Source organism: Halobacillus sp. ACCC02827, assembly GCF_030291935.1.
GTDB lineage: Bacteria > Bacillota > Bacilli > Bacillales > Halobacillaceae > Halobacillus.
This window is the reverse complement of record NZ_CP128168.1, coordinates 1898583-1955281: the sequence shown is the minus strand read 5'-3', so window position 1 is coordinate 1955281 and position 56699 is coordinate 1898583. Positions and strand designations below refer to the sequence as shown.

The window sequence follows — 56699 nt, the reverse complement described above, 5'->3', positions numbered from 1 at the left end:
AAGGCTTTCCCAAGCTGCGCTGGAAACCCTGGCTATCATCGCATACGAGCAGCCGATTACAAGAATCGAAATTGATGACCTGCGCGGTGTGAAAAGTGATAGGGCTATTCAAACACTCGTCAATAGAGGCCTTATTGAGGAGAAGGGGCGTAAAGATGCGATCGGTCGTCCTGTCCTTTTTGGAACAACCAAGGATTTCCTGATTTATTTCGGATTGACGTCCATGGAACAGCTTCCGCCTTTAGCTGAATTGAAGCAACCCGGAGAAGCCGCAGGCAGCGGAGACCTCTTTTTTGATGAATTTCCGGAAAACCCCTTTGATGATTAATTACCGACCACCATTTTGGGTGGTCTTTTTTTATGGTTTTCCTTCTCTCTTACTACTGCATAGAAGAATATGCTTGTACTTTTTCGCATATGGTGAAGCAAACGACGTTGAATGGGAGGAACTTTTTTTGAAGAGGTGCTTATGGTTCTTCATTATCCTTTTTTTAATAGTATCCATGAATAAGGCAGGCAGTGTTCATGCAGAAGCGAACATTTCCGTATCCGCAGAGCGTGCCGTGTTGATGGATGCTGATTCTGGACGTGTCCTTTATGAAAAAAATGCATACGACCCGACGTTGATTGCAAGTACGACAAAAATTTTAACTGCGATTATTGCTATTGAAGCGGCAGACATCGAAGAAAAAGTTACGGTAAGTAAAAGAGCTGTTTATACCGAAGGATCTTCCATCTATCTAACAGAGAAAGAGAAAATCCCGTTGAAGGACCTTATTTACGGTCTTATGCTCCGTTCGGGGAATGATTCTGCCGTTGCTATTGCGGAACACGTTGGTGGCAGTGTTGAGGGTTTTGTGCAAATGATGAACGAAAAGGCGCTGTGGTTGGGTATGAATGACAGTCACTTCGAGAACCCCCATGGATTGGATGGGGAGACGCATTATTCCACCGCCTATGATCTTGCTCTTTTAATGTCTTACGCCATGAAGAATGAAACGTTCAAAGAGGTGACAGGTAGTGAGATGTATCGGTCGAAGAACAGAGATTATGCGTGGATGAATAAAAATAAGTTGTTAACCCAGTATTATGACCCGACAAACGGAGGGAAGACCGGATATACAAAAAAGGCGGGTCGGACGTTGGTTTCCAGTGCCGAAAAGGACGGCATGCAGCTGATCGCTGTCACCCTTCAAGCCTCGGATGACTGGAATGATCATGAACGGATGTATGAATGGGGATTTGAAAACTTTGAATCTGTCACTCTTCAGAAAGAAGGCACGGTTGAAGTTGGCGGGACATCTTTTTACATACCCCGTGATCTTGTTGTTCCTCTGACGTTGAATGAAAAAGAAGACGTGGAAGCTGTCTTTTACCGATATCAGAATGAGGATGCATCGTCTAATATGGCAGGTGTGACAACATTTAAAGTAGGAAACGAACCAGTAGCAGACATTCCTGTTTACAAGGAAAAGCCAAAGGAGGGCTTTTTCAAGGAGCTGAAAGGTTTCATGGACCGTATGATGGGGGTGGCGCCATGGTCAACGTAATCTGGGCCATGCTTGCCGTTACAGGTATCATCTATGCTGCTTTTGCTGGTACGATGGATCAGGTGAATCAGGCAATCTTCGCAACGCTTGATGAAGCAGTGATGATTACGCTCAGCCTTACCGGTGTGCTGGTCTTTTGGCTTGGATTGATGAAGATAGCGGAGACAGCCGGGCTGCTGGCAGGGCTCTCGAAGCTGTTCCGACCGATAGTACGACGGTTATTTCCTGACATTCCGGACGGTCATCCCGCATTCGGATACATTCTCTCGAATATGACAGCGAACATGTTCGGACTGGGTAATGCTGCAACACCGATGGGGCTGAAAGCGATGAAAGAATTGAAAGAACTATCCGGTTCCGATGAAGCCAGCAGATCGATGATCACTTTCCTTGCCATCAACACGTCCTCTTTGACACTTGTACCGACGACAGTGATCGCGATTCGGATGAAATACGGTTCCGTTGATCCAACTGCCATTATAGGAGCTACAATATTAGCGACGCTTGTATCCACCTGCGCCGCTTTAGTCATCGATCGGTATTTCCATTACCGTAGGAAGAGATCGGTCCGATTATGAGTATCTGGCTGATTCCGGCAATCATTCTTATTGTATTGGTGACAGCAACGATAAAGAAAGTTCCATCCTACGAAGTATTTGTAGAAGGCAGTAAGGAAGGGATTCACATTGCCATTTCCCTCCTTCCGTTTTTGTTGGGAATGATGGTTTCCATAGCCATTTTCCAGGCATCAGGAGCAATGGGGGCGATCGGCAGCCTGTTTGAACCACTCCTTTCCGCAATCGGAGCCCCGGAGGAAATATTACCATTAGCTTTGATCCGCCCGATATCCGGAACTGCTGCCTTAAGCATGACGACAGAGTTGATTCGGACGCACGGTCCGGATTCCTTTATCGGGTACCTTGCCTCTGTCATGCAGGGAAGTACGGATACGACTCTTTATATCCTTACCGTCTACTTCGGAGCTGTAGGAATCAGGAAGATGGGGGACGCTCTGAAAGTCGGTCTTCTGGCAGATCTTGTAGGTATTGCGGCTTCCATTGTTATCGTAATCATTCTATTTCAAGGATAGGATGATTTTTTTTGTTCAAATATACCAATAATGTGTATAATGAAGAGGAATCATCGAGCCTCGCTTTAGAAAAGCGTGGCTTCGTGCTATGGATTTTAAAGAAAAACGAGTATAAGAAAGTTGGTGACGGTCGTATGGCAGAAATGGAACGACTACAGAAAGTGATCGCTCACGCAGGGATTGCATCAAGAAGGAAAGCTGAGAAATTGATCGCCGATGGAAAAGTAACGGTCAATGGTAAAGTGGTGACAGAACTCGGCACGAAGGTAAGCAGGAATGATGATGTCGAGGTGAACGGTGTACCGATTGACAAAGAAGAGCCTGTTTATTATCTCCTATATAAACCGAGGGGTGTCATCTCCAGTGTAAGTGACGATAAAGGGAGAAAGGTCGTAACGGATTACCTGCCGGAAGTGACGGAACGCATTTTTCCTATCGGCCGCCTGGACTATGATACATCCGGATTGATTTTACTTACGAACGATGGTGATTTTGCAAATTTGCTTATGCACCCGAAACATGAAGTGGATAAAGTGTATATCGCAAAGACGAAGGGCGTTCCGACAAGAGAACAGCTCCAGCAGTTGAAAAGAGGAATGAAGGTAGACGGCGATTACTTGAAGGCCGTACACGCCAAAGTTCAATCCACGGACTCCAGAAAGAACACGGCAATTGTCCAAATCATCCTTCATGAAGGGAAGAACCGCCAAGTGCGCCGGATGTTCGAAGCCATTGGTTTTCCTGTGGACAAGTTGAAGAGAGAAAGATACGGCTCGCTCGACTTGCGTGGAATGAATGCAGGGGATTACCGGCCGCTGAAGCCTCATGAAGTGAAACAGCTGAGACAGCTGGCGGAAAAAAATGTTGAATAACGTTCAAATTTAAAATTTCCATTCAATGGTATAATAATCTGGGGGTGGATAAAGTGAAGGAAAAGACATTGGCCAAGAAAAAAAAGCGCTTACTCTTTCGTTCGTTTATGCTGTTGGTCATGGCTGGTCTTGTCGTCTTTGCCATCTTTGCAAATGGGAAGGAAGATAAGGAAGTTATCGCCAAGGGGGAAGAGGCGCCTGATTTTCAATTGAAAAAATTTGGAACAGAGGAAACCGTCCGGTTAAGCGAACTGGAAGGTAAAGGCGTTATGATAAACTTCTGGGCTACCTTTTGTGGTCCTTGTAAAGAGGAAATGCCTTATATGCAGGAACTGTATCCGGAATATAAGGAAAAAGGTGTGGAGATATTGGCGATCAATCTCGATTCCACCGATCTCGTAGTAGATAAGTTTATCAACCAATATAATCTTACTTTCCCGATTCTTAGAGATAAGGATGGGCAGGTTATGGAATTGTATAATATAAACCCCCTTCCTTCCACTTTATTCATCACACCAGACGGGGATATTGAAGAACAGGTAATTGGTCCATTGACGTTGGATAAATTGGAAGGTTACCTGAAGAGGATTACGCCGGAGGAGTAGATTTTACACGATATTGTGAGGTTTTGTTAATGAACGAAATTACCTGTGAGTGTGGGCATGTGAATCCGGAAGGGACTGTGTTATGTGAGTCCTGCGGAAAACCTGTCGAGAAGAATCAACATATTGATGGCAATGATCAGAAAGAGCTGCTCAACATGAGGTATGACGGGAGCGCCCGTCGTTCGAAGACCTACAACAGGACGATCATTGATAAGATTTGGAATTTCTTTTCTTCTGTAAAAGTCGGAGTCTGGCTGATCTTCCTTACTGTTATTGCATCTGCTGTCGGCACGATACTCCCTCAAGAAATGTACATACCGCAAAACGTAGATCCAAGTACACACTACCGTGACCAATATGGAATGTTCGGTCAGATTTATTACCAGCTGGGATTCCACGATTTATTTTCGTCCTGGTGGTACATGCTTCTGATTGCCATGATCGGCATATCGATCATTATCGCGAGTATCGACCGCTTCTTCCCATTGTATAAAACCTTGAAGAGACAGAAACCGAAACGTCATGAACTATTCATGAAGAAACAGCGTATTTTCGGAGAGACGGTTCGGGATGATATCGACACGGAATTATTCAAGCAGAATTTAAAGAAACGCCGTTATAAGCTTACAGAGGAAAACGGTCATCTGCTCGCTGAAAAAAACCGCTTTGCCAGATGGGGACCTTATGTCAACCATATCGGCTTAATCGTTTTCTTGCTGGGAGCGCTTTTACGCTTCGTACCTGCTTTGTATGTCGATGATTTCATATGGGTACGGGAAGGGGAAACGGCACTGATCAACGGTACAGATGGTCAGTTTTACATTAAAAATGAAGCGTTTACCTTGGAAACTTATGATAAAGATAATCCGGAAGATGCCAGGTTTAAAGAAGCGCTGGAGAATCAGGAAGGTGCCATTCCAAAGACCTTCCGGACAGATGCTGTCATCTATGAGCGGACGAATCAGGGTGTTACCGGTGCGGAACCGGAGCTGAAAGAGTTGAAAGAAGGCGCCGCTACGATGAACAATCCGCTGAAATTCGATGATTATGCGCTTTATCAGGCAAGTTATCAACTGGATGAGTTTAAAGAGATGAGCTTCAAGATTCATGATAAAGACGATGACGAAACCAATTACGGGGAGTTCACTGTGGATTTGACAGCACCTGCTTCGGAATACAAAGTTGGAGATTATCGTGTGGAGATTGCCAACTACTTCCCGGATTATGAGATGGAGAACGGGGAGCCGGTGTCCGCATCTAAATATCCACGAAACCCTGCTTTTGTCTTTCATGTTTATCCTCCCGGCGAGACGGAACCGGAGACGAGTTTCCTCGGGATCGGTGCAAACATTGACGCCGGAGGGGACAATCAGTATAAACTTGGTCTTACAGCTTTCGATGTTCGGGACGTCACCGGATTAACGGTAAAGAAAGACCACACGCTTTGGCTCATTGCCCTCGGCGGTGCCATCTTCATGATTGGTGTCATCCAGGGTATGTATTGGAACCACCGCCGTATTTGGCTGCAACCGCGTGAAGACGGGGTATGGGTTTCCGGACATACAAACAAAAACTGGTACGCTTTGAGAATGGAGATCGATAAAGCCATCGAAGGAACCAACATAGAATCACCGAAAGACCAATATGAAATGAAATCATAGATAGTCAGGAGGATGGATATGGGGGACTTGACGACGATTAGCGGCAATTTGCTGTATGCAGCTTTTTTTATCTATTTGATCGCAACTTTTTTCTTTGCAGGAACGATTAGAGACAAGAAGAAAGGGCGGAGTAAACTAGCGGGGAATATTGGTATCACCCTCGCAGTAATCGGTTTTCTGACTCAGGTCGGGTATTTCATTACACGATGGATGGTAAGCGGACATGCACCGGTAAGTAACTTGTTCGAGTACACCACCTTCTTCGGGATGATGCTCGTCTTTGCGTTTATTGTTTTATATTTCATCTATCGGTTGGATCTGCTGGGATTGTTCGCACTGCCGATCGCGCTGCTTCTGATTGCGTTCGCCAGTATGTTTCCTACGGAGATATCACCACTGGTTCCTTCCCTTCAGTCACATTGGTTATACATCCATGTGACGACGGCTTCGCTTGGACAGGGGATTTTATCCGTCAGCTTTGTTGCCGGTTTAATATTTCTTATAAGGCAGGTCGATCAATCAAGGCGGTCGAAACATACCACATGGCTGGAATTTGTTATTTATATTATCGCAACCACTATCGCTTTTATTGTCCTTTCCTCTACCTTCAATGCTATAGGACACGAAACGACGTTTGAAGCCCCGGTTGAGGGTCAGGTGAAGGAAATTGTCTACTACATGCCGGCGATCGCTGGTCCTTCCGGTGGAGAAAAAGTATCCGGTGACAATTTCGGGCCGCTCTTTGAAGTACCGGAGTGGATGCGAGGAGAAGACGCTGCGAAAAAATTAAATACCTTTATCTGGGCAGTTCTCGGAGGTCTTGTTGTGTATTGGGCGGCACGGATCATTCTGAGAAAACGGATTGCAGCAAGTATTCAGCCTTTGTTAAACAAGGTGAATCCTGAGGTCGTGGACGAAGTTTCCTACCGGGCCGTAGCGATTGGATTTCCGGTTTTCACACTCGGGGCGCTTATTTTCGCCATGATTTGGGCACAGCAGGCGTGGGATCGCTTTTGGGGCTGGGATCCTAAAGAAGTGTGGGCCTTGATCACCTTCTTCTTTTATGCAGCCTATCTGCATCTTCGCTTGTCACGGGGATGGCAGGGAATGAAATCCGCTTGGCTTGCTGTCGGAGGATTTGGTATTATTATGTTTAATCTCATTGCTGTGAATTTAATTATATCCGGTTTACATTCGTATGCGTAAACGAGAAGCCCGGCAGGGGGACGAAATGTCCCGCCTGCCCTTTGTCTAACTTAGAATATACAGTCGGAGGTAGGTAACATGGAACAAGAAGCAAGAATACTGGTCGTTGATGATGAAGAGCGTATCCGTCGGTTGATCCGCATGTATTTGGAAAGAGAGCACTACGAGATCGATGAAGCAGAGGATGGAGAAGAAGCTCTGCAAAAAGCGCTGAACAATGATTATGACGTCATTTTACTCGATTTAATGCTTCCCGGAAAAGACGGGATAGATGTATGTCGGGAATTAAGAGAGAAAAAAGCTACTCCAGTAATCATGCTTACCGCAAAAGGTGAAGAAGCCAACCGGGTTCAAGGATTCGAGGTCGGTACAGACGATTATATAGTCAAGCCGTTCAGTCCGAGGGAAGTAGTTTTGCGTGTGAAGGCATTGTTGCGGAGAGCATCCTCGACCAAATTCCTGGAAACAGATACGCAGGCGAGAAATGTATTGGTGTTTCCGCATATGACTATCGACAATGATGCCCACCGGGTGACTGCGGAAGGGGAGGAAGTTTCCCTGACTCCGAAAGAGTACGAGCTGTTGCATTTTATGGCGCAGTCACCAGACAAGGTTTTCGACCGCGAGCAGTTGTTGAAGGAAGTATGGCAATATGAGTTTTTTGGTGACTTAAGAACGGTGGATACCCATGTCAAACGCCTGAGGGAGAAGCTGAGTAAAGTCTCTCAGGAAGCTGCAGGGATGATTGTGACTGTTTGGGGAATCGGATATAAGTTCGAGGTCAGCGGAGACTGATGTTTTGGCGGAGTGTTGTCGGGAAACTCTGGTTCACCATCCTCCTGCTTGTATGCTTCGTCCTTTTTATCCTTACCATTCTGCTGCTTGAGTTCTTCCAAAACTATCACATACTCGAAGCGGAAAGCGATCTGCTTCAGACAGCCGACAAGATCTCTCAAGTTGTCGACCGTTATGAATCTGATGAAGACCTTCTGCTTTCATCGACTATTTTAGTTAAAGATCCAGCGAGCAGCGCAGTCATTGTCTGGGGACCCGGCGACAGTCTTTTCGCTGAAAGTGAATCCGAAGCGATGCCGCAGCTTGATGATGCGTGGTTTCGGAAGGACCCTGAACTTCGGGCCGTTATGGAAAACGGTAAAGACGTCAAAAAGATTGCAGATATGCAGGAGCATGCCTCCGGTGTGATGGTAGTTGGAACACCTCTTGAGAATAGCTCTGGAGCGGTCTTTGTCTATCAATCGCTCGATACGGTCGAAGAGACGTCAGAGCAAACGACGAAAATCATATTTCTTGGTGCAGGGATCGCGATTATTTTAACTACAATTTTTGCCTTTTTCCTGTCTACGAGAATAACGGCTCCACTTATTAAAATGAGAAAGGGAGCTATGGAACTCGCTAAGGGAGAGTTTCATACGAAAATTCCGATCCGAACGCATGATGAAATCGGCGAGCTTGCCATGGCTTTTAATCGGATGGGAAGAGAGTTGAAATTTCATATTAATGCTTTGAATCAAGAGAAAGAACAACTCTCAGGGATCCTGCGTTCCATGGCGGACGGTGTCATAACCATCAATCGTCAAGGAGATGTGCTCATAACGAACCCTCCAGCCCAGCAGTATTTGAAAGCCGCTGATTTCGAACGGGATCCGTCCCGGGATAAGGAAGAGGAGCTTCGTCTGCCGGAGCCTTTAAAAGAGCTCTTTCAAAGTGTTATAACAGAGGAACATGAATCCATGGTGGAAGTATCCGTACAAGGTCGCTCATGGGTGATCATTATGACCCCTCTCTATGACAGGGAAAAGGTTCGTGGAGCCGTCGCGGTTCTGCGTGATATGACGGAAGAACGGAGACTAAATAAGCTTCGTAAAGATTTTATAGCGAATGTTTCGCACGAACTACGCACTCCAATTTCTATGCTTCAGGGATACAGCGAGGCAATTGTGGATGATATTGCAGAAACTAAAGAAGACAAAAACGAGCTGGCTCAGATCATTCATGATGAATCCCTCAGGATCGGCAGATTGGTCAACGAGCTGCTGGATTTGGCCCGTATGGAAGCGGGGCATATTCAGCTCGCTCATGATACGATCGAAATGGGACCGTATATGCAGAAGATTATCCGGAAGTTCAGTGGTCTGGCAGGTGATAAACAGGTGAACCTTACGCTTGATCTTGCTCCTGAACTCGGCAGGCTTACCTTTGATCCGGATCGAATTGAACAAGTGTTCACGAACTTGATTGATAATGCCATCCGCCACACGGAAGAAGGCGGAGAAGTAAATGTGACGGTCGTTCCAGACGGGAATGACTGGGTCGCTTCGGTAAACGACAGCGGTATGGGCATTGCTGAAGAAGACCTGCCATTTGTATTTGAACGCTTCTATAAGGCGGACAAATCCAGGAAGCGAAAAACGAAGGATTATAAGAAAGGAACCGGTCTCGGTCTCGCCATTGCAAAGAACATCGTCGAGGGGCACGACGGAGAGATCAGCGTCCACAGCAGGCTTGGGGAAGGGACGACCTTTACCTTCCACATCCCTTTCATTCATGGGTAATCCCCTTATTGCCAATTGTGACGGTTTCGTGTACGCTTAAAAAGGAACTGTATAAAATGAGAATTCAGGTGTCTGAAAGACTTAAAATGGGAATCCGGTAAGGAAACCGGAACTGTCCTCGCAACTGTGAGTGCCGACGAAAAGGTGGATCCACTGTGGATAACGGGAAGGAGCCTTGGAAGGATGACGCACGAGTCAGTAGACCTGCCTGATCTCGCGTTTCAATACTTCGAGGATTGAGTATTTGAGGCAACCGATCGGTGAATGGCGGCCAGTCCCGCTTCTATTGGTTCGTCTTAGAGCTTGTCCCAACAGGGGCAGGCTCTTATTTGTGGCTACTCAAAACCCTCAAAAAGACAGAAGGGGAGAAAAAAATGTTACAGAAATGGTATCGCCTGATGATGGCGGCCTTCCTTGCCGTCGGTGTTTTGGCAGGATGCGGCGCGCAGGAAGATGAAGAAAAGAGTGCAGAAACGACCGAACAGCAGGAACAGGAAATTACCGTAGAGGTGGAGCTTTCACAAGATAATGGTGCCGAAGAAATTGCTTCTGAATCGATTACTGCCGAAGAAGGTGCGAATCTGATGCAGGTGATGGAGGACAATTTCAAAGTGGAACAGTCCGGAGGATTCATCAACTCCATTGAAGGTGTTGGAGGCGATGAAAAGAAAGCATGGATGTACACCGTCAATGGAGAAGAAGGTCAAGTCGGCGCAGAAGATTATGAATTGAAAGATGGAGATCAGGTTACCTTCGATTATCATGCGTGGGAATGACCAACTATGAACACATATAAACTGACGTTGATTGCCATGCTGTCAGCATTAGCTGTTGCGGGCCGAATGGCTCTTGCCAATATTCCTAATGTTCAGCCTGTAACGGCGATTATTATCATCGCCGGATTTTGGCTGGGTCCAGTTGGAGGTGTACTGGTTGCTTTCGTAACGACACTGACTTCCAACCTCCTCCTCGGCATGGGTATGTGGACCGTATGGCAGATAACAGCCTGGGGTTTAATCGGTGTCGGAGCAGGTATCTTAGGTAAGGTTTTTCCTAAGCTTCCGGTATGGTTGTTATCTGTATATGGTTTTTTGAGTGGTATCTTCTATGGCTTTGTCCTGTCTCTCACGATGCATGTCGCAGGGCAGCCCTTCTGGGCCTATTATCTGGCAGGGATTCCTATGGACATCAATCATGCGGTTTCAAACACTGTTTTTCTGATTGTTATGGCTCCTGTATTAGGACGGTTGTTCAGACGTTACCCATTAACAAACCATAGATTGGACCCAGCAGGAAAGCTGCCCTAGAACAGGGTAGCTTTTTCTTTTTTTTTCGTATTAGTATAGGTAGTGTAACGATTACCTATTTGTTACGACTATATACATAGGTGATTCAGGGGGTACTGTTTTGAAATCGTTCTTTGATGAACTGTATAAGCAACATCACCGGGATTTATTTCAATTTCTTATCTATATGGTCAAGGACCGTGCTGTTGCAGAAGATCTCGTGCAGGAAGTGTACATACGTGTCATAAAATCCTATCATTCCTTTCGAAAGCAAAGCTCAGAAAAGACGTGGCTGCTTTCCATTGCCCGTCACGTGGCCATCGACTATTTTCGGAAGCAGAAGAGAAAAAGGGATCGTATTATAGAAACATTTGATTGGACGAAGAATAAGGAGAGCTTACGCGATGGTCTCCCTCTGCCTGAGGAAGTGGCTGTAATGAACGAAGAGGTGAAGGAAATGTACAGAGCTTTGGATAAGTGTTCTTTTAATCAGAGGAGTGTGCTCATACTCCGCTATATGCAGGGAATGTCCATTCAGGAAACAGCAGAGGCTCTTTCTTTCAGTGAAAGCAAAGTGAAAACGACGCAGCATCGTGGTATGAAAGCCTTGAGAACCCATATAGAAAAAGCGAGGGAAGGAGGAGGAGACATTGAGTAAGAAAAAAATATCAGACCAGGATGTGAAGCAGTGGCTTTATCAGTTACCTTCTTTGGAAGACAAAAGGGAGCAGGGGGAGGTGTACCGCGCTGTTGAAAGAAGGATAAATCGTGGTGTGAGGAAGAAGCGGCACCGGATTGTTCCTCTATTATCTATTCTTACCGTTCTCTCTCTCCTTGCAGTCTCTCTTCCGTTTGTTCAGGAAAGCCTGCATCCCCTTCCTGAACAAGGGGCACAGCAAACAGACACGAGGGAAGGGGAGTTTGTCCCATTACCACCCGTTTTGGAAGGATCTGGATTGGATATGCCGACACATACTCTGTCACTGGTTGCAGATACCCGCAAATCCGGGATGAGGGTGCAGGCCTTCCCGGACAGGAATGGAGAGTTCGTCATTCCAATCACACTCGCTTCCGAAGAAACGAGAGTGGACCCAGACACTTTCGGACTTTCTCCGCGTACCGTTCCTGAAGTGGATTACGAGATAGATGAAGAGAATGGGAAAGCGAGAGCGGTATTTCCTGAGAACTATCAAGTCAGCGGGAGTTCATGGGCTAGGTCTGTCGTGGAAAGTGTGAGGTGGGAATTATCCGGATATGCCTCAGATTCCGTTGACGTGAAGACTTCTGACGGGAAACAGGTTGCCATCGGTAATTATGGTATAACCGATAAACTGCCTGTAGTTTCAGAAGAAACGTATTATTTTCTTATTTATCACTATGATGCTTCCACAAAATCGCTGCTCACTCCCGTACAAGCAGATGATGATGCAGACTTTTCGGATCTCCTTACAGAGATGGGAAAGAATGCTCCTTTTCCGCAGCTTGAGTCTCCAATTCCAGATCATGTTCGTTTGTCCGTCATTAAGGAAGATAAAGAGCGTTTGTATCTTGATGTAGATCACCATGCCTTCAAGGATGAAAGGGAAAGAAGGGAAATGGTGGATGCTTTGCTTGCAACGGCATTTTCGGCCGGTTATCGGGAAGTGAAGTTCAGCGGCCTGGAACGAGAGAAAGGTGCCTACGATTTTCGTCACCCTATACCTACTCCTGAGGTTATTAATCTTCTCGCTCCGAATTGATGGTCAATAGTCAAAGCCCTGCAGATAGTGGACAGCGATGAATCATGTTAAAATGGAAGTATCAAAAAGGGGAAGATGGGAATGGACAAAGAACAGTTGATAGCAATCATCTCCGATAAGATAAAACTGATACGTGTGGAACAGGGCTACACACAAGATCGAATGGCGGTGATCATCGGTGTCTCGAAAAAAACGCTCGTGCAGATTGAAAAAGGGCGTATTTTAGCGGGATGGACGACCGTAGTGGCCGTCATCGCACTGTTTCCGGGAAGTAGTGTTTTAAAAGCAGCCTGCGGTGATTCCCCGCTGGAAACGGCATTGACTATTGCGCATCAACGGTACGAGTGGGAAGCTTCTCGCCAAGAGGAATGGTACTGGAAGCCTTTGGAGGAGAAAGGCAGTGTTGTCATGGAGCAGCACGCTGTAAGCGGCCATTACCGGATTAGTGACTATAATACAGGAAGACGTTTCACCAGTGTGGATCGTACAGAAGCAGAAATGACTCTCGACCGTTGGACTTAACTGTAAAAAAAAGCCCCTGCCGATATCGGGAGGGGCTGCAAACTATTCGTGTTTCAAAGGGTCTCCGTCAAAGGGTGTGTCGGCAATTTTTATTGAATCTGTCGGACACCCTTCGAAAGCGTCTTCCATATCTTCTTCATACAGTTCCGGGACCTCGAACGATCCTTTGTTATCATCGAGTACTGCATAAGCAATTCCCTCATCATCATAATCATATATGTCAGGTGCAGCTGCGCCGCATGCCCCGCATGCGATGCACGTATCCTGGTCCACAATAGTGAACTTAGCCACCGTGAAATCCTCCTTTGTCCAAACGATTATTAAATAGACAGATTTACATAAGTACACCATTCATTGTAAATCCAGCTTATATACTTTTCAATAGGAAGCACCTGACCGGATACAGGAAGGAGGGGAAATCGTGTTTCAATACTTACTGTTGACATGTATAGAGAAACTTAGAGGCGAGCGGACGGTTTCCGGGATCTTTCACCTGCTGACCGGGAAGCGATCTTCCCAAACGATGCAGGATGCGAAAGGGTATCGTCTGGACAATTATTTTGCCGTATATACAGATTTAGAAAGAGAGTCGCTGGATAATGAAATAGGGAATCTGGAGCGTGGCGGCTGTATCCGGATGGAAAACGATGCTTATCCCGTTTTGACAGTGCCTGGGAAGAAAGCGTTGGAAGAGTATGCCGGCCCTCTTCTTACTGCATTTGATGGGATGGCAAAACACACCATTATCCATGTATTCCGTCAGCGACTGAATTTATTGATACAGACGTGGACGAATATAAACGCTTCTATTTCATCCTTTGTGCCGATTGTGGACGATCCTGAGGTACAACAGTGGGTGAAGCGTATGTATGCAGGTCAAAAGGGGAAGCTCAACAGGACAACTCATGACCTCTTCGATGAACTGCAGGTGATACTGAATACCTGCCATAGTCTGGAAGCTGGTATATTCACATACCGCATGACAGGCGGTGGAGTGATTGGACTGACAGTGGAACAGCTTGCCAGGGAGTTCAAGATTACGGAAATGGACGTAAGGATTTGTCTTGAGCATATGTACTATCGTCTCTATCAGGTGACCGAAGAAAGCTTTCCCATCCTTTCCTCCTGTAAAACAGGGCTCGGCGGCACAAGTTTGGTGACAGAATCAGCAAAACGGACGTACCATTATTTAGAGCAGGGATACAGTTTGGACGACATCGTCTCTTTGCGGCGTTTGAAGAAGAGCACCATCCAGGATCATGTCGTGGAAGCGGCATTGGTGGATTCTTCCTTCCGCTTTGAGCCATTCATGAGAAAAGCAGAGGTAGAGGAGATTATCATGGTCGCACAACGTTTGGATACAAAACGGCTTAAGCGCATAAAGGAAGCGTTAGACGGAAAGTACGACTACTTTCAATTGCGGCTTGCTCTGGCAGTGGCCCAGCATTTTTATAAAGAAAGGAAGCTTTTATGACGACACTGGATTTGACTAAAGCTTTGGAACATTACTTCGGTTTCCGGCAGTTCCGGGAGGGGCAGGAAGAAGTGATCAGGGATATTCTTGCCGGCGAAAATGTTCTTGGGATTCTCCCGACGGGTACAGGTAAGTCTTTGTGCTATCAACTCCCTGCCAAGCTGCTAGGTGGAACAGCGATCGTTGTTTCTCCGCTTATTTCCCTCATGATTGACCAGGTTAAACAGTTGAAGGCAGCCGGTTATAAAGATGTGACAGCCCTGAACAGTTTCATGGATCGTCAGGAAAAAATAAGAACATTGGAACGCCTTTCTGACTTTTCACTCGTATATATCTCGCCGGAAATGTTGCAGAATGAACGGCTTAAAGAGCGGTTGGACAGCACGAATGTGACGTTGTTCGTCATTGACGAAGCTCATTGTATTTCTCAATGGGGCCATGAGTTTCGGACCGATTATATGAAACTGCACCGGACGATCGAGGAGATCGGAAATCCACCCGTTCTCGCCCTCAGTGCAACGGCAACCCCGGAGGTACAGCAGGATATTATGGATAAGCTGAATCTTCCAAACATGAAAAAACGAATCTTTCCTATGGATAAACAGAATATAAGTCTGGCGGTGGAGTCCTATGAGAAACCGGATGATAAGGTGGACAGGATCGTAGATCTATTAAATAGTAATCATGCTCCAACCATGATCTATTTTTCGAGCCGGCAATGGGCGGAAAGAGTTTCCATTGAGCTTAGGCAGAGGGTTGACAAGCGGGTGGCTTTCTATCACGGTGGTATGGATCAAACGGACCGGATGCTTGTTCAGCAGCAGTTCATGAATGATCAGCTGGATGTAATATGCTGTACAAGTGCATTCGGCATGGGGGTGGATAAAGGAAACATCCGCCTTGTCATTCACTTTCACCTCCCTTCCCAACTGGAATCGTTCATACAGGAAATCGGTCGGGCCGGCCGTGACGGGGAAGCTTCTGTAAGTCTTGTCCTGCATACTCCTCGTGATCACCACCTTCCACAGCTGCTTATACAAGGTGAGCTCCCGACAGAAGCGGATATTGAGCGTGTCCTCCATTCATCGAATCGTCCTGTTTCTGTGGAGGATACTTTGATGATGGAAGCCTATCAGCTCTCGGAATCACAATGGAATTTTATAAAGTATCACTTAGAGGAAAACGGGTGGATGAACAATCAAAGAATCAGCGATGTACCGTCTTCCTTTCACCTCGAGTTGAAGCGGATATTACGTCAACGCCTGGAGTATAAGCAATATAAACTTAAGGAAATGTTGAGCTGGCTGCACGTCACTGGCTGCCGGCGTGAAAGTCTGTACCGTCCGTTCCAATCAGGGTACCGGGAACCAAATGTGCCCTGTTGTGATAACTGTGGGTTTCACATAGATAGTGTTAGATTTGATGTGAATAGTCGTGTGTTGGGTGCCGGCAGCTGGTTGGATCGTTTGAAAAGCGTGTTTCAAATAGAGGCGTCTCATGAATCGTAAAAGCCAGGCGGAAATCATTCATGAAATGAGTGATCGGGAAGTTACGGTTCAATTAGTATTTACTCAGCTCGTCCTCCTCCTTCTCGCGTTGGCAGGAAGCTTCTTTCTTTTCGATTCCTTTCAAGCGGAGTGGAGGAAGCTGTTTTATGTAGAATTACATACATGGGTCTATTTCGGGATCATCCCGGGACTTCTGATACTTCTCATCGATTTTATTCTCATGTATAGTTTACCTGAAAAGATGTACGATGATGGCGGTATTAATGTAAAGGTATTCCAAACAAGGTCCGTAGCAGGTATTGTGGCTTTGACCCTGCTTATAGCCATTAGTGAAGAGCTTTTGTTTCGCGGCGTACTGCATACCCAGTTCGGTTATATTATTGCGAGCGTTCTCTTTGCGCTGATGCATATTCGTTATTGGAATAAAATAGTGCTGCTCCTGTCTGTGTTATTCGTAAGCTTTCTGCTTGGCTATATGTTCGAATGGACAGGGAGCATCACGGTTACGATTACCGCCCATTTTATTATTGATCTAATATTGGCATTATCGATCCGTTTCGGCAAATGGGGTGGAGGAAGTGAGTGATAAATTGAAAGAAAAGGATCAAGCGGAGCAATTGAGAAGTTATGCGGAAAAGGAACAGTTCCAGGAGACAGAACCTGACGTACTGAACCTCCCACCGAGAAGAGATACCCATGATTCCAAACAGTCCAAAACAAAGTGGAAAGTGGGTACCCTATGGATCCGTTTCCTTCTGCTCGTATTTATAATACTCATCTGTGTATGGCTGTCTTATCCGTATTGGGACCAGTGGTTTGAACACTCCATCCTGGACCCCTCACAACCGGAGTACCAGCATCAAAAAGTCACTGTGGACAGAACACCTTAAGTAAGAGGATTGCAATAATTTAATCCGGACCACCTTATGATAGTCTTCTCTCGAAGACTTGGAGGTGATCCGGATTTTTTGCTTTGTGACTAAGTCACTCCTCAAAAAATCTTCTTACGGTCGCGTTCATCCTTCAGTATTTCAACTGCTTCCCGGAACCGTTGAGAGTGAACGATTTCCCTTTCCCTCAGGAACTTCAAGCTGTCATTAAGGCAACGATCATCAGACATATTAATGATCCACTGATAAGTCGCCCGTGCTTTTTCTTCTGCAGCGATGTCCTCGTATAAGTCAGCAATCGGGTCCCCCTTTGCTGCTATATATGTAGCAGTCCATGGGTTGCCGGACGCATCATTATAATAAAGCGCATGGTCATGATTGGCGTAGTGGGCACCGAGACCGGCTTCCTTCATCTGCTCGGGAGTCGCATCCTTTGTCAATTTATAGACCATAGTTGCAATCATTTCCAAGTGTGCAAATTCCTCCGTTCCGATATCCGTCAGCAGACCGATAACTTTATCCGGGATGGTGTACCGCTGATTTAAGTAACGAAGAGCAGCAGACAATTCCCCGTCGGCGCCTCCATACTGCTCGATCAAATACTTGGCAAGTCTCGGATTACATTCGGAAACTTTCACTGGATATTGGAGTTTTTTTTCGTAATACCACATACCACCACTCCTTTTAGGTTAAGTCGCTGGAAAGGAGAGGGATGACCCACCCACCCTTCCAACTGTGGTTATTCTTCATACCTGCCACGGCCAGGGGCTGTCTTTCCAATTCCAAGGGTATCCGGAGAAGCTGCCGCCGAATTGACGCAGTGGTCCGAAGTGTTGTTCATAAGCGGCTTTTAAATCTCTGCTTTGGACAGCAAGCTGATTGAATTGTTGGATCGCCTGGGTATCGTTCGGATGCGTATCCAGGTAAAGCGTCAGTTCGACGAGGGCGAAATCGACCATTTGAATCTGTTCCATCATTTGGGCACGTGGATCCGTTTGAGGTGCCTGATTCATTGTTTCCCTCCTTGCGGCAGAGGCGTAGGGTAAGGATCGAAGAGAACAGGCCATAAAGTCCCTTTGTATAGTGCCTCCTGCAGAGAGAACTGCGGTAGGTTGGGAGGCTGAAAACCTAAATACAAATTAGGAGGGGTTTGATAACATGCATACCCTCTCGGGGGGCAGGGGTCATTCGGACTGTGGTACGGTTGGTAACATTTAATCGGGGTGTACATTCCACTCATCACATCCTTTACCTCTCATAGATATGTCCAGGGATACTTGTCCTATGAAGATTCATGGAGAAGTTTATAAACCATTTCATGTTATCCTTGAGCGATTTGTGATACGATTAACTTCCATAATTCGAGGAGGGGACCCAAGATGTGGTGGATATTATCTATAGCAGTATTAGGAATGGTCGTCATTCTCCTCTTCATGGTTCACAGTGCCTTTAACGACCGGTTGGAGAGAAAAGAAGTGAAGTTAGCTGCTTATTCATATGAGAAGCCTTTGGAACTCTTATTTCTTTCCGATGTACATAATCGGCGAATCCTTGAACGATCTCTTCTAAAGTATCCTCAGCCGGAGCTGATTATTATAGGAGGGGACTTCGTCGATGAGAGAACATCAAGGGAGAAATTAGTCCGGAATGTTCAGACTCTGCAAAAGGCAGGGGCTCCTGTTTATTTCATTCCTGGTAACAACGATCATGAATATCATGGTCAAAAAATCATTGCAGAACTGGCTGCCCTCGGCGTCCAAACATTGTCGAATGAGGATGCAGTCATAAAAATAAATGATGAGAGACGTATTTTGCTGAGAGGACTTGATCCTTATTACCTTGGTACAGGGCCACGCTCGTTTCGACAGGATCCAGGAGACGTGTTCTCTATCCTCTGCATCCACGATCCATATGTGTATCATCGGATGCACGAAGAAAATAAAGCACGCTTTTCCCTCGTCCTCAGCGGACATACCCATGGCGGGCAGGTTCGTCTATTCGGACTTGGTCCATACAAGAGAGGTGGATGGGCAGGTTCGGCAGAACAAATGAACCTGGTCAGTGAAGGATACGGGACCTCCGCTTTACCGTTGAGACTCGGAACGAGAGCGGAGCTGCATTCCATTCAAATTCTTCCTGCTGCGAAGGGTTACAGGGAAAAGATATAGAGAATAGACAAATTTTACACGTTATTCTTCCTTCTTATATAATAGAGAAAAAGGACAGGTGGGGCGAGATGGATACGGCGAGACCTAAATATAATATAAAAGCAGTTTCCCAGCGGCTCGGCATTCAACCGGGTACGCTGCGTGCATGGGAGCGTCGTTATCAAATGATCCGCCCCTCACGGAATGAAGCAGGACACAGGCTGTACACAGAAGAGCATATCAGGATATTAAAATGGCTGATGGAGAAAGTGGATAGAGGTTTTACCATTTCCCAGGCTGTCTCGCTTCTTGAGAGCAATCAGGAAGTAGTGGTGGATACAGATAACAGAGATCATAGCAAACAGTTGGTAAAGCTCGGAGATGATCTGCTTGACGCCCTGCTTTCCTTTAGTGAGAATGATGCACAAAAACATCTCGATCATGCTTTTAGTCTTTTTACTCCGGAAACAGTCGCTATTGATATTATCGGCCCGATCCTCATTAACATTGGGGATTTGTGGGAAGACAACAAAATAACAAGTGCGCACGAACACTTTGCGAGTCAGTTTATCAGGTCCAGAATCGGCATGATGCTTTTATCTATACCGACGGACAGCATGCTGCCTAAGGCGCTGCTTGTGTGCGGACCAAATGAGCGTCACGAATTAGGGCTGCTTATCTTTGCTTTATTTCTGAAGCGTAAAGGCTATGATGTCGTATTCCTTGGACAAAGTATAGCCGGCGGAGATATTGATATCGTGATTGATGAAATTAAGCCTAAATATATGTTCATGTCCTGTACGCTTAAGAAGAACATACCAATAACCGTCCGCTTGGCGGAATCTCTTCAGAAACAGTACCCTGATCTTGTCATCGGCCTCGGCGGGTATGCTTATGATCGCCTTTCTGAGTTGGATAAGAAGCGGATAGAGCCGTTCATTGTTGGGAATTCAAAGAAAGCATGGGAGGCTTGGCTGAAAGATAATTGAACAGAGATATGAATTCTCTGGAGAAAGCGGCCGGCCCTTCCTGCTGTGCCGGATATAATTTGAAAAAAGGTGCCATAATCGGAACGTACATCATAATATATAGATAACACACATTGTGGCAGGGGGGCGATCATGTGCGAGTGGAAAGAATGACGAATGAGAAGTTTAAGATATTTTTGACGTTTGATGATTTAATGGATAGAGGTTTGTCACGTGAAGAGCTGTGGAACGACCTCCCGAGGGTACACAGAATATTTAGTGACATGATGTATGATGCGGGGATCGAGCTCGGTTTGGAACTTACCGGAGTGCTGCTTGTTCAGGTGTACCTATTACAGGCGCAGGGGATGCTTGTGGTCGTGACCAGAACAGAATCGCTGGACTTGGAAGAGGACGAAGATTATTTTGAAATGAAAGTCACATTGGACGAAAGTAAAGAAATGATGTTTTCTTTCGATGATTTCGAGGATGTGATCCAGGCCGGTATACAACTCTATCAGCTGGGCGTGACAGGCGGTAGCGTTTATTATTATAATGAAAATTACTATATGCTGCTTCAGGATGAAGATATTTTACATCTGGATCAGGACCAGGCAATTGCACTGTTGTCAGAGTTTGCGTCTGCTTCTGCAGCTACTTCCCATCGGCTGATGGAATACGGGAAGCTGGTTATGGACGGTCAGGCGTGTGAAACATTATTCATACACTTTTCCTGATTTGTCGGAACGATGCTTATTAAAAGCTTCGTTCTTTTTATTTTTAATAGAAGCAGACACGTTGGACGTGTTAAGATTAAAACGGTATCAAACTATTATTATTGTAGTTGGAAATGGAGTGTAAAGCATGAAGATAGCGGTTTTATATGGTGGAACTTCCGGAGAACGGGAAGTGTCCTTATCGACAGGTAAAGGAATCATTAACGCCCTGAAGAACAAAGGGCACGAAGTGGTTTCCGTGGATTTTTCTCCTGATAGAATAAACGAGGTCCTTGATCTGGATGTAGATCTTGTGTTCATAGGGCTTCACGGACGTTTCGGAGAGGATGGGAAAATTCAGGGCGTGCTCGACATGATGGAACTTCCTTATGTAGGTTCAGGAGTCCTAGCCTCCGCTCTTGCCATGGATAAAGCAAAATCAAAGCAGTTGTTTTCGTTGAACGGACTTCACACAGCGAAGAGTGTGGCGTATGACGTGAGGGATTCAACCCTTTTTCATAAAATCGAAGAGGAGATTAAGAAGGAATTCCAACTTCCTTTCGTCATTAAGCCGAATCAGGAAGGTTCTACCCTTGGGTTGACGATTGTAAAAGAAGAAAAACAGATAAAAGGTGCTATTGAAACGGCTGCAAAGTCAGATACTGATATATTGGTGGAAGATTTCATCAGTGGACGGGAAGTTACGGTTCCGGTTATCGGAAAGAAAGGGAAGGAACAGGCGCTCCCTGTCATTGAGATTATACCTAAGAATGATTATTATGATTTTGATTCAAAATATAAGCCAGGTGGAAGTGAGCATATTGTTCCTGCCAAAGTGGAAGATGCTTTGACAGAAAAGCTTCAGCAGCATGCGGTTCTTGCACATCAGCTGTTGGGGTGCGATGTCTACTCCCGGGTCGATTTCATTATTAATGAAAGGAATGAGCCGGTAATACTCGAAGTTAATACACTTCCTGGAATGACACCGACGAGCCTTTTCCCTGATTCTGCCCAGGCGGTGGGCTGGAGTTATGATGATCTGATTCAGAAGTTCGTAGACCTTTCCGGAGCCACGGAGAAGAAAAAGGTGTAATCGCTTTCTTTTTATTTGGTTAATTAGGAGAAAAGCTGTATTTCCATCTTTTCTTAACCAGGTGGAAGGTGTATACTAATCACTGAAAGATGAGCCCTAATCGAATGGATGGATATAGGAGGTAAATGGATGGTAGCCGATAAGCCAGCAGATTCTGCAAATGAAACTAATGATAAACTAGACGTGTTGAAGTCCACACAGAAGGTGGTCAAGAAAGCACTTGATAAATTAGGATATCCAAATGAAGTTTACGAATTGATGAAAGAACCTGTACGAATGATGACGGTCCGTATCCCCGTTCGTATGGATAATGATCAGATCAAAATTTTCACAGGCTATCGAGCGCAGCACAATGATGCTGTCGGACCAACGAAAGGCGGAGTCCGTTTTCACCCGAATGTCACCGAAAAAGAAGTGAAAGCCTTATCTATATGGATGAGTCTTAAGGCAGGCATCGTCGACTTGCCATATGGTGGAGGTAAAGGCGGCATCATCTGCGATCCACGTGAAATGTCCTTCCGGGAGCTCGAGGGAGTCAGTCGCGGTTATGTACGTGCCATCAGTCAAATTGTAGGTCCGACAAAAGATATTCCTGCACCGGATGTATTTACTAACTCTCAAATCATGGCATGGATGATGGATGAATACAGTCGTATTGACGAATTCAATAATCCAGGGTTTATCACAGGAAAGCCATTGGTGCTAGGCGGTTCACACGGCAGAGAAACCGCAACGGCCAAGGGAGTAACCATCTGTATAGAAGAGGCAGCCAAGAAGAAGGGTATCAGTGTAGAAGGCGCACGCGTAGTCGTTCAGGGCTTTGGTAATGCGGGAAGTTTCCTTGCCAAATTCATGCACGATCGTGGCGCAAAAGTGATTGGTATTTCTGATGCTTATGGCGGATTGCACGATCCGGATGGGCTGGATATTGATTATCTGCTTGACCGCCGGGACAGCTTCGGTACGGTAACGAACCTGTTTAAGAATACCATTACCAATGAACAGCTCCTGGAGCTTGACTGCGACATTCTGGTTCCTGCAGCGATTGAGAATCAGATTACAGAAGATAATGCACATAATGTTAAGGCTTCTATCGTAGTAGAAGCTGCTAATGGCCCTACGACGCTCGATGCTACGAGAATTTTATCTGAACGCGGCATCCTTCTCGTTCCCGATGTCCTTGCATCCTCAGGTGGTGTAACCGTATCCTACTTTGAATGGGTACAGAATAACCAGGGGTATTATTGGACGGAAGAGGAAGTGGAAGAGAAACTCCATAAGGTTATCGTGAAGGCCTTTGACAATGTTTACAGTACAGCCGAGACGAGACGTGTGGATATGAGGCTGGCTGCTTATATGGTCGGCGTGCGTAAAATGGCCGAAGCATCAAGGTTCAGAGGATGGATATAGGTTGATTCTAATCGAACAATCTCCTATCATAATATGGTAGGAGATTTTTTATTATGTTAAGTGTCATCAGGTCCAGGTTATTGGAAGAGGAGTGTTTCATTGTGCAACAACCGAATGAAGATGTAATTATAATAGGCGGTGGGCCGTGCGGAATGAGCGCAGCCATCGAATTAAAAAAACATGGAATCGATCCACTAATTATTGAAAAAGGAAATGTCGTTAATTCCATTTATCATTATCCGACGCATCAGACGTTTTTCAGCTCCAGCGAGAAACTGGAGATAGGAAATATTCCGTTCATCAGCGAAAGGCAGAAACCTGTACGTAACGAAGCGCTTGCTTATTACCGCGCCGTTGCAGACAGAGAGGATCTGCGCGTAAACACCTTCGAAAAAGTGTTGACGGTTGAACAGTCAGGCACGGGCTTCGTTGTAAACGCGGAAACAAACACAGGGGAAAACAACGTCTACCAAACGAATAACATCATTGTTGCTACCGGATATTATGATCAGCCGAATTTCATGGGTGTCAAAGGGGAAGAGCTACCTAAAGTCATGCATTATTTCAAGGAAGGACATCCTTATTTCAAGAAAAAGGTCGTTGTCATCGGTGGAAAGAACTCAGCTGCAGATGCAGCGCTTGAACTGGAGAAATGCGGTGCGGAGGTAACAGTCCTTTATAGAGGAGAAGAATATTCAAAAAGTATTAAACCTTGGATTTTACCACAATTTGAAGCCCTTGTAAGGAAAGGGATCGTCGATATGGAATTCTGTGCCGACGTAAAAGAAATCACGGAGGATCAAGTCGTCTATGAGTGCCGCGGGGAAGAGAAACGCATAGCCAACGATTTCGTCTTTGCTATGACCGGGTACCGTCCTGATCACGGATTCCTTCAAAGAATGGGCGTGGAGATGGATGAAGAAACAGGGCGTCCGGCCTTCCAAGAAGACACAATGGAGACAAATGTGTCTGGAATATACATTGCAGGTGTTATTGCTGCCGGTTATAACAACAACGAGATTTTTATTGAGAACGGTCGCCACCATGGCGGTCGCATCGCTTCATCCATCATTAATAAGAAATAAAAAAGGAGCCTCAGGGCTCCTTTTTCGATTTCAGCTGAACATGTGCTCAAGCTCTGTCCGGTTATTAGTCAATTCCAATGCAACCATCAGTTTAATGCGGGCTTTCGGTCCGGTCAAACCGTTCGCAAATATGGTACCGAGCTGACGCAGTTCCCTTCCACCGCCTGCATATCCGTATGTATCCTGGACGATACCTTGGTAACACCGGGAAACGAGGACAATCGGGATATCTGCATCCAGTGTCCTGGCAATGGCATCTACCGTTTCGGGCGGAAGGTTTCCTTGGCCGAGCGCTTCGATGACGAGACCATCAGCTCCGCTTTCCTTAACGGCATCAATTAGAGAACCGTCCATACCAGCAAATGCTTTGATCAAGGAGACTTTCTTATCAATTTTCTGGATCGGATAGGATTCATGTTTGGTCATTTTATGGTGGAAGAAGACAGCTTGTTTGGTGGTGATTCCAATTGGTCCATATTGGGGGCTTTGGAATGTCGCCACATTACTGGTCGATGTCTTTGTAACGTTTCTCGCCGTGTGTATTTCATCATTCATCACGACAAGGACACCTTTGTCCTGTGCTTCGTCACAGCTTGCTACTCTTATCGCACTTAAAAGGTTGTATAAACCATCGGAGCCAATTTCATTGCTTGATCGCATTGCGCCGGTCACAACGACAGGCTTTCTCGTCTGCAGGAAAAGGTCCAGGAAAAACGCTGTTTCTTCCAGTGTATCCGTGCCGTGCGTAATCACGATGCCGTCATAATTCTTACGGGCCATCTTTTCATGGATGGACCGGCCGAGTTTCAACATGTGGTCCGGTCGAATGTGGGGGGAGGGAAGGTAAAATAGGATGTCATCCTCAATTTCTACGTGATCTTTAAGCAGCTCGGAAATCTCCTGTAAAGGGTGGTTGGAAGCTGTATTCACTTCTCCTGTTTCTTTATCCTCTTTCATCGAGATTGTCCCACCTGTATGAATGATCAAAATTCTTTTCATAGCACACCAACTTCCATTCAATTATTCCTTTTCCATCTTCTTCATGATACGATGAAATGTAGGTGAAAGAAAGAGAGAGGTTGATAAAATGGCCATACTCACTGCTGCCATATCTCCTGCTGTGGCCATCATGACATTCATATACTTAAGCAAACGGATCGAGTTGGAACCGTTACCGCTGATTTTTCGCATGTTCGTTATCGGTGTCATTATGGTGTTCCCTTTGATGTTCATCCAGTATGCCTTTCAAGCAGAAGGGGTGTTTCAAGAGCCTTTTCTAAAGTCCTTCTTCCTTGCGGGTCTGCTTGAGGAATTCTTCAAATGGTTCTTCCTTCTGTTCGTGGCATACAGGCATTCCGACTTCGATCACCATTATGATGGAATCATCTATGGAGTAGCAATCAGTCTGGGGTTTGCAACAATCGAAAACGTCATTTATTTGTTTGCAAACGGAATAGAAATTGCGGTGCTCCGTGCGGTCTTTCCGGTATCCTCCCATGGTCTTTTCGGAATCATGATGGGCTTTTATATGGGAAAAGCCAAATTTGCAGGAGAGTATTCAAACAGATATATGTACATCGCTCTCTTTATTCCAGTTATGCTTCATACCATATATGATTATATCATCACAATCAAGGGAGATTCATGGATGTATTGGATCACCCCGTTCATCGTGATCTTATGGATAATCAGTTTCCGCCATATCCGAGTTGCCAACCAACATCATACTTCGTACCCGGAAATCGATCATTGAGCTGCCCCTGGCAGCTCTTTTTTTATCTCACAGGCTGTGTATAAAGTTCAACATCTGTCAAAAACTACCCCTATAAATTATTGGGACAGGGGTGTGTATGAAATGGTATGGAAGAAAGCAGCGGTCATCATGATTGGAATGACGCTTTTGATGATACCTGTGTACTCAGGAAATCAAGTGGAAGCATTCTCCAATCAAGTGATACAGCAGGGAGCGACAGGGGATGACGTAATTGAACTGCAGTCCCGTCTCCAGTATCTCGGCTTTTATAATGGAGAAATTGACGGAGTGTTCGGTTGGGGTACGTATTGGGCTCTCCGTAATTTTCAGTATGAATTCGGTATGGAAATCGACGGGTTGGCGGGACCTGAAGTAAAAAATAAATTAGTGAAGGCGAGTAATTTTGATGAGGGTTTTGTTAAAGAACAGATCCGCCAGGGAAATAAATTCACCCATTACGGCGGAACGCCTAAGTCTCAACAGACAAAGAAACCAGCCGGAAATGATTCAAACGGTAATCAGGCTCCGGAACAATCGAAACCTAAAAAAACAGAGCAGACAGCCGTCAACGTTCCAAGCGGATATTCACAGAATGATATTCAACTGATGGCAAACGCAGTGTACGGAGAGGCGCGTGGAGAGCCTTATGTCGGTCAGGTTGCCGTAGCTTCCGTTATATTGAACCGAGTCGAGAGTGCTTCGTTTCCTAACTCTGTGTCCGGTGTTATTTTCGAACCCCGCGCTTTTACTGCGGTCAGTGATGGTCAAATATGGCTGGAACCTAATGACACAGCTAAAGAAGCGGTACTTGATGCCATTAATGGCTGGGACCCTTCTGGAGAAGCGATGTATTATTTCAACCCTAATACAGCGACTTCGAGCTGGATATGGTCCAGACCGCAAATTAAACAAATTGGTAAACACATATTCTGTAAATAGGAGGTGGAAGTATGGTACGTTGGATAACTATTATTGTTTTGAGTATTGTCTTAGTCGGAGTAGGGGTATGGGGATATAAAGAAAACCAGGATAAAAACGCAGTCCTTCTACAGGCGGAAAACAGTTATCAGAGAGCCTTTCATGATCTGACCTATAATATAGACCTACTACATGATAAAATCGGCTCCAGTTTAGCAATGAATTCCAGGGAACAGCTTTCTCCGCAATTAGCAGAAATATGGAAGATTTCGTCGGAGGCTAATACAGACGTAGGTCAGCTTCCTTTGACCCTGCTCCCATTTAATAAAACCGAAGAATTTTTATACAATATCGGTGATTTTGCCTATCGGACAGCTGTTCGGGACTTGGAGAAAAAACCGCTCAGCGAAGAGGAAATCGGCAAGTTGGAGCAGCTTCATGAACAATCAGGTGAAATTGAAAAAGAGTTGAGAAAAGTCCAGAATGTTGTTTTAAATGATAATTTAAGGTGGATGGACGTTCAACTTGCGTTAGCAACCAATGATGAAGTTGGTGACAATACCATTGTGAACGGGTTCAAGACGGTGGAGAAATCGGTAGAGAGCTACGAAGGAGACACCACGCAGGTCGGCTTCGGGGAAGCGACCAGGGACAAGCCGTTTGCTGATCTTTCAGGGAAAGAAATGTCCGAAAAAGAAGCGAGAGAGACGGCAAGTAAATGGTTGGAGAAGGTAGACCCTCAAGCGCTGACAGTAACTAAATCCGGAGAGGGGGCAGAAGTACCTACCTACACCGCTTCCTTCCAAAAAGGGAATAAAAACGGGTATATCGATTTAACAGAGAAAGGCGGACATCCGCTGACGATCATGATCAACCGTCCCGTAGGAGAAGCAGAAATCAGCTTGTATGATGCTTCCGAAAAAGCTAAAAAGTACGTGCAAGGATTAGATATTGATGAACTGACTCTTATTGAGAGCAGCCAATACGACAAAATGGGTGTCTTCCGCTTTGTTTATACGCAAGACGACATCCGGTACCATTCCGATGCTATTGTTGTCAAAGTTGCCCTTGATAATGGAGAAGTTCTTGGTATGTCAGCAAGGGATTACTTCAACTACCACACCGATATGGAGGTAAACAAACCGGAAATTACGGTGGAGGAAGCCAGGGATAAGATAAATCCAAACCTTGAAATTCAAGAAGAGCATATGGCGGTTATTGAAAATGATGTAAAAGAACAAGTGCTGACTTACGAATTTCTAACCACTATGGACCAGACGACGTACCGAATTTTCATTAACGCTTCCAACGGAGAGGAAGAAAAAGTGGAGACGTTGAAGAAAGCCGAGATGAAATTCAACCAAGATGTATAAGTTCCATATAAAAAAGGACTGCAGAGATGCAGTCCTTTTTTACATCGCAGAATAATAGTAGTGAAACCCGTTATTCGAATCGGGTTTTAATGAATCTTTATACCTAAATGCTTTCCTTTTTATAATGGTCGTGGGATAATTAGTTAATGCTTAAGACCCATGAAACGGAGGGCAATCCATGAATCCTTTACACATTGGTATTCCGCTTTCCCTTGAAACGGAAAACAACGGTGGAGAAACATTCAAATGCAAAATAGTGGACGTAGAAGAAGCCTTCGTCTGTATTGACTACCCCATCCACTCTGTAACTGGAAGACCTGGTTTTTTCCTGGAGGGAGCTGTGTTTAAGGTAAGCTTTGTCGACAACCAACAAGCTGTGTATTCATTCGAAGCAACAGTAGTCGGGAGGGAAAAAAGAACGATCCCGGTCATTCTTTTGGAATTGCCGGATAAACAGGAGTGGAAAAGAGTACAACGTAGACAGTATGTCCGCGTCCCTGCGAACGTTGATATAGCGGTGGAGGTGGATGGTGTCCCGTTTACGACGGTTACGCATGATATCAGCGGGGGAGGCGTTCTTATAGTGAAACCCTCCACTAAAATATTTCCTAGTGACAGTCCTGTAGAGATGACTATCGTGCTGCCGATGAAGTCGGGATCCTATCATTACGTCCGTGCTGTGGGTGAATTGGTAAGGGAAATAGAGGGTACGGATCAACGCCCGGAAAGGGCTTCATTGGAATTTTCGGATATTGAAGAACAGGATCGTCAGACGATCATCCGTTATTGTTTTGAACAACAGATGAAACTTCGTACAGATAAGAGAGTTTGATGGAGAATTCATGGATTTTTTTACAACCGTTATGTTATTCTTTTAATTGTAAATAAATCGAATGAACGCTTACTCAACTGGAGAAAGACGCACGGTCCTTGTGCGTTTTTTATTGTAGTATGGTAGATGGAGGATATGGATGTATGAACACTATGACAATTGCGATTGACGGACCGGCCGCAGCCGGCAAAAGCACAGTAGCGAAAAAGGTGGCGGAAGAGCTGTCCTTTATTTATGTGGACACGGGTGCCATGTACCGTGCCCTTACATGGAAAGCGTTAAAGCACAAGGTATCCCTTGAGGATGAGGAAGCTTTGACCGCGCTTCTGAAAGAAACGGAACTGAATCTTATTCAGAGCCCGGATGGACAAAGGGTCATCCTTGATGGCAAAGATGTTTCCGATGATATTCGTACCGACGAAGTCACCAATCAGGTGTCTATCGCTGCAAAACATCGTCTTGTTCGAGAAGAGATGGTAAGAAGACAGCAGGAGCTTGTCAAAGATAGAGGGGTCGTCATGGATGGCCGTGATATCGGTACCCACGTACTTCCTCAAGCGGAAGTAAAAGTATTTATGATTGCTTCGGTCGAAGAACGTGCAGAACGCCGTCATAAGGAAAACCTGAAAAAAGGATTCCAATCCGATCTTCAGCAGTTGAAAGAGGATATTAGAAAACGTGATGAGATCGACTCCAACCGGGAAATCGCCCCTCTGGTGAAAGCAGCGGACGCTGTCGAGGTGGACACGACATCCATGGATATCGAAGAGGTTGTGAGCCGTATCCTTGATATAGTCAAAGAGAAAGCGGCTAAGGGGGAATGAGGCAGTGATGGATCTTTATAAAGTAGGTAAGGCTGTCTGCAGTGCCATTTTTTATCCGATGTTCCGGATTAAAGTCATTGGTAAGGAAAATATACCTGCTGACGGTCCTGTCATCATCAGTGCCAATCACATTTCCAATTACGACCCTCCCGTAGTTGGGATTACAAGCAGCAGGAACATTTACTTTATGGCTAAAGAAGAATTGTTTGAAAAACGTTTCATTGGGGGAATATTGAAAAGAGTCCATGCTTTCCCTATTAAGCGCGGCATGCGGGACCGGAACGCTTTGAGAAAAGGTCTTGATATTCTTAAAGAGGGCAATGCACTCGGTCTGTTTCCTGAAGGTACAAGGCAGAAAAACGGTGAAATCGGTCAGGGGCTTGCCGGGGCAGGCTTCTTCGCGCTTCGATCAGAGGCGGCCATTGTGCCCTGTGCCATCATCGGTCCATACCGGAAATTTAAGCCTCTGAAAGTTGTTTATGGTAAGCCGATCGATATGACAGAATATCGGGAAAAGAAAGCTTCTGCCCAGGTCGTTACGGATCGAATTATGGAAGAAATCAGACAATTGCATAAAATTCATCAATGATGAGGCGTAATCACTTGACAAAATGCTCTAAATATTAGAAGTTAGACAAAAGGGCATTTCTGTATTTTAGGTTGTGTCGGAAATTGAAGGAGGTAGCTTGGTATGGATGAAATGAATCAGGAAGTATCAGGAATGAAAGAATTCTCTGCAGGGGACATCGTGACTGGTAAAGTCGTGAAAATTGAAGATAAGCAAGTCCTCGTAGATGTTGGATATAAAGTCGAGGGTATTGTACCTATCAGTGAACTATCCAGCCTTCATGTAGAAAAAGCTTCAGATGCTGTCAGCGAAGGAGACGAGCTGACTTTGCAGGTTAAGAAAGTGGAAGATGATGAAATCGTCCTTTCGAAGCGAGCTGTGGATGCTGATAAAGCATGGCAGGATCTGGAAGCCAAATTCGAAAGCGGAGAGATTTTTGAAGCGGAAGTCAAAGACGTCGTTAAAGGCGGACTTGTCGTGGATATCGGCCTCCGTGGATTTATTCCGGCTTCATTGGTTGAAACGTATTACGTTGAAGATTTTGAAGACTACAAAGGAAGAACATTATCTTTGAAAGTCGTGGAATTGGATCGTGAACAAAACCGTGTCATCCTCTCCCACCGTGCTGTAGTTGAAGAAGAAGAATCCGTTAAGAAACAAGAGGTCCTTCAGTCACTCGAAGAAGGTCAAGTGATCGAGGGTACCGTTCAAAGGCTTACAGATTTTGGTGCCTTTGTTAATCTTGGAGGGATCGACGGGCTTGTACATATTTCACAGCTCTCCCACCAACATGTAGAGAAGGCTTCTGATGTTGTGGAAGAAGGACAAGCTGTGAAAGTGAAGGTCCTCTCAGTCGACCGCGATAACGAAAGGATTTCTCTATCTTTGAAAGCTACACAGCCGGGACCTTGGCACGATATCCAATCCAAAGTTAGTTCCGGGGATGTATTGGAGGGCACTGTGCGACGCCTCGTTAGTTTCGGAGCGTTTGTGGAAGTGTTCCCTGGAGTGGAAGGTCTCGTCCATATTTCTCAAATTTCCAACCGTCATATCGGGACACCTGATGAAGTCCTTGATGAAGGACAGCAGGTCGAAGTGAAAGTTCTTGACGTTGACGAAAATGCAAAACGTCTCTCCCTTAGCATGAAAGAGCTTGAGCGTGATGAAGAACGCGCCGATATTCAACAGTATGAGAAAGAGGACGATAACTCCGGCTTCTCTCTGAGTGATATGATCGGTGATAAACTAGATAAATATAAGAAGTAATGAAGCAGGTGAGGATATGAGTAGATCGGAAAGAAAAATCGACCATATCCGCCACGCCTTGGGGCATGAACGGGAATTTCACAATCATTTCGATGATGTACAGATCGTTCATCAAAGTCTGGCTGAGCTGGACTTTCATCAAATAAGCATAGCTTCACAAGTGGGGGAACTTAATTTAAGTTCCCCTCTTTTTGTCAATGCGATGACAGGCGGCGGTGGTCGGGAAACGGAACGCATTAATAGGGAATTGGCTGTCGTAGCTAAGCAGGCCGGAATCAGCATGGCTGTAGGTTCGCAAATGTCTGCCTTGAAAAACCCCGAAGAACGCCGGACGTATGAAGTGGTTCGAGAAGAAAACCCGGAAGGAATTCTCTTTGCTAATGTCGGAAGTGAAGCGACTCCCGATCAGGCAGTGGAGGCCGTCCGTATGCTCGGAGCAAATGCACTTCAAATTCATATTAACACCCTACAGGAATTAATCATGCCCGAAGGAGACCGCGACTTCACTAAGCGTTCTGTGAACATTAAACGAATCCTGGAGCGTTCACCTGTTCCTGTTATTGTGAAAGAAGTAGGGTATGGTATGTCCAAAGAAACGGTGGACAAACTTTATGACATGGGAGTGCGGTACATCGATGTCGGCGGAAGAGGTGGAACGAATTTCTCTAAAGTAGAGAACATGCGCAGAGAACGGCCGTTTGCTTCCTTCAATAACTGGGGCATTCCCACACCTTCTTCCATCCTCGAAAATGCGGCCCGATACAGTGATCTTCATCTGTTTGCATCAGGCGGTATCAGAAATGGACTTGACGGTTCGAAGGCCTTGGTTCTCGGCGCCCAAGCTTTCGGTATGGCAGGAGCTCTCTTGAAAGTTCTAGTCGAAGAAGGGCCGGATAACCTCCTATCAGCTGTCGACCATATTCATCAAGAAGTGAAAATGGCAATGATGCTTTTAAACTGCACGAAAACGCAGGAACTGAAGGGAAAACCATACGTTTTGTACGGTCAAACAAAAGATTGGTACGATCAAAGAAACCCATGACAATGTCATGGGTTTTTTTGTTATGGCTGATGTTTAAACTGATAAATTTTGTTCCATAATAAAGGGGATAAAGGGGGGATCCATATGCCGGCAACGTTTTATTGGATAACCTGGATGGTTGTAATTATCGCATGTTTTTTTGCGAATACGTACATCAGACCAAGGCTGTACATTTTTTTGTGCCTTTCTATGTGTCTCTACAATGTTCCTTTTATACAGGAAACGGATTATATTTTTGTCCAAACCGGCTTTTTTTTGCTGTTTGGAATATATTTTTGGAATCGGACAAGACGTAAGAAGTGGGAGCATGCTTGGCTGCTCCTATCAAGCATTGGTTATTCGGCCGTGTGGATCATTCATATCATACACCCGGTTTGGGCGGTGTTTCCGGGGATATCCCTGCTTTTGGCGGGAGTGGTCTTCAGTCTGCGTCTTGTTATACGGGATTTAGAAGGGCGTATAGGATTGTGGATTTTTATGAATGCAGGAGGATCGCTCCTCAGTTACTATGTCTTCTCTCTTTACACAGAAGAAGGATTGGTGGAAAGCGGAAATATGATGACGCTGACGATGAAGGGGTTATTCATCCTATTTATCATCTACGGCGTGGAGCGTATGAAACAATCGATTAACAAAAAGAAACGCAGCCTGCGAAAGAAAGGATCTGCATTTGTATGAACGAATTTACATATCCCATCCTTTTTGGGATCATCGTCGGTACCGCTCTTCGTGTTTTTATGTTGCGAACAGATTATAGACAGTATCCAACCTATCTTCATGGAAAAATCATTCATTTGTCGTTAGGCTTCATCGCCGCTTCTCTTGGTACGATAGCGGTACCTTCCATAATGGAGAAAGAATTTACTGCTGTGACATTTCTCACTCTTGCCGCCTCTCAGTTTCGGGAAGTGCGTAATATGGAGAGAAATACTCTATCTGAAATGGATTCCTATGAACTTGTACCGAGGGGGAATACTTATATTGAGGGGATAGCCGTTGCGTTTGAAAGCAGAAACTACCTGGTTATCTTCTCGTCTTTCCTCGTTACGCTAGGATACCTCGCTTTTAATGTTTGGGTCGCGATAGGTGCGGCGGTGGTGGTTTTCATCCTGTCGAGTGTGTTGATGAGCGGATCCCAGTTGTCTGATATCGTCACTGTTGAACAGGCAGAGGTGTCCTTTGACGGTGCCGGTTTATATGTAGACAACATTTATATCATGAACATCGGACTCAAAGAGCGTCAAAGAGAGATATTAAAATACGGAATGGGTTTTATTCTTACTCCAAAATCATTTAACTTCCGGTCGACGATTGCGAACCTCGGCCAGCGTCAGGCGATTTTACATGACGTTTCCGTGTCGCTGGGGGTTTTCCGCGATTCCGGTACGCCTGCGCTTGTACCGTTGATTAAGAGAGACTTAAATGATGGAAGGATCGGTGTCTTCATCCTTCCTCAGGAGCAGGACCCGGTAAGGGCGAAAGAAATTATTTCAGCCGTACCGGTACTTGAGAATGCGATACAAATGCCGACGAAGCGGAGATAGGGAGTGTTTCTCATGAAAATAGAGAAAGCGATATTGGCAGCTGTTACCACATCCGAAGATAAAGTGCAGGGAAGTGCTGCCGTATTCAAATGCGAGACAAAAGAAGAGATGGAAGCGGTCGCTGCCAACCTGGAAGCAATTCTTGACGGAATTGCTCATGCACTGAGTGATCATCTCTATATTATTGTCAAACATTAAGGGTTGGATAAAGAATTGTTTCTTTTCACAAAGTTTGCTAAGATAATAAAGTTAATGGCATCCTGCTGTTCTTCGGAAGATGGGCTGTTACACCATCCCGTTGAAGAACGGCATTTTTTGCTTTTTACTACTGAGTACACATGAAATAATTGAAAAAGAAATAGAGAAAGGATGATCCTTTCATGAGAAAATCAGTAATTGCGATCGTCGGCCGCCCGAATGTCGGGAAGTCGACCATCTTCAACCGATTGGTAGGAGAAAGAATATCTATTGTAGAAGATACGCCCGGTGTAACGAGGGACCGTATCTATGCAGAAGCCGAGTGGCTTACTACACGCTTTAACGTCATTGATACAGGAGGAATTGAACTTGGGGACGAGCCTCTCCTCGTTCAAATGCGTGCCCAGGCCCAGGTGGCCATCGATGAAGCGGACGTGATCGTCTTCATGGTGAACGGACGTGACGGCATTACAGGTGCGGATGAAGAAGTGGCGAAGCTCCTTTTTAAATCCAATAAACCGGTCGTGCTGGCTGTTAATAAAGTAGACAACCCCGAGATGCGTGAAAACATCTACGAATTCTATTCCCTCGGTTTTGGAGAACCATTCCCGATTTCAGGGACACACGGCCTTGGACTCGGAGACATGCTCGATGAAGTCGTCAGCCATTTCCCAGAGAAAGTGATGGAAGAGGTGGACGATGAAACAATCCGCTTCAGCTTGATCGGCCGTCCGAATGTCGGGAAGTCTTCTCTTGTTAACAGCCTTCTTGGTCAGGAGCGGGTTATCGTCAGTAATATAGCAGGAACGACCCGCGATGCTATTGACACGCCTTTTACCAAAGATGACCAGGATTTTGTTATCATTGATACAGCAGGTATGAGAAAGCGTGGAAAAGTTTACGAATCAACAGAACGCTACAGTATCATGCGCGCCTTGAAAGCAATCGAACGATCCGATGTCGTCCTTACACTGATTGATGCGGATACTGGTATTCATGAACAAGATAAGAAAATTGCCGGTTATGCGCACGAAGCCGGAAAAGCTGTCGTCATTGTTGTCAATAAGTGGGACACTGTAGAGACAGAAGAGAAAACGATGAAGGAATTCGAGGATAAAGTGCGGGATCAATTCCGTTTCCTCGACTATGCGCCGATTGTATTCTTATCCGCTAAAACGAAAAAGCGGATTCATACGCTTCTGCCGAAGGTGCTGGAAGCGAGCGAAAATCATTCGAAGCGTGTTCAGACGAATATCCTGAACGAAGTCATCGTGGATGCGCTGGCGATGAATCCTACACCTTCTGTGAAAGGGCAGAAACTTAAGATCTTCTATGCTGCTCAAGTATCCGTCAAGCCGCCGACGTTCGTCGTTTTCGTGAACGATCCGGAATTGATGCACTTCACATACGAGCGCTTTCTCGAGAATAGAATTCGTGATGCGTTCGGATTCGAAGGTACTCCAATTAAAATTTATGCAAGGAAACGTAGCTAATCGTCCATAAGGAGGCAGGTATGATGGAAAAAGTTGCAGTATTGGGAGCAGGAAGCTGGGGGACAGCCCTGGCTCTTGTTCTGGCAGATAACGACCTGGATGTTCATATCTGGGCCCACAGGAAAGAGCTCGCTGATGAAATCAACGAATCCCATACGAACAACAGATACCTGGAAGGAGTAGAACTTCCGGATACAATCACAGCCAGCGACTGTTTACAGGATGTCGTGAAAGGTGCCGGACACATTGTGTTAGTCGTGCCGACAAAAGCAATGAGGGACGTGTGCCGTCAATTGAAAGATGTGATGGAACCGGGAGCCGTACTCACGCATGCTTCCAAAGGGATAGAACCGGATACGTACAAGCGTGTTTCAGAAGTGATCAAGGAAGAGATTCCTGCACACTTATATGAAGATGTCGTAGTCCTGTCAGGTCCAAGCCATGCCGAAGAAGTAAGCTTGAGACAACCGACAACGGTTACCGTTTCGGGTGAGAAGTTGGAAATTGCCGAAAAGGTACAGGATTTATTTATTAATAAGCAGTTCCGTGTCTATACATCACCTGACCTTGTTGGTGTCGAGCTTGGAGGTGCTTTGAAGAACATCATAGCCCTTGGAGCAGGTATTTCCGATGGACTCGGTTATGGGGATAATGCTAAAGCAGCTCTCATTACCCGGGGCCTGGCCGAAATAGCCCGGCTTGGTACATCCATGGGAGCGAACCCGCTGACCTTTTCCGGATTGACCGGTGTCGGTGATTTGATCGTCACATGTACAAGTTCTCACAGCAGAAACTGGCGTGCAGGTTATAAGCTCGGCAAAGGGTATGCGCTTGAAGAAGTGCTTGAGCAGATGGGCATGGTCGTAGAAGGAGTCCGCACAACGAAAGCGGCCTATCAGCTGGCGCTTGACCAAAAGGTGGACATGCCGATCACGACTGGAATTCATCAAGTGCTCTTTGAAGATGCTGCTCCGGGAGACGTCGTTGACCAATTGATGACGAGGATCCGCCGCCACGAGATGGAAGACTTAACGAATATTCTTGATGATAAGATGAATCACTGACACATCCCCGCCCCCGTGCATATACTACACAGAACCTAATGCACGAGGAGGTCAAGGATAGATGAGTGATTTTCAGAAGAATATTTTCGACCATTTAAAGAAGAAGGCAAACATCGACCCGGAAGATGTGTTTAAAGTTGCAAATTCTGTGCAAAATGCGGACTTCAGTGATGAGAAGACCGTCCGTCGCCTCGTACGACAGTTGGCGAAGGTCGCGAACAAGAACATCTCCAAGCAGAAAGAAGATAAGATTGTAGAAGCGATCACGAAGCAGAATATGCCTCTCGATATGAACACGTTAGGGAAATTTATGAAATAATTACGAACCCGTGGGCGCCTGAGGAGGCGGTCCTTCGATCGTATGCATAAGATAACACGCAGCAATCATTACACATGAGCTGGTTAGGGAATTATTTAGTCACCCGGAGCGGATAAACCGCTCCGGTTTTTTTTAGGAATGAAGATGTTTGGAAGCGCTACCTGTAAGGATGTAGGAGAAGTGTCCTGATTATGGTATAATACCAAAAGTTACAATTGTCGCTAGGAGGCGCGCCTATGTCTTTATCCATGTTAAAAATGTACATATCATTCGGTGGGATTATTTCCCTATTCCTTGCCGTGGGTTTGATTTATTTGAGCCGACATAAATTAAAGGGTGTAGTATCCGTCATCGTTGCCATATTCGCATACTTTTTTATGATCCTTGGCGGACTGATCATCTTCTATATTGTTCTGAGCGGGCCGACGGCGTGAAGGAGGGGCTGTAATGAAACAGAAAGCTATTGGTGCACTATCCGTTTTGGTTCTGCTTGTCCTTTCCGGTTGTCTTTATCCGGAATCCCGTTTAGAGAAGAACAAAATTCCGAACGATGCCCAGCTGCAAATGGTCCAGACGGCAGTGGACAGCTTTCAGGAGCAAAGCAGCGGTCTTCTCCCGATTAAAACAAAAGATCAGGAAACACCGGTCTTTCAGAAATATCCGATTGAGTTCCAGAAGCTGAAGGAACAGAATCTGATCGGAGAACTTCCGGGGACGTCTTTTGAGAATGGGGGGCATTATCAGTACGTGCTGATTCATCCGGAGACGGATCCTACGGTGAAGGTGCTTGACCTCAGGACAACGGAAACCGTACGTTCCGTTCAGGTGAAGGTGACGTTCTATCAGGAAAGTCACCGGTATCCTCCTTTTGGTGATTTTGTGGCCAAAGGAGTATATGAGATCGATCATGAGAAACTCGGTTTAAAGGAGCCGCCGAGTGTGGACAGCCCCTATTCGGAACATACACTTCCTCTTTATATAGATGAGCAGGGGAAGGTGTTTATAGACTATCGTAAAGACATATACAGCTTCATGCGGGACGAAGGAGCGGATTATAAGCCGGGCGATGACATTCGTTACCTTCTTACAGACCACGCTCCTTTCGTGCCCGCCTACTCCAAACCATATACCGTTGAAGACGGTGAACCTGTCTTCATGAATGAACAGCCGTCATAAATTCTTACCGCTTCCTGCATAAGGGAGCGGTTTTTTCATATGATTAAACGAAATCATCCTTAATGATATGTAACGGTCCGACGAAGTTATCAATCTATGATTTACCAAACGCTTCTCATTTTACTTCTCGAATTTGTGCATATTACGGTAGGGCGACGTCATAGAATTAGATTGTCTAGGCTTGTATGATGGTGAAATTTTATTTGGGAGGGGATCCTTTGGAAAAGGTTGATATCTTCAGTGATATTTCCAAACGGACGAATGGAGACATTTATTTAGGGGTCGTTGGGGCAGTGCGTACGGGTAAATCAACATTTATAAAGAAATTCATGGAGCTTGTAGTGCTTCCGAATATGGAAGATGAAGCGGAGCGTGAACGCGCTTTGGATGAGCTTCCGCAAAGTGCTGCAGGGAAAACGATTATGACTACAGAGCCGAAGTTCGTACCAAATCAGGCGGCAACGATTAATATCGATGACCACCTTGATATTCGTGTCCGTATGGTCGACTGTGTCGGCTATGCTGTGAACGGTGCAATCGGTTATGAAGATGAACATGGACCACGTATGATCCACACGCCATGGTATGAAGAAGCCATTCCTTTCCATGAAGCTGCGGAAATTGGGACGCAGAAGGTTATACAGGAGCATTCAACCATCGGAATTGTTGTGACCACGGATGGGACCATCGGTGAGATCAGCAGGCAGGATTACGTAGAAGCAGAAGAAAAAATTGTCGATGAACTAAGAGAAGTAGGCAAACCGTTTATCATGGTCGTCAACTCGGCGCAGCCTCATCATCCGAACACGGAGAAGCTGAGGGCAAACCTTTCTGAGAAATATGATATTCCTGTTCTTGCATTATCTGTAGAGAGTATGAGGGAACAGGATGTCCAAAGCGTCCTTCGTGAAGCGTTATTTGAGTTTCCTGTGCTTGAAGTAAATGTAAACCTTCCAAGCTGGGTCATGGTACTGGACAATAGGCACTGGCTGAGAAACAACCTTCAGGAAGCGATTGAAGAGACGGTTAAAGATATTAAGCGACTCCGTGATGTCGATACCGTCGTAGGTAACTTCGATCAGTATGAATATATTACAGGAGCACATATATCCGGTATGGATCTTGGAGAAGGAGTCGCAGAAATCGACCTGCAGGCCCCGGAACAGTTATACGATCAGGTGCTGAAGGAAATAGTCGGAGAGGAAATCCGCGGGAAAGATCATCTCCTTGAGATCATGCAGGACTTTTCTCATGCGAAGAGAGAGTATGACCAGGTCGCGGATGCTCTACAGATGGTCAAACAGACAGGCTATGGCATCGCTGCGCCAACCTTGGAGGATATGAGGCTTGATGAGCCTGAAATCATCCGTCAAGGATCAAGGTTCGGCGTTCGTCTCAAAGCAGTCGCTCCGTCGATTCATATGGTTAAAGTTGATGTCCAGTCCGAATTTTCCCCGATTATCGGAACCGAAAAACAAAGCGAAGAACTTGTAAGGTATTTAATGCAGGATTTCGAAGAGGACCCGCTTTCGATTTGGAATTCAGATATTTTCGGTCGTTCCCTGAGCTCTATTGTGAGGGAAGGTATTCAGGCTAAGCTCGCATTGATGCCTGAAAATGCAAGATATAAACTGCAGGAAACGCTGGAAAGAATCATTAATGAAGGCTCCGGCGGCATGATAGCGATCATACTTTAACGGCTCCGATGGGGCCGTTTTTAATTTTTTTCGGAAAAAAATCTTTGATAGGAAGGAGTTTCTTCCATCAGCGTCGTATTTAGCAATGTAACAATATAAAAAATGGCTGAAAACCTTGATGTGACAGTGTTTAGAGGTTGTTGCTAGTAAAATCCATTTATGGTAATCCGCCCTTTAAGTGAGGGGTGATTCAGCTCTGAAATCGCATTGTTACGCGATTTTAAAAGGGTTGTCTATTGAATTTCAGAGAAAACTCGTTTATTATAAGGCATGTCATCAAAGAGATGACCGCTAAAATAAACATTTGAAGCGGCATTCCGTCGCTTTAATGAGTTTAACCTTCTTGGGAGGAGGTGAATATCATGAATAAAACAGATCTTATCAACGCAGTATCTGAAAAAGCAGATCTTTCTAAGAAAGACGCAACACAAGCTGTAGATTCTGTATTCGAATCTATCATGGATTCACTTAAAGATGGTGACAAAGTCCAGCTTATCGGATTTGGTAACTTTGAAGTTCGTGAGCGCGCGGCACGTAAAGGCCGTAACCCGCAAACTGGAGAAGAGATCGAAATCTCTGCTAGCAAAGTACCAGCTTTCAAACCTGGTAAAGCCCTTAAAGATGCAGTTAAATAAACAGCTACATAGGGCTTGAAGAAAGGGTGCATAAGCACCCTTTTTTCTTTTTATTCCGTTAGAAAATGAAAAGGCTGTCCATAATGGAGATAAGAAAGGCATCTGGTCTCATCGCCCACAAGGTGGATGTTTTGACAAAGCCCCCCTTGTAAGAGATAGTATTGATAAAGAAGGAGGCGTGAACATGTCAGCACCAAACAATGATTTTTTCGTTATTAAAGCGTTGGAGGACGGTGTCAACGTCATCGGTTTAACACGCGGTACGGACACACGGTTCCATCACTCGGAAAAACTGGATAAGGGCGAAGTTATGATTGCCCAGTTTACAGAACATACATCAGCAGTGAAAGTGAGAGGGAAAGCTGTCATTCAGACAAGTCACGGAGAGATGACAAACGAAGCGGATTGACCCACTTGCGGCATACTATACATACAGATGACGGACGAATTTGTGCTATAATCAGATTCGGGTCAACATCGTTTCAGGAAGGGATCAGGTGATCACGTTGAATTCTGCAGATAACAATATAAAGGAACTCAAACAGAAAATCGCATCAAAGGTTCGGCATCCTTATTTGGTCCGCTTTATACCTGAACCTACCATCGATGAAGACAAACTTGTCATTCTTTCGTCCATCATGGATCACACAAACCTTTCTGAAGTAAAAAAAGAACAGTATATTATAACGACCATGCTCGTGCAGATCGCCCTTGATACGCACGATCTCGTCACATTATCGGAAGAGGATGATGACAGGGAAACTGTCAGAACGAGGCAGCTCACCGTGCTTGCGGGAGATTATTACAGCGGCCTGTATTACTACTTGTTGTCCCAACTCGATGATATCCCGATGATCCACACGCTTGCAGGAGCAATAAAGGAAATCAATGAGTGGAAGATGGAGCTATATTACAAGGACGTGGATTCTTTCCAAGAATTCCTTGAAAGTGTGAAGAAGATAGAGTCCCTGCTTATTCAAAGGGTTGCCTCGTATGTGCAGAAGACGGCAATCAATGATATGGCCGGCGACTGGCTCTTAGCCAAGAAGCTTATGGAAGAGAAGCGGAGTTACCAGGCAGGGAATTTTTCACCGCTCATGGACGTACTTACGAAGCGGCCCGGGTTGTTCGGAAGCAACAGCCAGGTACTCCTCAATTTAGAACAAATGCTGCAAAGTCATGTCCTGCGCTTGGAATCGGCTGTTTCCCAGTTGCCGATTCATTTTAACTGGTTGAAGGATTATGTACACACAGCAATTCATCATCAATTTAATCATCGAAAGACAGCGGAAGAGGGTTAGAACATGCAGCCACAAACGAAGGAAGAGCGTGTACACAACGTTTTTGAAAAAATTTACAATCAATATGACAGCATGAATTCCATCATTTCTTTCCAGCAGCACCGGCTATGGCGTAAAGATGTCATGCGAAGAATGAACGTGCGTCGGGGAGACTGTGTGTTGGACCTGTGCTGCGGCACGGGCGATTGGACAATGACACTCGCGGATGCGGTTGGTAAGGACGGGAAAGTGATCGGTCTTGACTTCAGCGAAAATATGCTTTCGGTCGGTATTAAGAAGAAGCTTGCGCGCCGGGTCAAACAGGTGGAATTTCAGCATGGTAATGCAATGGAACTTCCTTATGAGAACGATTCTTTTGACTTCGTGACCATCGGCTTCGGTCTTCGGAACGTTCCCGATTACCGACAGGTGTTAAAAGAAATGTACCGGGTCGTTAAGCCTGGTGGAAAGGTCGTCTGCTTGGAGACATCACAGCCGACCAATCCTGTGTTCAAAAGACTTTATTATTTTTACTTTGGTAACATCATGCCGATTTTCGGTAAGCTGTTTGCTAAAAGCTATCAGGAGTACAGCTGGCTTCACGAATCGGCGAAAGATTTTCCTGGTAAAGCAGAATTAAAGGCAATGTTTAAAGAAGTCGGATTTCATAACGTCAACGTAAAATCCTATACCGGCGGCGTCGCTGCCATGCATATGGGTCAAAAGCAAACTTAAGGATGAAGCGCAATGAAACTAGCAATGATTTACTCGTTTCTAAAAAATGATCTAGCAATCATGGAAGAGGCCGTCAATGATACGATCCAGTCAGACAATGACGTGTTAAGACAGGCTTCAAGCCAACTCCTGAAGGCTGGAGGCAAAAGGATCCGCCCTGTTTTCGTTCTTCTAGGTGGTAAGTTCGGCCACTATGATATCGAGCGGATGAAAGCAGTTGCGGTATCCTTGGAACTCATACATACTGCCTCCCTCGTCCATGATGACGTCATTGATGAAGCGGAGTTGAGGCGTGGGGAACCAACCATCAAAGCGCGCTGGGATAACCGCATCGCAATGTACACCGGTGATTACATTTTTGCGCGGTCTTTGGAGAATTTGTCCAAATTGAACAATCCTAGAGCACATCAAATTCTCGCCAAGACAATGGTGGAGCTGTGCCTTGGTGAAATTGAACAAATCAAGGATAAATATAACGTAGAGCAGAATACAAGGGTTTATCTGCGGCGTATCAAAAGGAAAACAGCCCTATTAATCGCAGCAAGCTGTCGGCTTGGAGCCATTGCTTCGGATGTAAAGCCCGAACAGGAAAAAGCTCTTTATGAATATGGATATAATGTTGGGATGTCTTATCAGATTATAGATGATGTTCTTGATTTTACAGCTTCCGAAGAGGAACTTGGAAAACCTGCCGGCAGTGATCTGCTTCAGGGAAATATCACATTGCCCGTACTGTTTTCCATGCAGGATCCAACCTTCAAGGATCAGCTGACTAAAGCCTTTCTTCAAAAAGAAGATGTAAATGAAGAGGAACTTCGTCCAATCATTCAAACAGTCCAGACAAACGGTTCCATTGAGCAGTCATTGGAAATAAGTGATCGCTATTTAAAGAAAGCCTATGAATCCTTGGCAAAACTGCCTGCAGGAAGAGCGAAACAAACATTGAAGGGGATCGCCAAGTATATTGGAAAAAGAAGGGCATGATCTATTGCCTTTCCCTTCATTGTTTGTTAGACTTTTTTATGGCACTTATTAAAAGCGCTTTCACATAATACATAAAGAGGTGTATGTCATGCAGAAGACTTTTTTGATGGTAAAACCAGACGGTGTACAACGAAATTTGATCGGTGACATTACGGCAAGGTTCGAAAGAAAAGGCTTTAAATTGGCAGGGGCAAAGCTGATGAAGATCCCCGCTGAATTGGCAGAAGAACATTACGGAGAACATAAGGAAAAACCATTCTTCGGCGAATTGGTTGATTTCATCACCTCAGGTCCTGTATTTGCAATGGTATGGGAAGGGGAGGACATTATCTTGACGGCACGTCAGATGATGGGTTCGACGAAGCCTTCAGAAGCAGCTCCTGGAACGATAAGAGGAGATTACGGTGTGATAGTAGGGAAAAATATTATCCACGGTTCTGATTCACCGGAAAGCGCACAGCGGGAAATCGGCTTGTTCTTCAAGGAAGAGGAAATCCTCTCCTATGACAAAGACATCTCAAATTGGGTATATGAATGAATACAAAAAAGCCGTCCTATACAGAGGTCGGCTTTTTTTATATTTAATCTGAGAACGATACCAGTGTTATTTAACAAGTGGAAAGTTCTGAATTCTTGAACATTTACAATCCCTTTTATGTAGAGTACCCTTAGGAAGAACCTATTGGCGAGGAGATTGGAAGAATGACCGATTACGAACAGTTTATTCAACAGATCAATCACAAGACCGGCATTGATTTATCATTATATAAGGAAGCGCAGATGAAAAGGCGCCTTACTTCACTAAGGGACAAACGGGGCCATTCATCGTTTCGTGCGTATTTTTCCAGTCTCGAGAAGGACGCGGCTCTCCTTGATGAATTCCTGGATCGAATGACCATTAACGTGTCTGAATTTTATCGTAACCGGACACGGTTTGAAGTATTGGAGAGAAAAGTTATTCCGTTTTTGTTGAAAAAGAAAAAAAAGCTTAAAATATGGAGTGCGGCCTGCTCCACGGGGGAAGAACCTTACACACTTGCTATGATTTTAGACAGGCATACATCGCTTTCTAATGTTTCGATTCTGGCGACAGATCTGGACCGCAACGCTCTTGCTAAGGCGAGGGATGGAAAGTATCATGAACGATCCCTCAAAGAAGTAGAGCCGGATATAAAAGAAAAGTACTTTACGAAGGTAGGTTCGGAGTACCTTGTTGATCAGGCGATAAAAAAATGTGTGACTTTTCGTAGTCATAATTTGCTGTCGGATTCGTATGAGGAAGGGTTTGACTTGATTGTGTGCCGGAATGTCCTTATATATTTTACCGAGGAAGCGAAGGAAAAGGTATATCATCGTTTCAGCAGATCACTAAACTCAGATGGAATCTTTTTTGTGGGCAGCACAGAACAGATCTTCTCTCCACAATCGTACGGATTCCAGGTGTACGATACGTTTTTCTATCAGAAACAGCAGTGATCCCGACAGAATAACCGTTCTTCCTCCTTGTTTTACGAATTTTTTCAAAAAATAAGCATTTTATTCGCCACAAACGCAGGACCATATGATATAGTAGTATCTAAAATTCATAACACTTACACGGTTTAACGTGCGAAAGTGAATAACAGGAGGTTCATAAATATATGCGCTACTTAACAGCAGGTGAATCACACGGAAAACAGTTGACGACAATCATAGAAGGAGTTCCATCCCACTTACCATTATTAAGAGAACAAATAGACGAATCCTTGATTCGCAGGCAGGGCGGGTACGGCCGCGGAAAACGAATGCAGATTGAGAAAGATCTGGTAGAAGTAACAAGCGGTGTGCGTCATGGATACACGCTCGGTTCACCAATCACGCTCGTCGTACATAATGATGACTTCAAGCATTGGACGGATATCATGGGCGAGGACCCTCTTCCTGAAGACACGGGTAACATCCGCCGCACCGTTACTAAACCCCGTCCGGGTCATGCCGATTTGAACGGAGGCATGAAATATGGACACAGGGATATGCGAAACGTCCTGGAGAGATCTTCAGCCCGTGAAACAGCAGCGCGCGTTGCTGCAGGTGCTGTAGCTAAGGTGCTGCTGAAAGAACTTGGTATTGAGGTGACGGGTTATGTCCGTGAAATCGCTGGAATCGTAAGTGAAGTGGATGAAACGATGACCCTTGCTGAGCGTCGCGATATATCCGAAGCGTCCCCTGTCAGAACTTTTGATAAAGAAGCGGCTGAAAAGATGATGCAGGCGATCGATGAAGCGAAGAAGGAAGGGGACTCCATCGGCGGAGTGACGGAAGTGTATGTAGAAGGGATGCCTGCTGGAATCGGCTCTTACGTTCAATATGACCGTAAACTTGATGCGAAGATTGCTGGAAGCGTCATGAGTATCAATGCCTATAAAGGGGTGGAATTCGGAATCGGTTTTGAGGCTGCACGCCGTCCTGGAAGCCAGGTCCACGATGAAATACTCTGGAGTAAGGAAGAAGGGTACACACGTAGAACCAACCGTCTCGGAGGTTTTGAAGGTGGCATGACGACCGGAATGCCGATTGTAGTAAAAGGTGTCATGAAACCGATCCCTACTTTATATAAACCGCTTCAAAGTGTGGACATTGAAACAAAAGAACCGTTCAGCGCGAGCATTGAACGATCGGACTCCTGTGCGGTACCGGCTGCGTCCGTGGTCATGGAGCATGTGGTTGCATTCGAACTGGCAAAAGCAATTACGGAGGAATTCCCGTCCGACTATTTCCCACGATTGAAGCGGGCAGTCGATGACTATCGTAAAGAAGTAAGGAGTTTCTGATATGGCCACCATACGCATCCATTCCAGTACACATGTCTATGATGTAACGATAGAAGAAGGCATACGACATCGGATGACGACTCTCCTGGAGGGTGATTATTCCCAAATTTTAATCATCACGGATGAAACCGTCGCCGGGAGGTATCTAGAAGAGGTTAAAAGAGCTGTGGGTTCGATCGGATCCGTACACACTGCTGTTGTACCCGCAGGTGAGGGCTCGAAAAGCATGGATCAGTACAGCTATCTCCTTGATAGATGCGTGGAAGCGAAACTGGACCGCCGTGCTCTTATCATTGCTCTCGGCGGGGGGATGATTGGTGATCTGGCGGGCTTTGTTGCCTCTACCTACCTAAGGGGAGTTCCTTATGTACAGATGCCGACTACCATTCTCGCCCATGATAGCAGCGTCGGTGGTAAAGTGGCGATCAATCACTCGCAGGGAAAGAATTTGATCGGCAGCTTTTACAGCCCCGTACACGTCATTTATGATCTGGAAACTCTTACAACACTGCCGGAGAAAGAGATCCGCTCCGGGTATGGAGAAGTAATTAAACACGCTTTTCTCAGCGATGCAGCATGGGTGGAGGAAGTGCTTGAAACAAATGTGTCCCGCCTCTCTTCAGCTCAGCTTCAAACAGATTTAAAAAAAGGCATACGCGTCAAAGCGTCCATCGTTGAGCAGGATGAAAAAGAAGCCGGCGTTCGGAAATATCTCAACTTGGGTCACACCTTGGCTCATGCAGTGGAATCGGAACTTGGTTATGGAGAAGTGACACACGGTGAGGCGGTAGCGATAGGATTATCCTTCGCTTTTCGATTAAGCAGCAAGGTACTTGGTTCTGATTTACCGGAAAAAGAATATGTAAACTGGCTCAACGCAAATGGTTACCCCCTTTCTATCCTGAAAACGCTGAATAGTGACAGGCTTGTCCATCGCATGAAATGGGATAAAAAGACAGTACACCAGCACATTAATTTTGTGCTTCTTGATTCCATCGGTCAACCGGTAGTCCAACAAGTGGATGACGAGGTAATCATGGATGCTTTGAGATGTTGGATGAATGAGGTGATTGGAAATGAATAGAGGTGTTCGCGGCGCGACGACCGTGTTGAAAAACGAATCGGGAGAAATTATTGAGCGAGCAGCGGAATTAATGATAGACATCGTATCTTCAAACGATATAGCACCAGAGGATGTCACTTCCGTCTATTTCACCGTAACAGATGATATTGACGCCGTATTTCCGGCAAAGGCTCTTCGACGTTTGGAGGGATGGACGTACGTTCCTGTCATGTGCATGAGAGAGATTCCCGTGCCGGGAAGTCTTGAGAAGTGCATTCGTGTGATGGTGACGGTGGAGACGGAGCGGACCCAGCAGGAGATCCGGCATATCTACCACTATGAAGCAAAGCAGCTGAGACCTGATTTGAAGAGTACGGAGGAGTGATTGTATGAAGGCAAAAGAAATATTGAAAACCATGAAACCATATACACCGGGAAAAGGGATTGAAGAAGTAAAGAAAGAGTACGGACTCGAACGAATCGTAAAGCTCGCTTCCAATGAGAATCCATTTGGATTTTCTCCAAAAGTGGAAAAAGAGCTCCCGAAGCTTATCTCCGGTTTGGAGATTTATCCGGATGGTTACGGGGCGGAAATCCGTCGAAAACTTGCTTCGTTTCTCGCGGTCAATGAGAAACAACTGATTTTCGGGAATGGTTCGGATGAGATTGTCCAAATCATCTGCCGTACATTCCTTGAATCCGGAGCGAATACGGTCATGGCGGCTCCTACGTTCCCTCAGTACCGTCATAATGCTTTAATAGAAGGAGCCGAAGTAAGAGAAGTTCCTCTTGTAGACGGTCATCATGACCTGGATCGCATGCTTGAAGAGGTGGATGAACAAACGAGAGTATTATGGATCTGTACTCCGAACAATCCTACAGGTGTACATATTGTAAAAGATCAGATGGAAGCCCTTCTTGAAAAATGTCCGGATCATGTTTTGGTCGCCATTGATGAAGCCTACTTTGAATATATGGATGCTGCAGATGCGTTCGACTCTATTAGCGCGCTCGATCGTTTCCCCAACACTATAATATTACGTACTTTCTCTAAAGCATACGGCCTGGCCGGCTTAAGGATCGGGTACGGTGTGGCACACCCGGACATTATCCGCAGTCTGGAACCGGCAAGGGAACCGTTTAATACCTCCACCGTGGCCCAGGCGGCTGCGATCATCGCTCTGGATGATCAGAAGTTCATTCAGGAAACGGTTGAGGAGAACAGGAAGAACAAACAAATTCTAAAAGAATTCTGTGAGGAAGTCGGGCTGTCCTATTATGATACTCAGGCAAACTTCCTGTTGATCCACCTTCCTTGCAGTGGTGATGAAATGTTCGAACATCTGCTGACGAAAGGGTTCATAGTCCGGTCCGGAGAAGCGCTTGGTCTTCCTAATACCATCCGTCTGACCATTGGTAAAGAAGAAGATATGGAAGAAGTTCAGAAAGCGATCAAAGAGAAACTGACCGCCGGGGAAGTTTGATATGAAACAGAAAGTACTGATTGTCGGCCTGGGCCTGATCGGTGGATCCCTCGCCATGAATATTTCGAAGAAAGAGGATGTCTTCTTAATAGGAGTGGACGGGGATGAAGCCACCTTAAATATGGCTCTGAAACAAGGGGTCATCCATCAAGCTTCTTCCGATTTTAAGAAAGCAGCCATAGAGGCGGATGTATGTGTGCTCGCGACCCCTATTTCCGTGACAATAAATTACCTTCAACAATTGAATGATATACAACTGAAAAAAAGGCTGTTAGTGACAGACGTCTCTTCCGTAAAGAATCAAGTGCTGGCAGCGGCAAATGAGCTGAACCATCCGCTCCTCTCTTTTGTTGGAGGGCATCCGATGGCGGGCTCCCACAAGCAGGGGTACACAGCCGCTAAACCGCACTTATTTGAAAATGCGATATACGTCCTTACGCCTTCCGTTCACGCTACGAAGGAAGAAGCGGAGCGTTTAATCGATTTATTCTCTGAGACACAGGCGCGCTTTTTAACATTTTCAACAGAGGAACATGATGAAATGACCGCAGTCATTTCTCATTTTCCCCACCTGATCGCTTCTTCGCTCGTACATCAGGCGAGAAATTGGCAGGAGAAACACCCATTTCTTGAGCAGCTGGCTGCTGGGGGCTTCAAAGACATTACGCGGATCGCTTCCAGCAACCCGAAGCTTTGGCAGGATATTTTCTTTCAAAACCGAACCCTGCTGCTCGCGATGCTTGACGATTGGATTCAGGAGATGAAAAAGGTTCGGAACTACTTAGCAGACGAAGAGAAAGAAGAAACATACCGCTATCTATTTGATGCTAAGCAGTTTCGGGATGGTCTGCCTGTGCGTGAAAAAGGAGCAATTCCGTCCTTTTACGATATCTATGTCGATATCCATGACCGGCCTGGAGCTATCTATCATGTGATCGGTCTGCTTGCCCAGCATGCGATCAGCATCAAGAACATTCAAATTCTTGAAATTAGAGAAGGTATCACCGGTGTTTTGCGGATAAGTTTCGCTACAAGCCGGGAGCAGCTTGAAAGTAAAGAAATATTAGATAAGCAGTATGAAGTCATGATTCAGCAGTGAAGGAGGAAATCAATGTCTGACATCCAATTACAACCGACGGATAAGAAAATTATCGGAGAATTAAATGTCCCCGGCGATAAGTCCATTTCCCACCGTTCTGTTATATTTGCTTCGCTCGCCGAGGGCACATCGAAAATCACTAATTTCCTGACAGGGGAGGACTGTCTGCGCACGGTGCAGGCATTTCGTGATATGGGAGTAGAGATTGAGCAGGACGATGGTTCTTTGACGATCCATGGAAAAGGAATCGCAGCGTTGCAGGAGCCGGTCGTTCCGATCAACTTTGGCAATTCCGGCACAACTGCAAGATTGATGAGCGGCGTTCTTGCAGGACTTTCGTTCTTCACGACGGCGTTTGGAGATGAGTCTCTTTCCAAACGTCCGATGGATCGTGTCGCTGTTCCTCTGCGCAAAATGGGAGCCAGGATCAGCGGAAGAAATAAGGGAGGCCTTCTCCCACTTGCTTTTGATGGAACGTCCCTGCAAGGATATGATCATAAGCTCACCGTTAAGAGTGCACAGGTTAAATCCGCCCTCCTGCTTGCCGGCATGCTTGCAGATGGGAAGACTACGGTGACGGAAATTGGCGAAACAAGGAATCATACGGAAATGCTGCTTCCGGAGTTTGGTGTCGATGTAGAGGTGGATGGCCGTACAATCTGCATTACTGGAAACCAGCAGCCAACAGCTGCTGATGTTAAGGTGCCCGGGGACATCTCTTCTGCTGCATTCTTCATTGTAGCAGCTGCCCTTCTGCCCGGCAGTGATCTTGTTATAAAGAATGTAGGCTTAAACAATACTAGAAACGGCATTGTTCAAACCATGCAGCAAATGGGGGCGGACATTCGGGCGGATGTCCACACGCATATCGGTAAAGAGCCTGTTGGTGATGTCTACATCAAAGGAGGTTCGCTGAAGGGTATAGAACTCGGTGGACAGCTTATCCCTAATGTTATTGACGAGATTCCGATTATTGCACTCGCGGCTACACAGGCGGAGGGTACAACCATCATTAAGGATGCAGAAGAGCTTCGCTTTAAGGAGACGGACAGAATATCAGCCGTAGCTGATACGTTGAACACTCTTGGGGCTGATGTTGAGACGACGGAAGACGGATTGATCATCCATGGAAAAGGGAAATTATCCGGGGGAGTGATTCATTCTTACGGGGACCACAGAATTGGAATGATGGGGGCTGTCGCATCTCTTGTAAGTGAACAGGCGGTCACTATTCAGAATAAAGACTGCATCAATATATCATACCCGAATTTCTTTGAGCATTTAAATCAGTCGCTTAAGTAAATTAACTTCATAGTTTTGATATAGCTCTCATACGATATAAAAAGCCTAGTTGGAGGTTTGAATCGTATGGGAGCTTATTGGTTTAGCGGATACGTAAAAAGGGCGAAAGGTCCGCCTGAACAAGAGGAGTGGGCAGTGAATCAAGCGAAGTTCACAAAGAACCGTACAGGTCCCCTATCTTATCGACAATTGGATGTAAAGGACTTTCTTATCACCCCCGGCCGTGTACGGATCGACAGGGAAGAACGAATCGAGACGTCCAGCAGTCCTTATGCCACCGCAGAATCTTACATAAAAAGAGGCTGCACGCTTTTACTCACACAGCACCTAGTGACTAGCTTACGTCACTACAAAGTACAATATGAACAGTTTTTAAAGAAACTAAGGAAGCTTCCTGTAAATTTCATGGTGCTCCCTGTCGTTCCGGTAAAGCTTTTGCGTCCAGAGGTCATCCGCTTTTTCTCAAGAAAAGGCAGCCCCTTTTTATGTATCAGAATCAAGTCGAGAGAAGAGTTGCTTGACGTGTGTTGGGAATGGATTGTGCAAGCGCAGAGTTACAGACGGATGCCGCTATCATTAATGGTCGAAGAAGGCCGAGATGCGTCGAACTTCTATGAGGAATTGTGGTCTTCACTTACAAGACAATATGGTATGATTAAATTAACAGATATCCCGGATGGAGAAGAAGTTTCCGTACAAAACCTTAGAGACAGCGGTATTTACCCGCTCAGGGGGGATCTATTGTCCGGAGGAAGCGCAGATTACAATCTTTATTATAGGAAATCAGTCCAAACGTTTGATGATGACGATGATTTCCGATATCATGATTCTGTTCCGGATGTTACAGTTATGAACGGAAGTGTGGTGCAGGTGCAGCAGAACATTGTACCCCACACGCCCGGTACCCATATAAAAGTGAAGATTCACAAGCATTTTGTTTGAGATGGAAAGGATGTCATCATGGAGGAAATACAAAAAGCAATCCGTCAAATGGAAGCGCATAAGACGGAAGACGCGATAAAGACACTGACCAACTACCTGCCGGAAGCGGATGAGGAGGAACGCTTCACCATTGCAGAGCTTTACATGCAGTGGGGAATGCTTGAAGAGGCCAAACTGGTCCTTCATGAACTCATTCAGCGCTATCCGAAAGAACTAGAACTGAAAGTGATGATGGCGGAGATCCATATTGACCTCGAGGAAGACGATGAGGCAATAGAAATTCTGAATCAATTCGGCCCGGAAGATGAAGACTATTTACAAGCGTTAGTACAGCTGGCGGATCTTTATCAGGCGCAGGGACTCTTTGAAGTAGCCGAGCAGAAGCTTCTGGCTGCCAAACAAGTGGAACCCAACTCGGCAATCATTGATTTTGCTCTTGGTGAATTGGCCTTTTCAAACGGTGAATACTCCAAGTGTATCCCCTATTACGAAAATGCCATGCATCATCAGCCTGTCATAGGGGACATTGAAGTCGCCACAAGATTGGCAGAAGCCTATGCAGCGAACGGCGAATTTGAACAGTCTCTGGAATTTTTCCAACAGGTGGAAGAAGACAACCCTGATGTAATGTTCCGCTACGGGTTTGTAGCCTTTCAGGCGAACCGAAACGACATTGCGATCCACGTCTGGGAAGAATTGATTGAAAAAGACGCTTATTTCCAGTCGGTCTATCCGCTGCTCGCCCAAGCCTACGAAGCAGAAGGAATGCCTGCTGAGGCACTGGAAATGGCTAAAAAAGGTCTGGCTAAGGATGAATTCAACAAGGAACTCTACCATTTGGCAGGCACATTGTCCCATCGTCAGGGAAATAAGGCAGAGGGCTATAAATGGATGAGAGAGGCCGTCGCTCTCGACCCAGGATATAAAGAAGCGGTTTTATTCTTAATCGAGAACTATAAAGCCGACGGTGATTATGAAAATATTATTGATTTAATCAATGAATTGATTGCGCTCGGAGAAGAAGACCCGAACTATCTATGGGAATTGGCACAAGCATATGAAGAGGAAGAACGGTTTGAAGATGCCTATGAACAATACAACCAAGCCTATCCTTCCCTTAAAGAAGACACGGACTTTTTGAAGGCTTATGGATACTTTCTTGTGGAAGACGGGAAAATGGAAGAAGGAAAGAACGTATTGGAAGAATACCTCAAGCACGATCCTGCTGATACAGAGATGGAAGATTTCGTGGAGCGGTTAAAGGAACGATAACAAGATGGATTAATAAAGCGCAGGAGGGGCGCCTATGCAAACACCGATTTCTGTGGATGAGAAAAAAGATTTTGTCCGCTGGTTTTTGAACCACTTTCAATTAAAAAAGAGAGAAAGCGTCTGGATTCTGAATTATTTGATGAACCATGAGTCTCTTTTATCCAGTGTCCATTTCGTCCAGGAAGTGAAGTTTTGCCCCCGTGGGATGGAGATCAGTGCTCAAGGTGTGTCGGACCCGCCTTTCCGTTTTTATAAAGGTCAGGTGATGACGAACGATGCCGAGAAATCTTTTCATGACCTCAGGATGAATCAGGGAGAGCCTGTCTACATTCAAATGAATTTCGAGAATGCTCAGCAATGCTCTAAGTATGCGTTGGTTCTAGAAGAGAATCCGTACCTTCCGAAAGATTACTATTTAAACGACCGTGATAAGAACGAAGCGGAACAGCTGCTGTCCTTGAGCCTGCTCAACTACCGCAGAAAAAGTATTGAGCATCGCATTGACCAGGCGTTGATCGCAGGGGAGAGAGAAACCTTTCAGGAATTGTGTGTAAAACTGGAACAGGTGAAGCAGGATTTAAATACATTTATATGAAGGAAAGAGGGGGAGCTGCACCGGCTGCCCCTCTTTTTTTGCTTGGATCGGAACTTCCATATGATTCTGAAAAATGAATGCGCTTGCGCTTTCCAGGATGTATAGTAAAATAGAGGAAAAGATACATAGTATTAGGAAAGGGAATGAATGATGCGCTGGACAAAAGCAGATACTACACAGTACTTACCGGAAAAGCAGTACATCGACACCGTCCTTATTCCATTGATTCCATTTGACCCGTCTTCGGACGGATCGATGACGGAGCAGGCTTTTCGCAGGGAGCTTACCCAACTGTTTACAAACTTCATAGAGAAAGAATACCACGGGCGGATCTTTCTTGCTCCCGACTATCATTACTTAAGCAATACCCATGAAACCGAGTGGGAGCGCCTGAATCAATGGATAAGTCATTTTAATACACAGCCATTCCAACATGTTTTCCTGTTTACATTTGATAGTAAATGGAGAAAATATGAGGCGAAGCTTAATGGAAAGCTGCTCTGGATTCCTGGAATGAAAGAGGGCGACATCCAATCGAAAGAAACGCAGTCCTTTGTTAAGGAACAAGCCCGTCAGATCAATGAATTAATCCAATATGACTGGCAATTATGAAAAGTTTGACTAGACTGGATATTTTATTGACCGGGCTATAAGATTGCGCTATCATTGGAAATGTCAGTAAAACGGTGTGGAAAATCCATGTTGCATGGATGAAAAGAGGGGGGAAAGGAATGAGTGATAAGAAACGGGTATCCCGTCGTCAGTTTCTCAACTATACATTGACAGGTGTAGGCGGTTTCATGGCGGCAGGAATGCTGGCACCGATGGTGCGGTTCGCCATCGATCCTGTGCTGAAGACGAAAGAAAGCGGCGACTTCATCTCCGTTGCTTCCGTCGATGATATCACGAATGAACCGCAGCGTTTCGAATGGTCTATTGACCAAGTGGACGCCTGGTATGAATCAGAAGTACAAAAAACCGCATGGGTGTACAGAGACGGAAACGATGAAATAATAGCGCTTTCTCCAATTTGTACGCACCTTGGCTGTACGGTGGATTGGGCTTCCAACGAACAATATCCGAAAGAATTTTATTGTCCGTGCCACGGTGGACGATATACAAAGGATGGCGTCAATGTGCCCGGCACACCACCAACTGCTCCACTCCCAATGTTTGAACACAAAGTGGAAGAGGGCATGCTCTACTTGGGCGAAGCAAAAGACAGAGGGGGTTCATAATCATGCTGCAGAAAATTTATGATTGGGTGGACGAGCGTGTTGATGTAACCCCGTTGTGGAGAGACATTGCCGACCATGAAGTACCCGAACACGTTAACCCGGCCCATCACTTTTCAGCTTTTGTTTATTGTTTCGGCGGTCTGACATTCTTCATTACCGTCATTCAAATTTTATCTGGAATGTTCCTGACGATGTATTATGTTCCCGATATCGAGAATGCCTGGAAATCCGTATACTATCTTCAGCGTGAAGTCGCATACGGGCAGATTGTCCGCGGTATGCACCACTGGGGTGCGAGCCTTGTCATCGTCATGCTGTTTTTACATACGCTGCGGGTTTTCTTCCAAGGAGCATACAAAAAACCGCGTGAGTTGAACTGGGTAATTGGTGTACTCTTGTTCTTCGTCATGCTTGGCCTCGGCTTTACCGGATATCTGCTTCCATGGGATAACAAAGCGTACTTCGCAACACAGGTTGGATTGGAAATCGCTGCAGCAACACCATTCATCGGAGATCAAATCCGCACACTGCTAGCGGGAGATCCGGACATCGTCGGTGCCCAAACGCTTACACGATTCTTCGCGATTCACGTATTCTTCCTTCCTGCAGCTTTATTCGGATTAATGGCCTTCCACTTCATTTTAATCCGGAAACAAGGTATTTCAGGGCCACTATAAACGTTTTTTATTAAAAAGGAGGGATAGCTGTGCATAGGGGAAAAGGGATGAAGTTTGTCGGTGATTCACGTGTCACTGCCGAGAAGAAAGCCAACCTGCCTAAAGATTATTCCGAGTATCC

67 protein-coding genes and 1 riboswitch (2 of these 68 cut by a window edge) are annotated in these 56699 nt (G+C 45.5%); of the genes, 62 read left to right on the top strand and 5 right to left on the bottom strand.

Going from position 1 to position 56699, the window contains the following annotated elements:
- From scpB to QRD89_RS10345, 15 genes are all read left to right on the top strand, one after another.
- Positions 1–328 carry the 3' portion of an SMC-Scp complex subunit ScpB gene (gene scpB / locus QRD89_RS10415; RefSeq protein WP_008640108.1) on the top strand. It extends 260 nt beyond the left edge of the window, so 328 of the gene's 588 nt are visible here — the last part of the coding sequence; the start codon falls outside the window, past its left edge; the stop codon is at positions 326–328.
- 127 nt (positions 329–455) lie between these two features.
- Positions 456–1550 carry a D-alanyl-D-alanine carboxypeptidase family protein gene (locus tag QRD89_RS10410; protein ID WP_502875574.1) on the top strand — a complete coding sequence of 365 codons (1095 nt, stop codon included), beginning with the start codon at positions 456–458 and terminating at the stop codon, positions 1548–1550.
- Complete coding sequence (locus QRD89_RS10405) at positions 1538–2128, top strand: nucleoside recognition domain-containing protein (protein WP_008640105.1); 591 nt, start codon at positions 1538–1540, stop codon at positions 2126–2128. Before QRD89_RS10410 ends, QRD89_RS10405 begins: the two co-directional genes overlap by 13 nt.
- Positions 2125–2640: a spore maturation protein gene (locus QRD89_RS10400; RefSeq protein WP_026577329.1), complete on the top strand. Its 516-nt coding sequence runs from the start codon at positions 2125–2127 to the stop codon at positions 2638–2640. Before QRD89_RS10405 ends, QRD89_RS10400 begins: the two co-directional genes overlap by 4 nt.
- 143 nt (positions 2641–2783) lie before the next feature.
- Positions 2784–3512 (top strand): pseudouridine synthase, encoded by a 729-nt coding sequence (locus QRD89_RS10395; RefSeq protein ID WP_286096876.1) that lies wholly within the window; start codon positions 2784–2786, stop codon positions 3510–3512.
- A 53-nt stretch (positions 3513–3565) separates the two neighbouring features.
- Complete coding sequence (gene resA / locus QRD89_RS10390; protein WP_026577331.1) at positions 3566–4117, top strand: thiol-disulfide oxidoreductase ResA; 552 nt, start codon at positions 3566–3568, stop codon at positions 4115–4117.
- 29 nt (positions 4118–4146) lie between these two features.
- Positions 4147–5778, top strand: coding sequence for a cytochrome c biogenesis protein ResB (gene resB, locus QRD89_RS10385; protein ID WP_286095200.1), 1632 nt, complete (start codon positions 4147–4149; stop codon positions 5776–5778).
- Positions 5779–5796: 18 nt separating this feature from the next.
- Positions 5797–6984 (top strand): c-type cytochrome biogenesis protein CcsB, encoded by a 1188-nt coding sequence (gene ccsB / locus QRD89_RS10380; RefSeq protein ID WP_026577333.1) that lies wholly within the window; start codon positions 5797–5799, stop codon positions 6982–6984.
- A gap of 78 nt (positions 6985–7062) precedes the next feature.
- Positions 7063–7779, top strand: a complete 717-nt coding sequence (locus tag QRD89_RS10375; protein WP_008638645.1) for a response regulator transcription factor — start codon at positions 7063–7065, stop codon at positions 7777–7779.
- Positions 7779–9557 carry an ATP-binding protein gene (locus tag QRD89_RS10370; RefSeq protein ID WP_286095199.1) on the top strand — a complete coding sequence of 593 codons (1779 nt, stop codon included), beginning with the start codon at positions 7779–7781 and terminating at the stop codon, positions 9555–9557. The genes QRD89_RS10375 and QRD89_RS10370 overlap by 1 nt, the downstream gene beginning before the upstream one ends.
- Positions 9558–9606: 49 nt before the next feature.
- Positions 9607–9783: riboswitch (cobalamin riboswitch) on the top strand.
- Positions 9784–9931: 148 nt separating this feature from the next.
- Entirely contained in the window at positions 9932–10333 is a 402-nt protein-coding gene (locus tag QRD89_RS10365; RefSeq protein WP_286095198.1) for a DUF4430 domain-containing protein, read from the top strand.
- 6 nt (positions 10334–10339) lie between these two features.
- Complete coding sequence (locus QRD89_RS10360; protein WP_286095197.1) at positions 10340–10864, top strand: ECF transporter S component; 525 nt, start codon at positions 10340–10342, stop codon at positions 10862–10864.
- Between the two features lie 100 nt (positions 10865–10964).
- Positions 10965–11501, top strand: coding sequence for an RNA polymerase sigma factor SigX (gene sigX, locus QRD89_RS10355; RefSeq protein WP_026577335.1), 537 nt, complete (start codon positions 10965–10967; stop codon positions 11499–11501).
- The gene (locus tag QRD89_RS10350) at positions 11494–12582 is read left to right on the top strand and encodes a hypothetical protein (protein WP_286095195.1); all 1089 of its coding nucleotides are present in this window, start codon (positions 11494–11496) and stop codon (positions 12580–12582) included. Before sigX ends, QRD89_RS10350 begins: the two co-directional genes overlap by 8 nt.
- Before the next feature lie 81 nt (positions 12583–12663).
- Positions 12664–13104, top strand: a complete 441-nt coding sequence (locus QRD89_RS10345) for a helix-turn-helix transcriptional regulator (protein WP_026577337.1) — start codon at positions 12664–12666, stop codon at positions 13102–13104.
- 42 nt (positions 13105–13146) lie between these two features.
- Here the strand turns inward: QRD89_RS10345 and QRD89_RS10340 are convergent, their stop codons facing one another.
- Entirely contained in the window at positions 13147–13395 is a 249-nt protein-coding gene (locus QRD89_RS10340) for a ferredoxin (RefSeq protein ID WP_008638633.1), read from the bottom strand.
- Positions 13396–13525: 130 nt separating this feature from the next.
- Between QRD89_RS10340 and QRD89_RS10335 the strand changes: the two genes are divergently transcribed.
- From QRD89_RS10335 to QRD89_RS10320, 4 genes are read left to right on the top strand one after another with little or no spacing between them, the layout of a single operon-like run.
- Positions 13526–14578, top strand: coding sequence for a YpbB family protein (locus QRD89_RS10335; protein ID WP_286095194.1), 1053 nt, complete (start codon positions 13526–13528; stop codon positions 14576–14578).
- On the top strand, positions 14575–16086 hold the full coding sequence (locus QRD89_RS10330) for a RecQ family ATP-dependent DNA helicase (RefSeq protein ID WP_286095193.1): 1512 nt from the start codon (positions 14575–14577) through the stop codon (positions 16084–16086). The genes QRD89_RS10335 and QRD89_RS10330 overlap by 4 nt, the downstream gene beginning before the upstream one ends.
- Positions 16076–16672 (top strand): CPBP family intramembrane glutamic endopeptidase, encoded by a 597-nt coding sequence (locus QRD89_RS10325; RefSeq protein ID WP_008638629.1) that lies wholly within the window; start codon positions 16076–16078, stop codon positions 16670–16672. Before QRD89_RS10330 ends, QRD89_RS10325 begins: the two co-directional genes overlap by 11 nt.
- On the top strand, positions 16665–16976 hold the full coding sequence (locus QRD89_RS10320; protein WP_062513529.1) for a hypothetical protein: 312 nt from the start codon (positions 16665–16667) through the stop codon (positions 16974–16976). Before QRD89_RS10325 ends, QRD89_RS10320 begins: the two co-directional genes overlap by 8 nt.
- A 101-nt stretch (positions 16977–17077) precedes the next feature.
- On the opposite strand, the gene QRD89_RS10315 is transcribed toward QRD89_RS10320, so the two are convergent.
- From QRD89_RS10315 to QRD89_RS10305, 3 genes are all read right to left on the bottom strand, one after another.
- Entirely contained in the window at positions 17078–17647 is a 570-nt protein-coding gene (locus tag QRD89_RS10315; protein WP_286095192.1) for a manganese catalase family protein, read from the bottom strand.
- Positions 17648–17722: 75 nt separating this feature from the next.
- Positions 17723–17989, bottom strand: a complete 267-nt coding sequence (locus tag QRD89_RS10310) for a spore coat protein CotJB (RefSeq protein WP_026577340.1) — start codon at positions 17987–17989, stop codon at positions 17723–17725.
- Positions 17986–18207, bottom strand: a complete 222-nt coding sequence (locus QRD89_RS10305) for a spore coat associated protein CotJA (RefSeq protein ID WP_008638623.1) — start codon at positions 18205–18207, stop codon at positions 17986–17988. Before QRD89_RS10305 ends, QRD89_RS10310 begins: the two co-directional genes overlap by 4 nt.
- Positions 18208–18355: 148 nt before the next feature.
- Between QRD89_RS10305 and QRD89_RS10300 the strand changes: the two genes are divergently transcribed.
- From QRD89_RS10300 to QRD89_RS10275, 6 genes are all read left to right on the top strand, one after another.
- Positions 18356–19144, top strand: coding sequence for a metallophosphoesterase (locus tag QRD89_RS10300; RefSeq protein WP_286095190.1), 789 nt, complete (start codon positions 18356–18358; stop codon positions 19142–19144).
- Positions 19145–19212: 68 nt separating this feature from the next.
- Entirely contained in the window at positions 19213–20112 is a 900-nt protein-coding gene (locus tag QRD89_RS10295; RefSeq protein ID WP_286095189.1) for a MerR family transcriptional regulator, read from the top strand.
- Positions 20113–20246: 134 nt separating this feature from the next.
- On the top strand, positions 20247–20828 hold the full coding sequence (locus tag QRD89_RS10290) for a genetic competence negative regulator (RefSeq protein ID WP_286095188.1): 582 nt from the start codon (positions 20247–20249) through the stop codon (positions 20826–20828).
- Between the two features lie 127 nt (positions 20829–20955).
- Positions 20956–21900: a D-alanine--D-alanine ligase gene (locus QRD89_RS10285; RefSeq protein WP_008638618.1), complete on the top strand. Its 945-nt coding sequence runs from the start codon at positions 20956–20958 to the stop codon at positions 21898–21900.
- 129 nt (positions 21901–22029) lie between these two features.
- Positions 22030–23310 carry a Glu/Leu/Phe/Val family dehydrogenase gene (locus tag QRD89_RS10280; RefSeq protein WP_286095187.1) on the top strand — a complete coding sequence of 427 codons (1281 nt, stop codon included), beginning with the start codon at positions 22030–22032 and terminating at the stop codon, positions 23308–23310.
- A gap of 152 nt (positions 23311–23462) precedes the next feature.
- Positions 23463–24395 (top strand): YpdA family putative bacillithiol disulfide reductase, encoded by a 933-nt coding sequence (locus QRD89_RS10275; RefSeq protein WP_051348880.1) that lies wholly within the window; start codon positions 23463–23465, stop codon positions 24393–24395.
- 30 nt (positions 24396–24425) lie between these two features.
- On the opposite strand, the gene QRD89_RS10270 is transcribed toward QRD89_RS10275, so the two are convergent.
- Positions 24426–25394: an asparaginase gene (locus QRD89_RS10270; RefSeq protein ID WP_008638611.1), complete on the bottom strand. Its 969-nt coding sequence runs from the start codon at positions 25392–25394 to the stop codon at positions 24426–24428.
- Between the two features lie 88 nt (positions 25395–25482).
- Here QRD89_RS10270 and prsW point away from each other — a divergent pair, with 88 nt between their 5' ends.
- The 37 genes from prsW to QRD89_RS10085 form a co-directional block, all read left to right on the top strand.
- On the top strand, positions 25483–26148 hold the full coding sequence (prsW, locus tag QRD89_RS10265; RefSeq protein WP_008638609.1) for a glutamic-type intramembrane protease PrsW: 666 nt from the start codon (positions 25483–25485) through the stop codon (positions 26146–26148).
- 129 nt (positions 26149–26277) lie between these two features.
- Positions 26278–27087: a spore cortex-lytic enzyme gene (gene sleB, locus QRD89_RS10260; protein WP_442858834.1), complete on the top strand. Its 810-nt coding sequence runs from the start codon at positions 26278–26280 to the stop codon at positions 27085–27087.
- Between the two features lie 11 nt (positions 27088–27098).
- A complete protein-coding gene (gene ypeB / locus QRD89_RS10255; RefSeq protein ID WP_286095186.1) occupies positions 27099–28439 on the top strand; it encodes a germination protein YpeB in 1341 nt (446 codons plus the stop codon).
- A 178-nt stretch (positions 28440–28617) separates the two neighbouring features.
- The gene (locus QRD89_RS10250) at positions 28618–29271 is read left to right on the top strand and encodes a flagellar brake protein (RefSeq protein WP_008638603.1); all 654 of its coding nucleotides are present in this window, start codon (positions 28618–28620) and stop codon (positions 29269–29271) included.
- Between the two features lie 143 nt (positions 29272–29414).
- On the top strand, positions 29415–30095 hold the full coding sequence (cmk, locus tag QRD89_RS10245; protein ID WP_008638600.1) for a (d)CMP kinase: 681 nt from the start codon (positions 29415–29417) through the stop codon (positions 30093–30095).
- Positions 30096–30102: 7 nt separating this feature from the next.
- Positions 30103–30684 (top strand): lysophospholipid acyltransferase family protein, encoded by a 582-nt coding sequence (locus tag QRD89_RS10240; protein ID WP_026577346.1) that lies wholly within the window; start codon positions 30103–30105, stop codon positions 30682–30684.
- A 102-nt stretch (positions 30685–30786) separates the two neighbouring features.
- Positions 30787–31929, top strand: a complete 1143-nt coding sequence (rpsA, locus tag QRD89_RS10235) for a 30S ribosomal protein S1 (RefSeq protein WP_008638596.1) — start codon at positions 30787–30789, stop codon at positions 31927–31929.
- Positions 31930–31945: 16 nt separating this feature from the next.
- Positions 31946–32971, top strand: coding sequence for a type 2 isopentenyl-diphosphate Delta-isomerase (gene fni / locus QRD89_RS10230; protein ID WP_286095183.1), 1026 nt, complete (start codon positions 31946–31948; stop codon positions 32969–32971).
- 84 nt (positions 32972–33055) lie between these two features.
- Positions 33056–33649: a YphA family membrane protein gene (locus QRD89_RS19270; protein ID WP_008638593.1), complete on the top strand. Its 594-nt coding sequence runs from the start codon at positions 33056–33058 to the stop codon at positions 33647–33649.
- Entirely contained in the window at positions 33646–34515 is an 870-nt protein-coding gene (locus tag QRD89_RS10220) for a YIEGIA family protein (protein ID WP_008638591.1), read from the top strand. The genes QRD89_RS19270 and QRD89_RS10220 overlap by 4 nt, the downstream gene beginning before the upstream one ends.
- Before the next feature lie 12 nt (positions 34516–34527).
- Positions 34528–34713: a capping complex subunit for YIEGIA gene (locus tag QRD89_RS10215; protein ID WP_008638590.1), complete on the top strand. Its 186-nt coding sequence runs from the start codon at positions 34528–34530 to the stop codon at positions 34711–34713.
- 182 nt (positions 34714–34895) lie between these two features.
- The gene (gene der / locus QRD89_RS10210) at positions 34896–36206 is read left to right on the top strand and encodes a ribosome biogenesis GTPase Der (protein WP_008638588.1); all 1311 of its coding nucleotides are present in this window, start codon (positions 34896–34898) and stop codon (positions 36204–36206) included.
- A gap of 23 nt (positions 36207–36229) precedes the next feature.
- Positions 36230–37270, top strand: coding sequence for an NAD(P)H-dependent glycerol-3-phosphate dehydrogenase (locus QRD89_RS10205; RefSeq protein ID WP_026577348.1), 1041 nt, complete (start codon positions 36230–36232; stop codon positions 37268–37270).
- 61 nt (positions 37271–37331) lie between these two features.
- Positions 37332–37589 (top strand): stage VI sporulation protein F, encoded by a 258-nt coding sequence (locus QRD89_RS10200; RefSeq protein WP_008638582.1) that lies wholly within the window; start codon positions 37332–37334, stop codon positions 37587–37589.
- A 236-nt stretch (positions 37590–37825) separates the two neighbouring features.
- Positions 37826–38023, top strand: a complete 198-nt coding sequence (locus tag QRD89_RS10195) for a DUF2768 domain-containing protein (protein ID WP_008638581.1) — start codon at positions 37826–37828, stop codon at positions 38021–38023.
- 13 nt (positions 38024–38036) lie between these two features.
- A complete protein-coding gene (locus tag QRD89_RS10190) occupies positions 38037–38765 on the top strand; it encodes a YphF family lipoprotein (RefSeq protein ID WP_008638578.1) in 729 nt (242 codons plus the stop codon).
- 218 nt (positions 38766–38983) lie between these two features.
- Positions 38984–40462, top strand: coding sequence for a stage IV sporulation protein A (gene spoIVA / locus QRD89_RS10185; protein WP_008638576.1), 1479 nt, complete (start codon positions 38984–38986; stop codon positions 40460–40462).
- Positions 40463–40824: 362 nt separating this feature from the next.
- Entirely contained in the window at positions 40825–41097 is a 273-nt protein-coding gene (hbs, locus tag QRD89_RS10180; RefSeq protein ID WP_008638574.1) for a non-specific DNA-binding protein Hbs, read from the top strand.
- A gap of 184 nt (positions 41098–41281) precedes the next feature.
- Positions 41282–41506 carry a trp RNA-binding attenuation protein MtrB gene (gene mtrB / locus QRD89_RS10175; protein ID WP_008638573.1) on the top strand — a complete coding sequence of 75 codons (225 nt, stop codon included), beginning with the start codon at positions 41282–41284 and terminating at the stop codon, positions 41504–41506.
- 88 nt (positions 41507–41594) lie between these two features.
- Positions 41595–42398, top strand: a complete 804-nt coding sequence (locus tag QRD89_RS10170) for a heptaprenyl diphosphate synthase component 1 (protein WP_008638570.1) — start codon at positions 41595–41597, stop codon at positions 42396–42398.
- 3 nt (positions 42399–42401) lie between these two features.
- Positions 42402–43112 (top strand): demethylmenaquinone methyltransferase, encoded by a 711-nt coding sequence (gene menG, locus QRD89_RS10165; protein ID WP_008638568.1) that lies wholly within the window; start codon positions 42402–42404, stop codon positions 43110–43112.
- A 12-nt stretch (positions 43113–43124) separates the two neighbouring features.
- The gene (gene hepT, locus QRD89_RS10160; protein ID WP_008638565.1) at positions 43125–44096 is read left to right on the top strand and encodes a heptaprenyl diphosphate synthase component II; all 972 of its coding nucleotides are present in this window, start codon (positions 43125–43127) and stop codon (positions 44094–44096) included.
- An 88-nt stretch (positions 44097–44184) separates the two neighbouring features.
- Positions 44185–44634 (top strand): nucleoside-diphosphate kinase, encoded by a 450-nt coding sequence (gene ndk / locus QRD89_RS10155; protein WP_026577352.1) that lies wholly within the window; start codon positions 44185–44187, stop codon positions 44632–44634.
- Positions 44635–44798: 164 nt separating this feature from the next.
- On the top strand, positions 44799–45572 hold the full coding sequence (locus tag QRD89_RS10150) for a CheR family methyltransferase (RefSeq protein WP_008638559.1): 774 nt from the start codon (positions 44799–44801) through the stop codon (positions 45570–45572).
- 164 nt (positions 45573–45736) lie between these two features.
- Positions 45737–46906: a chorismate synthase gene (gene aroC, locus QRD89_RS10145; RefSeq protein WP_008638557.1), complete on the top strand. Its 1170-nt coding sequence runs from the start codon at positions 45737–45739 to the stop codon at positions 46904–46906.
- Between the two features lies 1 nt (position 46907).
- Entirely contained in the window at positions 46908–47990 is a 1083-nt protein-coding gene (gene aroB, locus QRD89_RS10140) for a 3-dehydroquinate synthase (protein WP_286095182.1), read from the top strand.
- Positions 47983–48354: a chorismate mutase gene (gene aroH / locus QRD89_RS10135; RefSeq protein WP_008638553.1), complete on the top strand. Its 372-nt coding sequence runs from the start codon at positions 47983–47985 to the stop codon at positions 48352–48354. Before aroB ends, aroH begins: the two co-directional genes overlap by 8 nt.
- Before the next feature lie 4 nt (positions 48355–48358).
- Complete coding sequence (gene hisC / locus QRD89_RS10130; protein WP_286095180.1) at positions 48359–49453, top strand: histidinol-phosphate transaminase; 1095 nt, start codon at positions 48359–48361, stop codon at positions 49451–49453.
- 1 nt (position 49454) lies between these two features.
- Positions 49455–50552 (top strand): prephenate dehydrogenase, encoded by a 1098-nt coding sequence (locus tag QRD89_RS10125; protein ID WP_286095179.1) that lies wholly within the window; start codon positions 49455–49457, stop codon positions 50550–50552.
- Positions 50553–50564: 12 nt separating this feature from the next.
- Entirely contained in the window at positions 50565–51854 is a 1290-nt protein-coding gene (aroA, locus tag QRD89_RS10120) for a 3-phosphoshikimate 1-carboxyvinyltransferase (RefSeq protein ID WP_286095178.1), read from the top strand.
- Between the two features lie 135 nt (positions 51855–51989).
- Positions 51990–52796, top strand: a complete 807-nt coding sequence (locus QRD89_RS10115) for a hypothetical protein (protein ID WP_286095177.1) — start codon at positions 51990–51992, stop codon at positions 52794–52796.
- Positions 52797–52814: 18 nt separating this feature from the next.
- A complete protein-coding gene (locus tag QRD89_RS10110; RefSeq protein ID WP_286095176.1) occupies positions 52815–54068 on the top strand; it encodes a tetratricopeptide repeat protein in 1254 nt (417 codons plus the stop codon).
- A gap of 34 nt (positions 54069–54102) precedes the next feature.
- A complete protein-coding gene (locus tag QRD89_RS10105; protein ID WP_008638541.1) occupies positions 54103–54663 on the top strand; it encodes a ReoY family proteolytic degradation factor in 561 nt (186 codons plus the stop codon).
- A 147-nt stretch (positions 54664–54810) separates the two neighbouring features.
- A complete protein-coding gene (locus QRD89_RS10100; protein WP_008638539.1) occupies positions 54811–55275 on the top strand; it encodes a DUF2487 family protein in 465 nt (154 codons plus the stop codon).
- Between the two features lie 119 nt (positions 55276–55394).
- Positions 55395–55901, top strand: a complete 507-nt coding sequence (locus QRD89_RS10095; RefSeq protein WP_008638537.1) for a QcrA and Rieske domain-containing protein — start codon at positions 55395–55397, stop codon at positions 55899–55901.
- A 2-nt stretch (positions 55902–55903) separates the two neighbouring features.
- Complete coding sequence (gene qcrB, locus QRD89_RS10090; protein WP_008638535.1) at positions 55904–56578, top strand: menaquinol-cytochrome c reductase cytochrome b subunit; 675 nt, start codon at positions 55904–55906, stop codon at positions 56576–56578.
- A 29-nt stretch (positions 56579–56607) separates the two neighbouring features.
- Positions 56608–56699 carry the 5' portion of a menaquinol-cytochrome c reductase cytochrome b/c subunit gene (locus tag QRD89_RS10085; protein ID WP_008638533.1) on the top strand. The gene runs 808 nt beyond the window's last position, so only the first 92 of its 900 coding nucleotides appear in the window; the start codon lies at positions 56608–56610; the stop codon falls past the right edge of the window.

Excerpts from the sequence above, each read along its gene's own strand:
- QRD89_RS10190 (WP_008638578.1), top strand. The coding sequence starts at position 38,037 with ATGAAACAGAAAGCTATTGGTGCACTATCCGTTTTGGTTCTGCTTGTC.
- qcrB (WP_008638535.1), top strand. The coding sequence starts at position 55,904 with ATGCTGCAGAAAATTTATGATTGGGTGGACGAGCGTGTTGATGTAACC.
- aroC (WP_008638557.1), top strand. The coding sequence starts at position 45,737 with ATGCGCTACTTAACAGCAGGTGAATCACACGGAAAACAGTTGACGACA.
- QRD89_RS10395 (WP_286096876.1), top strand. The coding sequence starts at position 2,784 with ATGGAACGACTACAGAAAGTGATCGCTCACGCAGGGATTGCATCAAGA.
- QRD89_RS10280 (WP_286095187.1), top strand. The coding sequence starts at position 22,030 with ATGGTAGCCGATAAGCCAGCAGATTCTGCAAATGAAACTAATGATAAA.
- sleB (WP_442858834.1), top strand. The coding sequence starts at position 26,278 with ATGATTGGAATGACGCTTTTGATGATACCTGTGTACTCAGGAAATCAA.
- QRD89_RS10125 (WP_286095179.1), top strand. The coding sequence starts at position 49,455 with ATGAAACAGAAAGTACTGATTGTCGGCCTGGGCCTGATCGGTGGATCC.
- QRD89_RS10250 (WP_008638603.1), top strand. The coding sequence starts at position 28,618 with ATGAATCCTTTACACATTGGTATTCCGCTTTCCCTTGAAACGGAAAAC.
- menG (WP_008638568.1), top strand. The coding sequence starts at position 42,402 with ATGCAGCCACAAACGAAGGAAGAGCGTGTACACAACGTTTTTGAAAAA.
- cmk (WP_008638600.1), top strand. The coding sequence starts at position 29,415 with ATGAACACTATGACAATTGCGATTGACGGACCGGCCGCAGCCGGCAAA.
- mtrB (WP_008638573.1), top strand. The coding sequence starts at position 41,282 with ATGTCAGCACCAAACAATGATTTTTTCGTTATTAAAGCGTTGGAGGAC.
- QRD89_RS10195 (WP_008638581.1), top strand. The coding sequence starts at position 37,826 with ATGTCTTTATCCATGTTAAAAATGTACATATCATTCGGTGGGATTATT.
- QRD89_RS10300 (WP_286095190.1), top strand. The coding sequence starts at position 18,356 with ATGTGGTGGATATTATCTATAGCAGTATTAGGAATGGTCGTCATTCTC.
- der (WP_008638588.1), top strand. The coding sequence starts at position 34,896 with ATGAGAAAATCAGTAATTGCGATCGTCGGCCGCCCGAATGTCGGGAAG.
- hisC (WP_286095180.1), top strand. The coding sequence starts at position 48,359 with ATGAAGGCAAAAGAAATATTGAAAACCATGAAACCATATACACCGGGA.
- ndk (WP_026577352.1), top strand. The coding sequence starts at position 44,185 with ATGCAGAAGACTTTTTTGATGGTAAAACCAGACGGTGTACAACGAAAT.
- QRD89_RS10370 (WP_286095199.1), top strand. The coding sequence starts at position 7,779 with ATGTTTTGGCGGAGTGTTGTCGGGAAACTCTGGTTCACCATCCTCCTG.
- fni (WP_286095183.1), top strand. The coding sequence starts at position 31,946 with ATGAGTAGATCGGAAAGAAAAATCGACCATATCCGCCACGCCTTGGGG.
- QRD89_RS10215 (WP_008638590.1), top strand. The coding sequence starts at position 34,528 with ATGAAAATAGAGAAAGCGATATTGGCAGCTGTTACCACATCCGAAGAT.
- QRD89_RS10200 (WP_008638582.1), top strand. The coding sequence starts at position 37,332 with ATGAGTGATTTTCAGAAGAATATTTTCGACCATTTAAAGAAGAAGGCA.
- QRD89_RS10105 (WP_008638541.1), top strand. The coding sequence starts at position 54,103 with ATGCAAACACCGATTTCTGTGGATGAGAAAAAAGATTTTGTCCGCTGG.
- hbs (WP_008638574.1), top strand. The coding sequence starts at position 40,825 with ATGAATAAAACAGATCTTATCAACGCAGTATCTGAAAAAGCAGATCTT.
- QRD89_RS10400 (WP_026577329.1), top strand. The coding sequence starts at position 2,125 with ATGAGTATCTGGCTGATTCCGGCAATCATTCTTATTGTATTGGTGACA.
- QRD89_RS10405 (WP_008640105.1), top strand. The coding sequence starts at position 1,538 with ATGGTCAACGTAATCTGGGCCATGCTTGCCGTTACAGGTATCATCTAT.
- aroA (WP_286095178.1), top strand. The coding sequence starts at position 50,565 with ATGTCTGACATCCAATTACAACCGACGGATAAGAAAATTATCGGAGAA.
- aroB (WP_286095182.1), top strand. The coding sequence starts at position 46,908 with ATGGCCACCATACGCATCCATTCCAGTACACATGTCTATGATGTAACG.
- QRD89_RS10310 (WP_026577340.1), bottom strand. The coding sequence starts at position 17,989 with ATGAATCAGGCACCTCAAACGGATCCACGTGCCCAAATGATGGAACAG.
- QRD89_RS10375 (WP_008638645.1), top strand. The coding sequence starts at position 7,063 with ATGGAACAAGAAGCAAGAATACTGGTCGTTGATGATGAAGAGCGTATC.
- QRD89_RS10360 (WP_286095197.1), top strand. The coding sequence starts at position 10,340 with ATGAACACATATAAACTGACGTTGATTGCCATGCTGTCAGCATTAGCT.
- QRD89_RS10315 (WP_286095192.1), bottom strand. The coding sequence starts at position 17,647 with ATGTGGTATTACGAAAAAAAACTCCAATATCCAGTGAAAGTTTCCGAA.
- QRD89_RS10150 (WP_008638559.1), top strand. The coding sequence starts at position 44,799 with ATGACCGATTACGAACAGTTTATTCAACAGATCAATCACAAGACCGGC.
- ypeB (WP_286095186.1), top strand. The coding sequence starts at position 27,099 with ATGGTACGTTGGATAACTATTATTGTTTTGAGTATTGTCTTAGTCGGA.
- QRD89_RS10365 (WP_286095198.1), top strand. The coding sequence starts at position 9,932 with ATGTTACAGAAATGGTATCGCCTGATGATGGCGGCCTTCCTTGCCGTC.
- QRD89_RS10330 (WP_286095193.1), top strand. The coding sequence starts at position 14,575 with ATGACGACACTGGATTTGACTAAAGCTTTGGAACATTACTTCGGTTTC.
- QRD89_RS10285 (WP_008638618.1), top strand. The coding sequence starts at position 20,956 with ATGAAGATAGCGGTTTTATATGGTGGAACTTCCGGAGAACGGGAAGTG.
- rpsA (WP_008638596.1), top strand. The coding sequence starts at position 30,787 with ATGGATGAAATGAATCAGGAAGTATCAGGAATGAAAGAATTCTCTGCA.
- QRD89_RS10275 (WP_051348880.1), top strand. The coding sequence starts at position 23,463 with ATGAGCGCAGCCATCGAATTAAAAAAACATGGAATCGATCCACTAATT.
- QRD89_RS10305 (WP_008638623.1), bottom strand. The coding sequence starts at position 18,207 with ATGTACACCCCGATTAAATGTTACCAACCGTACCACAGTCCGAATGAC.
- QRD89_RS19270 (WP_008638593.1), top strand. The coding sequence starts at position 33,056 with ATGCCGGCAACGTTTTATTGGATAACCTGGATGGTTGTAATTATCGCA.
- resB (WP_286095200.1), top strand. The coding sequence starts at position 4,147 with ATGAACGAAATTACCTGTGAGTGTGGGCATGTGAATCCGGAAGGGACT.
- QRD89_RS10110 (WP_286095176.1), top strand. The coding sequence starts at position 52,815 with ATGGAGGAAATACAAAAAGCAATCCGTCAAATGGAAGCGCATAAGACG.
- QRD89_RS10100 (WP_008638539.1), top strand. The coding sequence starts at position 54,811 with ATGATGCGCTGGACAAAAGCAGATACTACACAGTACTTACCGGAAAAG.
- QRD89_RS10325 (WP_008638629.1), top strand. The coding sequence starts at position 16,076 with ATGAATCGTAAAAGCCAGGCGGAAATCATTCATGAAATGAGTGATCGG.
- QRD89_RS10205 (WP_026577348.1), top strand. The coding sequence starts at position 36,230 with ATGGAAAAAGTTGCAGTATTGGGAGCAGGAAGCTGGGGGACAGCCCTG.
- aroH (WP_008638553.1), top strand. The coding sequence starts at position 47,983 with ATGAATAGAGGTGTTCGCGGCGCGACGACCGTGTTGAAAAACGAATCG.
- QRD89_RS10240 (WP_026577346.1), top strand. The coding sequence starts at position 30,103 with ATGGATCTTTATAAAGTAGGTAAGGCTGTCTGCAGTGCCATTTTTTAT.
- QRD89_RS10220 (WP_008638591.1), top strand. The coding sequence starts at position 33,646 with ATGAACGAATTTACATATCCCATCCTTTTTGGGATCATCGTCGGTACC.
- hepT (WP_008638565.1), top strand. The coding sequence starts at position 43,125 with ATGAAACTAGCAATGATTTACTCGTTTCTAAAAAATGATCTAGCAATC.
- QRD89_RS10095 (WP_008638537.1), top strand. The coding sequence starts at position 55,395 with ATGAGTGATAAGAAACGGGTATCCCGTCGTCAGTTTCTCAACTATACA.
- QRD89_RS10270 (WP_008638611.1), bottom strand. The coding sequence starts at position 25,394 with ATGAAAAGAATTTTGATCATTCATACAGGTGGGACAATCTCGATGAAA.
- QRD89_RS10295 (WP_286095189.1), top strand. The coding sequence starts at position 19,213 with ATGGATACGGCGAGACCTAAATATAATATAAAAGCAGTTTCCCAGCGG.
- prsW (WP_008638609.1), top strand. The coding sequence starts at position 25,483 with ATGGCCATACTCACTGCTGCCATATCTCCTGCTGTGGCCATCATGACA.
- QRD89_RS10345 (WP_026577337.1), top strand. The coding sequence starts at position 12,664 with ATGGACAAAGAACAGTTGATAGCAATCATCTCCGATAAGATAAAACTG.
- ccsB (WP_026577333.1), top strand. The coding sequence starts at position 5,797 with ATGGGGGACTTGACGACGATTAGCGGCAATTTGCTGTATGCAGCTTTT.